This window comes from Acidiluteibacter sp. (assembly GCF_055129545.1).
Map to the genome: position 1 here is coordinate 403,701 of NZ_JBSRUB010000013.1, position 57,671 is coordinate 461,371.

Below are 57,671 nucleotides of genomic sequence, written 5' to 3' on the forward strand. Positions count from 1 at the left end.
TACAAACTGCAGTTTCTGCATAAGAAACAGTTTCAAATATTAATTGTCGTCCTATTTCCTGTTCTGCAATTGGTTTTCCTTGAAGGAACTTTTCTAATTTTTCGATGTCTTTGTATCGATAAAAGGCGATACATTTCCCCTCTCCATCATCTCTTCCTGCTCGTCCGGTTTCTTGATAATAGCCTTCCAAGCTCTTTGGAATATCATGATGAATCACAAACCGAACATCTGGCTTGTCAATTCCCATTCCAAAGGCAATAGTGGCTACAATTACATCTGCATCCTCCATCAAGAACATGTCTTGATGTTTGGCTCTGGTCGTCGCATCCAATCCAGCGTGATAAGGCAATGCTTTGATTCCATTCACTTGCAGCGTCTGTGCAATTTCTTCAACTTTTTTTCTACTTAAGCAATAAACAATACCAGATTTATTGGCGTTGCTTTTTATAAATCGTACGATTTGGCTACCTACTTCACGTTTAGGTTGCACCTCATAATATAAATTTTTTCTATTAAAGGAGTCTTTAAAAACCTTTGCATCTTGCATGCCTAAGTTTTTCTGAATGTCCTGTTGAACTTTCGGAGTCGCAGTTGCAGTTAGAGCTACAATTGGCACTCGGTCAATAGCTTCTATTATGCTTCTAAGTTTTCTGTATTCCGGTCTAAAATCGTGTCCCCACTCAGAAATACAATGTGCCTCATCAATTGCTACAAAAGATAATTTGATTTGCTTCAAGAATTCTATATTCTCTTCTTTTGTCAATGTTTCTGGGGCTACATATAATAATTTGGTGACGCCTTCCAAGAGGTCACTTTTTACTTTGGCTGTATCCGTTTTATTCAATGAAGAGTTCATAAAATGAACCACTCTGTCATCAGAAGAAAAACCCCTTAAAGCATCTACCTGATTTTTCATCAATGCAATCAATGGAGAAACTATTATTGCAGTTCCCTCAGACATTAATGCAGGTAGCTGGTAGCACATGGATTTTCCACCACCAGTTGGCATAATCACAAAAGTGTCATTTCCATTCAGAATGTTAGAAATGATCGATTCTTGTTTGCCTTTAAATTTATTGAATCCGAAAAATTTTTTCAGCTCCTTGTTTAAGTTCAATTCCTCAAGGGTTTGCATGAAATATCTATTTAGCTATTTTAAATTACTTTTGCTTCACTAATTTACTATGAATTACAGTGTAATTTAGTAAAATTTGAAATAAATAAAAAAATAAGGGCTTGAAATCTGAAATAGAAGTAAAAAGAATTGCTAAAGAAGTTTTAAAGAATGAAGCCGATGCGCTTTTAAAACTGATAGATTACATTGATGACGACTTTGTTAAAAGTGTTGAACTCATCTATGCATCCAAAGGTAGAGTAGTGATTACAGGTGTTGGAAAGAGTGCAATTATTGCTCAAAAAATCGTGGCAACGATGAATTCCACCGGCACTCCTTCCATATATATGCATGCTGCCGATGCCATACATGGAGATTTGGGCAATATTCAGCGCGATGATGTGGTGATTTGTATCTCTAAAAGTGGAACTACGCCAGAAGTAAAAGTATTGATTCCTTTAATTAAAAATTTCGGCAATCAGATTATCGCGATTACTGGGAACATGACTTCCGTTTTAGCTACTTCAGCCGATTTCGTGCTAAATGCAACTATTGAAGTTGAGGCTTGCCCCAATAATTTAGCACCAACTACAAGCACAACGGCCCAATTAGCTTTAGGAGATGCCTTGGCCGTATGTCTTTTGAATTTAAAATCGTTTAGTTCGACAGATTTTGCAAAATATCACCCAGGTGGAGCTTTAGGAAAAAAGTTGTATGTAAGAGTGGGCGAACTCGCCGATTTGAACGAGAAACCAGCCGTAGGTCTAACAGACAGCTTAAAGACTGTGATTGTTGAAATAACTACGAAGCGTCTTGGCGCATGTGCGGTAATAGAAAATGGAGAAGTTAAAGGTGTAATTACAGATGGAGATCTTCGACGAATGCTTTCTGAGTCGATTAGTTTTGATTCGATCACTGCAGCGGATATTATGTCTAAAAATCCTAAAAGCATCGATTATGATAACTTAGCTGTGGAAGGCCTTAAAGTAATGAAGCTTCACAATATCTCTCAATTAATTGTCTTAAAGGAAGGACAATATGCTGGATTAATTCACATTCATGATTTGATTCGTGAAGGCATACTATAATTAATACTAATCGTACTCGGGGTAATAGATTATCTCTTAAATTTGCCGATTCTATGGAAGGCAATCAATCACCGTACGACGAAGAATTTTCAAAACAAGGAGAAATGTCTTTTCTCGATCATTTGGAAGTACTTCGTTGGCATTTAGTAAGATCTGTAATTGCGGTGTTGTTGTTTATGACACTTGCCTTTGTTTTTAAGGAGTTTGTATTTGATACAATCATCTTAGCACCTCAAAAAAGCAACTTCCTAACCTATCGACTTTTTTGTGATTTATCGCATTATTTAGATTTTGGCGATAAACTCTGCTTTAATGACATTTCCTTTAGCTTGATCAACATAACAATGTCTGGTCAATTTACCACTCATATTTTGGTTTCTGCAGTGGCTGGAATTATTTTGGCTTTTCCTTATATTTTAATCGAAGTGTGGCGATTTATTTTGCCTGGTTTAAAGAAAACAGAAAGACGCTCAGCCTTGGCTTTGGTATTTTTTGGATCTCTATTATTTATGTGTGGTGTTCTTTTTGGCTATTACGTAATTAGTCCTTTATCGGTTCAATTTTTGGGAAATTATACAGTTAGTAGCACTGTTTCCAATTCCATCAGTTTAAACTCATATATCAGTACTTTAACTTCGATAACTTTAGCTTGTGCTATCGTATTTCAATTGCCAATTATCGTTTATTTCTTATCCAAGATTGGAATCCTTACTCCACAGTTAATGAAAACTTATCGAAAGCATTCCATTGTTGTCGTATTGATTTTGGCTGCAATTATTACTCCTCCAGATATTACAAGTCAGATATTGGTAGCGATACCCTTAATATTTCTTTATGAAGTCAGTATCTTGATATCTAGAATGGTTGTGAGAAAAGAAGCAAAATCAGCTTAAAAATTACCCTACATGAGTGAACTAGTCAATGAATTTAACGCGTATCGCGAAAAAATGAATGAGAAGATTTTGAGTGCCGATAACAAGGTAATCAAACGACTTTTTAATTTAGATACCAATACCTATGCTGAAGGTGCTTTAGATGTGAAGACCAAAGAAATGTTAGGTTTGGTGGCTTCAATGGTATTAAGGTGTGATGATTGTATCAAGTATCATTTAGGTAAAGCACATGATAATGGAGTCACAAAAGAAGAAGTGTATGAAGTATTCGCTATCGCTAATATAGTCGGTGGAACGATCGTAATTCCCCATACAAGAAGAGCTGCTGAGTATTGGGATGAATTGGAGGAGAATTAAACATCAACTACTTTAATTTCTTATTTTTACCGTTTTTGATTTACTAATGCCACGGAATTTTTATAAAACTTTCTTCTTTTTAGTCACTACTATTCTGTGTATTCATGGACTTTATGCCCAAAAAACCATAGTTAGTGGAACTGTGATTGATGTTAAAACAAAAGAACCAATGCCTTTTGTCAACATCATTTTCAAGAATACAAAATCAGGAACAACTTCTGATATCGATGGAAAATACAGAATAGAAACGTATTATGCTTCCGATTCTTTAACGGCTAGTTTTATCGGTTATAAATCGAGTACAAAAAGGGCACGCCAAGATCAAACTCAGGTGATCAATTTCGAATTATCTACAGGTGGAGTTGAGATTGGGGAAGTAGTGGTGACTTATAGTGGGAACCCCGCGCATAAAATATTAGACCGTGTAATTGATAATAAGGCCATCAATAACCGTGAAAAATATGATGCTTATGAATATGAAGTCTACAACAAGGTTGAATTCGATTTGAACAACATCAACGATGAATTTAAGGATAGAAGGGTTTTTAATAGCCTACAGTTTATTTTTGATTACATCGACAGTACTACAAGCGATAAGCAATACTTACCAATGTTCATGACAGAATCTTTGTCGGATTATTATTATCGAAGAGATCCAAAATCAGAAAGAGAAGTGATAAAAGGAACCAAAGTTTCTGGTGTTTCTAATGAAAGTATTTCTCAGTTTTTGGGAGATATGTATCAGAATGTGAATGTGTATGAGAATCACATTGGAGTTTTTGGAAAATCATTCGTGAGTCCAATCGCTGATTTTGGAAAACGATTTTATAAATATTACTTGATTGATTCAATGGTGGTGGATGGTAATTTTTGCTACCAAATTGATTTTGTTCCGAAACAAGCTCAAGAACCTGTTTTCTCCGGAACCATGTGGATTAATGATACCACCTATGCGATTAAACGAATAGAGGCAGGGATAAACGAAAAAGCAAATATTAACTTCATCAATGGATTTACGGTGGAGCAACGGTATAAGAAAGTGAATGATGAATTCTGGATGCTTTCTAAAGATAATCTAATTGTAGATTTTACCATTACCAAGAATTCTATGGGGCTGTATGGTCGGAAGACGACCACCTACAAGGATTTTGTAATGAATAAGCCTCGACCTGATGAAACATTTGATGGAGTTGAGAAAGTGGTTGTTCAAAAAGGGGCTAATGAAAAAGGGGATGAGTTCTGGGATAAAAATCGGCACGATACCTTATCTGAGAATGAAAAAAACATCTACCTCATGGTGGATTCTGTAAAAAACGTACCCGCATTTAGAACTTTTATAGATGTGATTCAGTTGGTATTTACAGGCTATAAGGAAGTCGGCTTGTTTGAAATAGGCCCTTATTTTAATGCCTATAGTTTTAATAAAGTAGAGGGTCATCGTTTTAGAGTTGGCGGAAGAACAAGTAATAACTTCAGCACTCAAGTAATGTTTGATGGTTATTTGGCCTACGGATTAAAAGACGAACGGTTTAAGTATGGTGGAGGAGTGTTATATTTCTTGTCTAAAGAACCACGACATTCTGTTAGTGTTAATTATTCATTGGATGTAGAGCAATTGGGATTAAGTCAAAATGCATTTAGTGAAGACAATATTCTTTCGTCAGTCTTAAGAAGAAATCCAAATAATAAATTAACTGGCGTAGAAGAAATAAAAGTGGGGTCCGAGCGGTTTTGGTTCAATGGATTTTCCAATACGTTAACAGTGACCAATAGAACAATGAGACCCTTGGGGAGTATTCAATACAATCAAAAATTAGACAATGGCACCATTGTTCCGGTAGGTAGTATCCGAACAACGGAAATTGGATTAAAAACACGATTTGCTTACCAAGAAGCTTTTGTGGCAGGAGAGTTTGATCGAATTAGTTTAGGGACTGAATTTCCAATTGTAGAACTAAATATGGGATTTGGAATAAAGGGAATTTTTGGGAGTGATTACGATTATACAAAAGTTGCGCTATCAGTATCTGATAATATCAAACTAGGAACATTTGGTAAAACAGAAGTAAAAGCACAAGCAGGTAAGTATTTTGGTACTTTACCATTTACACTACTAGAAATTCACAACGGTAACGAAACTTACTTTTTTGACAATGCAGCATTTAACCTGATGAACTTCTTCGAGTTTATAAGCGATGAATATGTTAGTTTGATGATGACACATCATTTTGAAGGGTTTTTCTTGAATAAAATACCTTTAATGCGTCGATTAAAATGGCGAGAAGTGGTGACTGGTAGAGCTGTGGTTGGAAGTTTGGAAGATAAAAATAAACAAACTTTGGAATTGCCTAGTAATATGTATGAGTTAACAGGGCCATATGCTGAAGCAGCAGTTGGAATAGAAAATATTTTTAAGATAATTCGTGTGGATGCATTATGGAGATTAACCTACTTAGATCATCCAGATATTGCTAAATTTGGAATTAGAGCCACCTTTGAAATTCAGTTCTAGAAATTACACTATGAAATTACGTGCAGAAAATATTATCAAGAAATATAAGAAGAGAGTTGTAGTAAAAGGCGTTTCTGTGGAAGTAGAGCAAGGCGAAATTGTTGGACTTCTGGGGCCTAATGGAGCTGGAAAAACCACCTCTTTTTACATGATGGTAGGATTGGTAACACCCAATGAAGGTAGAATATTCTTGGACGACGAAGACATTACTTCGCTTCCAATGTACAAGAGAGCGCAACGTGGTATTGGTTATCTAGCACAGGAGGCTTCGGTTTTTAGAAAACTATCAGTCGAAGACAATATCAAAGCTATTTTAGAGATGACGAAACTTTCTAAAAAGGAGCAAGCGGATAAATTAGAAAGCTTATTGGATGAATTCAGTTTACATCACGTCAGAAAAAATAGAGGTGATTTATTGTCAGGTGGAGAGCGAAGAAGGTGTGAAATAGCGCGTTGTTTAGCTACCGACCCAAAGTTTATTTTGCTTGATGAGCCATTTGCAGGTGTAGATCCAATAGCCGTTGAAGACATTCAAGGAATCGTGGCCAAATTAAAAGAACGAAATATCGGCATCTTGATTACTGACCACAATGTGCAAGAAACTCTAGCTATTACAGATAGAGCTTACTTGCTGTTTGAGGGGAATATTTTGAAAGCAGGAACAGCAGAAGAGCTGGCTGCAGATGAACAAGTTCGAAAAGTCTATTTAGGTCAGAATTTTGAACTTAAAAAGCCTAAAGTAAATTAAGCTTCCACTATATTAAATTCATAGCTTTCCATCAATTGGTTCGCCAATATCTTTTTACAAGCTTCTTCTACTTTAGCAGATGCAGTTGCTTTATCAGCAGCGTCAATCTCTAAAGAAATGTGTTTGCCAATTCTAACATTTTGAATTTCACTTAGGTTTAAGTTCTTCAAGCTTGAAGTAACTGCTTTTCCTTGTGGATCTAATAATGCTTTTAATGGCATGATGTCTATTTCGGCTCTAAATTTCATGTTTCTTTGAGATGGAGTTATTAATAACTGATAATATGATGTACAAAATTAAAATAATTGGGACAGCAATAAAATAAAATACTGCAATAAGTGCGATAGAAATGCCAACAAAACTAAATTTTAGTCGATTGTCTTTCCATTTCAATGATTTAAACTTCAACGCAAACAATGGAATTTCACTGACCATCAATAAACTCCAAATAATAATCCCTGCTAGAATAAAGTATGGATTAGTCAATAGACTTAAAACCTGTGCATCAAAAATAGAATTTGAATTCTCGGCTTGCCATGCGATTAATGGAATTGATAACCAGAATAACGCATTTGCAGGAGTTGGAACTCCGATAAAGGACGACGCTTGTCGTTCATCTAAATTGAACTTCGCTAAACGATAAGCTGAAAAAATGGTCATAATAAAGGCAGCCAATTCAATGTGTGGAATGTTTATTTCAGAATTGATTAACAACTGATAAACAATAACTGAAGGAGCAAATCCGAAAGAAACAACATCGGCTAAGCTATCGTATTCTTTTCCAATTGGGGATGCTACGTTTAATAACCGAGCGGCTAATCCATCAAAAAAGTCGAGAAAGGCAGCAGTTAGAATTAAAATACCTGCTTCTGCCAATTGTCCGTTAAAAGCTAAAACCACCGATACGCAACCGGAAAATAGGTTGGCTGCAGTGATAATATTTGGGATACTTTTTTTCATTTCAATTTTAAAGATGGGGCAAAAGTAAGGATAAAGTGAGGTCGCATTGCAATTTTGAATGTGCTTTTAAAGCCATATAATAACTAATTAACGAATAAAAGAAAGCCGATTCATAGAAATACTTATTTTTGAGTAATAAAATGATGAATTTGCTGTTATACAGCATTCAATTGTTTTACCACTTTACTAAGTCTATGAATAACAAAGTTTCTTTAATTATAGCCGCATTCATCTTATCATCTGGCCTTTATGCCCAAACTAGAAAATACAGTAATGAATTTTTGAATATTGGTGTAGGAGCTAGAGCCTTAGGAATGTCAAATGCATTTACAGCACGAGTGAATGATGTAACCGCAGGATATTGGAATCCGGCAGGGTTAACTCAAATGGAGGGTGATTTTCAAGTAGGACTTATGCACTCAGAATATTTTGCGGGAATAGCGAAGTATGATTACGGTGGCTTCGCTACACGAATTGATGAGAAAAGTGTTTTAGGTGTTTCTGTGCTGCGTTTTGCAGTAGACGATATTCCGAATACTACCCAATTGATTGATCAAAATGGGAATGTGAACTATGCAAATATCAAATCATTTACGGCAGCAGATTATGCCTTTTTGATTTCTTATGCGAGAGAAATGGGCATCACCGGTTTGAGCTTGGGTGGAAATGTGAAAGTGATTTATAGAAATGTTGGTGATTTTGCCAACGCCTATGGTTTTGGACTTGATTTTTCAGCGATCTATAAAAAGGATAATTGGGCTTTTTCAGCAGTGGGAAAAGATATCACAAGCACATTTAATGCTTGGAGCTATACATTAGACGATCAAACAGAGGAAGTTTTTATAGCTACTGGTAACGATTTGCCAGAGAATGGGCTTGAAATTACTTTACCACAATTAATTTTAGGAGCTGGACGATTAATCAACTTTGGTGAAAAATTTTCTGCTTTTACTGAGTTAGATTTAGGGGTCACTTTTGATGGAGAAAGAAATGATTTGATTAGTTCTGATCCCATCTCGATTAGTCCTAGATTTGGATTGGAATTGGCTTACCAGCAATTTATATTTTTAAGGGGTGGTATCGGAAATTTTCAAAAAGAACAAACGGTGTTGGGTGTAAGTCAAACTACTTTCCAACCCAACTTTGGAGTAGGAGTGAAATTTAAAGGATTTTCTATCGATTACGCATTGACTGATATCGGAGACCAATCCGCATCATTGTATTCTAACGTATTTTCTTTGCGAATAGATTTGAATAAAAAGGGTAGCTAGTGAAAAGAATTTTACTGTTTTGTATATTCATTTTTTCAATTACAAATATCATTGCTCAGTCTTTCGGCAATGAATGGATCAACTATAACCAAAAATATTACGAATTTAAAATAACTACCGACGGTGTTTATAGAATCACTTATGCCGATTTAGTAAGTGCTGGTGTGCCTATTAATTCGATCAATCCGAAAAATATTCAGTTGTTTGGCAGAGGAGTTGAAATTCCATTGTTCATAAATGGAGAATCCGATAATTCATTTAACACCGCAGATTATATTGAATTCTTAGCACAAAAAAATGATGGTTGGCTCGATTCCAACTTGTATAATGGATTAAGAAATCAACCCAATCCCTACTATAGCTTAATTACTGATACTGCTTCCTACTTTTTGACTTGGAATACGAGTACAACCAATTCTAGGTATCAAATTGAATCAGACAATAACTTTACTGGATATTCTCCAATTACCTCTTTTAAGGTAGAAAAACGAACGACATTTAGTACCAGCTATTTCGATGGAGAAACGGTGCAAGGTGATTTAACTAGTCCGCGATATGTTCCTACTGAAGGGTGGATGAGCCGAGTAATTAGCAATTCAGGTCAGAAAATTTTTAATACTGCTATCAATAGTGAAAAAGCAGCTCCAAATGGTTTGGCAAGAATAGAATTTGTAGTGACGGGACAATCTAATTTTGGTCCTATCCAGAATGGAGATCACCACTTGGAGGTATCTTTCGCCAATCAAGTTTACGATACTACATTTGAAGGCTATCGCTTAATTCGAAAAGTTCAAACTGTTTCAACTACGGACTTAAACCAAACTTCTACAGCTTTTTCATTTAAACAAATTGATGATTTGGGAGCAGGAAGCGACCGAATGGCAATCGGTTTTGTAAATATTTACTATGATCATTTACCTGATGCTGAGGGTGAGGCGATCTTTGAATTTGATGTAAAGGATGCTGTTGGTGCTTCAAAAAGCTATTTGAGATTGACCAACTTTGCTGGTTCTACGAACAATTATATTTTCGATCGAACCAATAAAAAAAGAATTTCTATCACCCAAGTGGGCAATGAATACCGAAGTTTAATTCCCAATGGAGGCTTAAAAAAATGTGTGGTATTTTCTGAGAATGCCATACAATCTGTTGGTGCAATCCGCCCTGCGGGTGAAAATGGATTCTTCAATAACTATTTTGCCTTGATTCCTGATTCTGCTTATTTAATGGTTAGTAACTCGGAGTTAGCAAATGAAGTTTTCAATTATTTCAATTATCGACAATCTAAAAACTTTAGACCTTTTGTAGTAGATGTGAATCAGTTGTACAAACAATACGGTTATGGGATTTCTCAACATCCATTGGCCATTCGGAATTTTATGAATGAGTTGATTGTCAAGAAAAATGCTCCACCAAAGTTTTTATATTTTATTGGAAAATCAATCAGAGCCAAATTTGTAAGAGGCAAACCATCGCTTTATAGCTCTAATTTGGTGCCGACAATTGGTAACCCATCAACTGACAATTTATTTACTTCTGGATTGGGGAGTAGTGGTTTTGAAGTAGCCATTCCAACAGGAAGGATATCTGTGAGAAACAATTCAGAATTAAAATCCTACTTAAATAAAGTCATAGAGTATGAATCAGCTGCGACAGCAAGTTGGATGAAGAATGCACTGCATTTTGTTGGTGGAACTAGTTTATTTGAAACGCAACAACTGGAAAATTATATGATCCAGTACGCGAATACATTTACTGATGTAAAAATTGGAGGAAAGGTCAGCACGTTTAAAAAAACAACGTCAGCGCCTATCCAAACGACATTGTCAGATTCTATTCAAAATTTGATCAATACTGGAGCAAGCTTAATGACTTTCTTTGGTCATGCCTCCAATACAGGTGGTTTTGATATTAATATTGATGAGCCTCAAAATCTAAAAAACAAGGGGAAGTATCCATTTATACTGGGCAATGCTTGTTATACCGGAGATGTACATCAAGAAGGAAATTTGAGTACTTCAGAGGATTTTGTTTTAATAGCAGATAAAGGAGCAATAGGGTTTATTGCAACAGTAGATTTAAGTTACTCGTCTAGTTTAAATGTTTTTTCTAGCGAGTTTTATCAACAATTCTCTGATAAGAATTATGGAAAAAGTATGGCTTATTGCATGCAACAAGCCGTAAAGTTAGTTGGCCCTACTTCTGATCCAAGTTTAGAAAGTGTATTGTTAGAAATGAGTTTGCAAGGAGATCCTGCTTTGGTGATGAATTCTCCTATCAAACCTGATTTTAGAATTTCAAGATCTAGTGTTTCATTTAATCCACGTGAAGTGACTACTGAAGTCGACTCTTTTGTAGTAAATATCCTGTTGGAGAATATTGGTAAAGCCATTACTGATTCATTAACCATAGAGGTAAATAGAAAGTTTCCTGGAACAAAAGGGGATACTTCCTATATTTTCAAGATTGAACCACTGTTGTTTAAAGCTAATTTTAGTTTAAAAATTCCGGTGAGTGTTTTAAAAGGGGTCGGAGAAAATCAGTTTACGGTAATCTTGGATCGATACAACGAAATTGATGAGTTAAGTGAAATAAACAATCAGGCTTCTGTTAGTTTAATTATTCGGTCAGGCGATTTAATACCTATCTATCCATATAACTATGCGGTTGTTCCTAAACAAGGAATTACTTTAAAAGCTTCTACTGCATTCGCTTTTGAAACAGGTAAAAACTACTTGATTGAAATTGATGTAAATTCAGATTTTAATAGTCCTGCTAGGCAATCAACTTCAGTTTTCTCAACTGGTGGAGTGATAGAATGGTCGCCTCAATTATTGTCTAATATGCCTGATAGCGCTGTTTATTTTTGGAGGGTGAGTAGAACTCCTGACAATCTTGGTCGATACTTTTGGAAAACTTTTTCTTTTCAGTACATAAAAGATAAAAGGGGTTGGGGGCAAGATCATTTTGATCAATTGAAAGTGAATGATTTTCAATTTATGAATCCAAATATTACGACAAAGCAGTTTGATTTTGTGGATAATGTTCGCCAGTTGTCATGTGTAAATATTGGGAATCCTGCAACTACAAGTATTCTTGGGAATATTAAATATTCTGTTGATAGTGAAACGAGGGAGAAGAATGGATGCACAATAACTCCAACATTTATGGTTGTGGTTTTAGATTCTTTGTCCTTTGACTCATGGGAAACACCATTTAATAGACAAAATGCGAATAGAAATTATGGGCAAGCCAATATCAATGGAAGTTGTCGTTCTCGTTCTGAGGCATATTTTATGTTTAGAGCTAATTCTCCATCTCAGTTGCAGTCGATGCGTAAGATGCTGTTAGATAGTGTTCCAAATGGAAATTATATTTTAGTTTATTCCTGGTATAATATAAAATATTCAGACATAAATGTTAGTAATCCTGCCATTATGCAGACATTTTCAGCATTGGGAGCAACTAAAGTGACTGGGATCTCTGATTCTATTCCATTTATTTTTGCCGTGAAAAAAGGAAAGCCTTCAACCGTGAAAGAAGTTGTAGGTGACAGTGTCAATCAGCAAATAGAATTGAAGATGACACTTACTGCAAGCTCTACTTTTGGTGATTTAACATCAAAAATTGTAGGGCCAGCAATGGCATGGGACAGCATAGTTTGGGTCACTAAAAGTTTGGAACTAAATTCTCGTGATAGTTCTGCTTTAACAGTGAGTTCATTGGTAAATGCAGAATCAAGTGGGGTTGAAATTTTTTCAAATCTTCCAAAATCGATGAGAAGATTTGATGTGAGTGGCGCAATTGATGCTGGAACTGCTCCTTTTTTACGCATGCAAATGTCAGCGAGTGATGTTCAATTCCAAACTCCCCCACAGTTGGATTTATGGCACGTATATTATGAGCCAGTTCCTGAATTGGCTTTAAACGCTAATGTGTTTTTTGATGTAAATAAAGATACTTTATTGGAAGGAGAAACTTTTAAGTTGTCTGTTAATGTGTCAAATATTAGTGAATTCGATATGGACAGCGTTTTAGTGAATTATCAATTGGTAAATGCTCAAAATAGATTTATTCCACTGCCTTCTGTTCGAATAAAACCATTGGTTGCTGGAGAATCTTATCAGTTATCAGTGGAGGTTCCAACATTAGGCTTTTCAGGGAATAATACCTTGTTAATTGATGTAAACCCTTTGGACGATCAGCCTGAACAGTTTCATTTCAATAATATTGGACAATACGGATTTTATGTGTTAAAGGATAATATCAATCCATTGATGGATGTTACTTTTGATGGAAGACGAATCATAAATGGAGAGTTAATCGGGCCTGAACCAGAAATAGTGATTCAATTGTCAGATGAGAATAAATATTTATTGTTGAACGATACTGCCGATTTTGCAATTTATTTGAAAACTCCAAATCAGAATGAAAAACGGGTCTATTTTGGATTGCAGAGTGACGGTTCTCAAATGGATTTTAGAGAAGGAACTTTGCCACAAAACAAAGCCAAAATTGTCTATCGTCCGAAACTTTATGAAGATGGAACATATCAATTAAGAGCTCAAGCAAACGATAAAAGTGGAAACCTTTCAGGAAGTAGTGATTATTTAATCACTTTTGAAATTGAAACCAAAGCCTCTATTTCTAGATTAATGAATTACCCAAATCCATTTACAACTTCAACTCGATTTGTATTCACTTTAAGTGGAACAAGAATTCCTGATTTTATGCAGATTCAAATCATGACCATTACTGGAAAAATAGTTAAGGAGATTGATTTGGCAGAATTGGGTTCTATTCACATTGGTCAAAACATGACAGATTATGCTTGGGATGGAACTGATGAGTTTGGTGATAGATTAGCAAATGGTGTTTATTTGTATCGAGTGAGAACAAATTTAGATGGTCAATCTATTGAACATCGCGATTCTGGTGCTGATAAATATTTTAAAGCAGACTTTGGTAAAATGTACCTAATGAGATAATTTTATCCCATTTTTATCGTTTATTCAAAAATAAATTATTCTAAATGTATGAAATTAAGAAGTGGGTTAATTAGCATTTCTCTCCTGTCCATTCTTTCAAGCACAGCTCAAGAAAGTGACAAAACTAAATTAGTGTTCAATGGGATTTCCTTCTCCACGGGTGCATTGGTGCACCAAGGAAATGTCGGATCAATTTCAGATTTTAAAAAGCTTGCAAAAGAGTCTAAATTGCTAGAAGAGGATTTTTCGAGTTACGAAAATAATGCCCTTTTTTATAATGGAGAATCAGGTTCTATCGGAGGAATTCATACTTACTTTAAGTTTGTTAATCCAACGAAAGTGGATCAAAAGGTATTTTCGTCAATGCGAATAGGTGTTTCCTTTACAGATACACGAAAATTATCCAGAAGCTACAGTAAGTCGGATAAATTTAGAGTGGATACTTTAATTTCTAATCAAACTGGTCAAGAGTATTATATTGATTCTACTGCTACCAAAAGTATTTATTTGGATTATGGTCAGTCGCAAGTGTTTTTGAGTGCTGCTTATTTTTTAAGCTCAAACCCTGAAGATCGGTGGTCTTTTTATTCTGGAATTGGATTAATGGCTGGGTTTTCAATCGACTCTTACACATATATTTCTAAATCAAATAGCAGTTATGTGGACAATTTAAGATACGGAGAAGATAGACATTCATCTGATTATGATTTGAAGTCGGAAGACGAATATTATAAGAACGACAATAGCTTTTCTTTAATCGCATCACTTCCAATTGGTATAGATTTTAGAGTAGGGAATAAAAGAAGGTTTTGGAGCAACAGTCATTTGGCTGCAGAATTTCAGCCAAGTCTCTATTTTTATTCCATTCCTGAACTTGATCTAAATACTGTAACTACTGCAGGAATTTGGGGGTTGACGTATAAATATATGTTCAGGTAATATAAAATAATGGTAACAAAAAAAGGAGCTTCAAATTTTGAAGCTCCTTTTTTGTTTTATTGCTGTATTGAGTTATTTCATTATTTTTTTAAGAATCCGCTCATTACCATTGGTCAATTCTAATAAATAAACACCTTCTGGCAATTCAGTCGTGTTAATCTGAATACTTCCGTTGTTATTGATTTGATCAATCGCTGTTGGCTGTCCCAATAGGTTGTACAACTTTACATCTAATTTGCCATTGTATGAACTATTAATGTTTAATTGGTTATTCATTGGGTTAGGGAAAATGCTGATGCTTTCGTTTAAAGAAATTTCTCCTAAAGAGGTTACAACATTTGCTGTGATTGGAACAATGATTGAACCTTGTGATCCCGGAAGACCAGTGTTAAATGATAAGGTCTCAGTTAATGCACCAAAAGTATTTGCGGTAAGCTTAATTGGAAATACAAAAGCCTCACCTTCGTTTAACGTTGCTGATGTTCCGATCGCTGGTGAAAAACTTAAATCAGTTGTGTTAGACAAAGTAATGTTGGTCAAATTTAACGTCGTATTTCCTGTATTTACGATGATGTAGTTGAATAACGTATCCGTATTAACTGTACCAAAACTAATGGTTGGTTGAGTAATGTCTATGCTATTAATAGTAGGTGCAGAAGAATTAGTTACAAAGTTGGTGATTCGATCTACCAATTGAGGATAATCAGTAAAGGGGTTTCTATTTCCTTGTACTGCAAATACGTCGTCATTTCTTCTTTGTTCAATGGCATCAGGTGCAAAAGTAGCATGCCATTGCTTTAAGATGTTTTCCTGAGAGGTGAAATGGTTTCCATAATTCTGATACCTTAAAACAAAATACAGCAATGCTCTAGCTGTGGTTCCTTTTTGAGCGTCTCGTGGTTCAAACATGGAACTGTTGTAAAAAGATCCTCCTCCTGTCGCGGTTCCATTTGTTACTACTCCAAATGGGTTGTTTCCTCTGTTTCCATTTGAGGTGTTTGTTGTTGGGAAAAGATGGTGTAAGTCACTTTTCATTGGTTCTGCTGAGTTAAATTGACTTTGCGGATAAGTATGCTCAGTGTTGAATTGCGGAGAACCGTTTTGTGCTGCAGAACGATTACTATAGCCTGTTATTTTAGTTCCGGTATAGATACACTCTAACGTGTTTACCGTCGCATTTTGTCCATTTGTTTTTTCGTTATCGATGGTCATAAACATGGCATCTCTAGCAGAGTTATATCCTAAGGAAATATAACCTTGACCTAATCTTGTTTTTAATGCTGTCTTCAATGCCTCTTCTGATGTGTTTTCAGTAGTAGAATAATAGGTTTTAGAATATGTTCCTTGACCCATTAAATCAACTCTTGTAAAACCACTGTTAGCTGTATGTTTGATAATCATTTCAGAGTTGTGCAGAATGTTGTGTTTTGGGCTGAATCTTACCCAGACTACTTTGTTCCCATTGGCTGCAATGGTAAAACTGCTTTCACTTACTGAAAAAGGTGTCGTGTTATACGTATTGTAAAATTTGATCTGATTAACAGTAACTGGAGCAGACGAAGTGTTCGTAATTGTTAGTTGAAGGCTGTCTATAGAAATCTCATTGACAGTTCCAAAATTCAGTTGAGACTGATTAACGGTTAATACTTGTGCAGTTGAAAAAAAAGGAATACAAATCGCAAGGAGTAATAATTGTTTCATTTTGTTATTTTAATTTACTGCAAAAGTAAATATTTATAACTTTACAAAACTTCAAAAGCCAAATGACAAAGATTAAGAATACGTTACTATCGATATTAAGCGGCTTATTATTGGCATTCGCTTGGCCGGAAACTCCTGGAATAACTTTTTTGATATTTTTCGCTTTTGTTCCATTGTTGATTATGGAGCACAATCTATCACAGAGTTCGGAAAATAAGTCTGTAGCCATTTTTGGACAAAGTTATCTTGCCTTTTTTATCTTTAATCTCATTACCACTTGGTGGATTTATTATGCCTCTTTACCTGGCGCAATAATGGCAATTGTATTCAATTCATTTTTCATGGCGGCTGTGTTTTTCTTTTTCCATTTGGTGAAGAAAAGAGTGGGTAAAAAAGAAGGGTACATTGGGTTGGTTATTTTATGGATTGCATTTGAGTATTTGCACTTAAACTGGGAATTGTCTTGGTCGTGGTTGACTTTTGGAAATGCGTTTGCCAATACTCCCAACTGGATTCAGTGGTATGAATACACCGGTCATTTAGGAGGTTCATTATGGATTTTGGTAGTGAATTTATTGGTGTTTTTTGTATTTAGAAACATTGCTATTTTAAAGCAAAACATGATGCAGCAAATTGGAGTCATTGCGCTGTTATTACTTGTTTTAATTGGTCCAATGTTCTGGTCGCTTCAATTGTATGACAACTATGAAGAAAAGGTAGATTCCGTTGAGGTGGTTGTTGTTCAGCCCAATGTAGATCCTTACAACGAGAAGTTTGGCGGGATTTCAGAGTCGGATCAAATCGATCGAATTTTTGAGTTGGCTGAACGAGAAGTTGATGAAAATACCGATTACATCGTAGCTCCTGAAACATCATTTCCTGCGAATTATTGGGAACATGAGTTGGACTTTATATATGGAACTGAGCGCGCCCGAGAAACCATTAAAAGATTCCCACAAGTTACTTTTGTAGGAGGCTTGTCAACAGCAAGATTATATACTGAAGGCGAAGAGTATCCTTTCACTGCAAGAAGTTTTGGTAAAGGCAGCCCCGGAATGTATGACATTTACAATGCAGCATTGCAAATTGACAGTACGCCACAGATTCCATTGCACCGAAAATCTAAATTAGTATTAGGTGTAGAAAAGCTGCCTTTTCGGAAGTATTTAGGTTTTATTGATAAATTCTCAATTAAGTTGGGAGGAGCTACAGGTTCTCTAGGATATCAGGAACATCCGACGAACTTTGAAAGTTCAGAACACACCGTTATAGCCCCTGTAATTTGTTATGAATCTGTCTACCCAGAATATGTTGGAGAATACATTAGTCAGGGTGCAGAACTGATTTTTATTATCACGAATGATGGTTGGTGGGAAAATACAGCCGGATACAAGCAACACATGGCGTATGCCCGCATATTGGCGATTTCATATAGAAGAAGTATTGCAAGAAGCGCCAATACAGGCATTTCAGCATTTATCAATCAGAAAGGGGAAGTATTTCAAAAAACTGCTTGGTGGGAACAAGCAGTGATAAAAGCACAGTTAAATAAGAACGATACAATTACCGTTTATGCAGACTATGGCGACTTGATTGGCAGGTCTGCTGCGTTTGTTGCCCCTTTATTATTGCTGTTGGCTTTTGTACGAAAGCTTAGCGTGAAATAAGACCTGAATTAAAGAATGATTCAATTGAACTTTCATTAATTTTGCAATTCAATTGAATCGAAGAATATAATTTATAGAAATCTAATTTCAATATAGAAAAAATGGAAAAGTACGATGTAGCAATAATTGGATCAGGACCTGGTGGATATGTATGTGCCATAAGATGTGCACAACTAGGTATGAAAACAGCACTCATCGAAAAATATGATTCGTTAGGTGGAACATGCTTAAATGTGGGATGTATTCCATCAAAAGCATTGTTGGACTCATCAGAGCACTATCACCAAGCAAAACACCAATTCGAAGAGCATGGAATTGGCTTGAAAGATCTAAAAGTAGATTTCAAACAAATGATTGCTCGTAAGAGAGGAGTAGTTGAGCAAACTGTTGGTGGCATCGACTTTTTAATGAAGAAGAATAAAATTGATGTCATTCACGGTACAGGTTCATTGGAGAGCAATACAGTGATTAATATTGAAGGGAAAGAAGCAAAAAAGATCGAAGCAAAGAAAATTGTTATTGCAACAGGTTCTAAGCCTGGTTCACTCCCATTTATCGAATTAGACAAAGAGCGAGTGATTACCTCTACAGAAGCATTGGAGTTGAAAGAAATTCCAAAAAAGATGGTCGTTATCGGTGGTGGAGTTATCGGATTGGAATTAGGTTCTGTATATGCACGATTAGGAACAGAAGTCTCTGTTGTTGAATACATGGACGGAATTATTCCTACTATGGATAAAACCATGGGTAAGGAATTGCTGAAGTCAATGAAGAAAATCGGAGTAGAATTCTACTTGAGCCATAAAGTGAAATCTGTAAAGAACGAAGGTAAATCAGTAACCGTAAAAGCAGACAATAAGAAAGGCGAAGAAGTAACTTTAGAAGCAGATTATTGCTTGGTTTCTGTTGGTCGAATTCCTTACACTAAAGGTTTAGGATTAGATAAAGCAGGTGTAAAAGTAGACGATAGAGGGAGAGTAGAAGTAGACGGACACTTAAAAACCAATGTAGAGAATATCTATGCGATTGGTGATGTGGTGAAGGGTGCAATGTTGGCGCACAAAGCGGAAGAAGAGGGAATGTATGTCGCTGAGCACATGAATGGAGAGCACCCACACATTGATTATAACTTAATCCCCGGAGTAGTTTATACATGGCCAGAAGTTGCCAGTGTTGGACAAACCGAAGAACAATTGAAAGAAGCAAAAATAGAATACAAAGTAGGTTCATTTCCTTTCAAAGCAAGCGGAAGAGCAAGAGCAAGTATGGATTTGGATGGTTTGGTGAAAGTATTGGCCGATAAAACGACTGATGAAATTTTAGGAGTTCACATGGTAGGGCCACGTGCTGCAGATATGATTGCAGAGGCAGTTGTAGCTATGGAATATAGAGCTACAGCTGAAGACATAGCTAGAATGAGTCATGCTCACCCTACTTTTACAGAAGCTTTAAAAGAAGCGGCTTTGGCAGCTACTGATAATAGAGCAATACACATTTAAGAGAACTATTTTTCTATAAGAATGTTTGAAAAGCGTTGTGAGTGAGAATTTGCAACGCTTTCAATTTATAAAAAAGAGAAGATGGATAAAACAGGAGTATTGGTGGTTAATTTGGGAACACCAGATAGCCCAAAAGTGAAAGATGTTCGACCGTATTTGAGGGAATTTTTAAATGATCCAAGGGTAATTGATATTCCTTGGTTGGCTCGTAAAATTCTAGTGAACTTGATCATAGTGCCCTTCCGTTCGTTTAGTTCCTCTAAGATTTACAAGCAATTGTGGACAGAAAAAGGTTCGCCATTGTTAATTTATGGAGAGGAAGTAAAAGAAATGCTTCAAGATAAATTGGGCGATCAATTTGGTGTTCACTTGGCCATGCGGTATAAAAATCCAAGTATGGATGATGTAATGGCAGAGATGCGTTTGCAGAATTATACCAAGATTATTGTATTTCCAATGTTTCCTCATTATGCTTCTGCAAGCACAGGTTCTGCCATAGAAAAGGCGATGAAAATTATGAGTAAGTGGTGGGTCATTCCTGAGGTGACGTTCATCAGTCAGTATTGGGATCACCCTGGGTTTATCAATGCTTGCGTGGAGCGTGCAAAGCAATATGATTTAAATGAATACGAGCACTTTCTATTCTCCTACCACGGGGTTCCAGAAAGACATGTGGATAAGGTGTATTTGGATGGTTCTCCATGTGCGGATCACAATTGCGAGAACGAGCTGACAGACACGAATAAGTATTGCTACAAAGCGACTTGTTTTGCGACTACTCGATTAATTGCTGAGCGACTAGGTATTCCTGAAGACAAGTATACCGTTGCTTTTCAATCGAGACTTGACAATAAGTGGCTGACTCCATTCTCCGATAAAGTGATTGAAGAAAAAGCAAAGGCTGGTACAAAAAAGATGTTGGCCTTTAGTCCAGCATTTGTGGCTGACTGTTTGGAAACGACGGTTGAAATAGGAATAGAATACCAAGAAATTTGGGAAGAACATGGCGGCGAAACACTGCAATTGGTGGAGAGCTTAAATGCACATCCAGTTTGGGTAGATGCTATAAAGGACATGATTTTAAAGCGAGTTTAATACTCGCTTTTTTTATTCTCCAATTGACCATATTTTATCAAAGCCCAATTCTTGTTCTTTCCTCTGAAGAGCTTGCAGCATGTATTCAATGTTTGCAATTAACTCATCTACATTTAAAATCTGAACCAAATAATTTGGATCCGATTTTATTTTTTCCTCATTGTATGGAACTCCTTCATTAAAGGAGATAAACCCTTCTGCATAGGTGCCTTCTTTAAAATTTTTGGTTTCATCCATTCCTTTAATTGAGAAGTTAACTCTTGGCAATAAAACCAATTTGTCATCTTTATTAGCGCCCACATCAAATGTTATATTTATGGAAACTAAACCATCTAGGTTTAAATCTTTCATTAGAAGTACAGAAGTAGTCTCAGAAGTTTGACTAGAGCTTCGGTTGGCCCACATTTCGCCAAAAGAAGTTGGGGTAGTGAATATTGTGTTGCGATAGCTTTTGCTTACTCCTTTCTCATTTATTACATTGTTTCCTGCAAAAAAAGCAGAATAATTCTTGTTGGCAGTAACAATATCCACGTTTTCACTAGTAACCGAGAAATTTTTTGAAATCATTGCATTAAATTTTTTGTAGAACGCATCCATTGCATTTTCCCAATAACTCTCAGGAAGTTGCGGGAATTGGTAAGTAGTTGTTCTAGTCCAAGTACTTGTTGAGGTAGTTCCTAGAGAATATGAGGTACTTGAACCACTGGTTGTTTCTTTTTTATAAGTTCGTCCTGAAATACTTAAAGATGCTAAACCAAATTTTGAGGCTCTTGAAAATGGTATTCCGTTGGTAGCGTTAGGCTTATAAATAGAGTAACCCAATTTATCTTTGTATTTTCCTGAAAACTTAACTTCTGTAATTACTCCATCTTCTTGTTTTCCTTTAACAACCACTTGCATTGGTCCATAAGCTATTGATTTAAAGGTAGCCTTTTGGGCATTTCCTGTTTTATTCTCCGCTTTAATTTCGCTGTTTTCCGTAATCTTTTCTCGTGTTACAATTAAGTATGAAAGGCCTTTTTCAAATTGACCAGTTCCTAGTTTCCCAGTAAATTCCATATTGCTAAAACTTTCTTTTGGAATAGTAACTTCTTTGTCGGTTGCTTTAAACTCAGCAAAGTTATTTAAAGCAACTGCACCTGCAACTCCGGAAATCAGACCCACCCTAATGGTAGTGCCTTCAGAACCTGCAGGGTGTGAAACCTTAATTTTAAAATCTTCTTTAAGATCTATAATGGGTAAAATAGTTTCTCCATTTATGGAAATAATTTCAATTCCAGGAACTGGGGTAAGTGTAAAACTTGCTTTATCACCCGTTACCGTAGTTACATTAATAGTTTTGTCTGAGCTTAAAGGTTCGTCGAAAACTTTAGCATAACTCCCAAGCCCAACATACTCCATTTCGTCATCATCACATTTCACATCTCCCTCTACTTTAAGCATCCCCATTCCATCATTTTTCATGAAAGTAATGGACATGATGTGAGAGCCTTCTTTAGAACCTTCTGGAAAATATTTAGCTTCTGATGTTCCTGCATCAGGATTATATAGGCCTGTAATTAAGGAAATGGTTGGAGAGGTTAAGGATAAGTCTTCTGTTTTGCCAGTCATTAAGTTACCGGCAAGTCCACCTATTTTTTCTCTCAATTTTAATTCAGGCATTTTAAATTTCTTTTTTTCTTGAGAAATCCCTTGAATTGAGAAAGCCATTAATATCAATAATGAGCAGGTAATTTTTTTCATGACCGACGAGTTTTGTTTTAACTAAATTGTCGGTGTAAACTTATAGTGTTTAAAATGGCATTGCTATAGGGTAATGAACGTATATCCGCAAATTTTGATATGTAACAGATTTTTAGGTAGTTGAAGTTCGTTGAACGTAAAAATGTAGCGACGTTGCATGCAACGTCGCTACATTTTTACGGAATTAAAATTTCACTAATCATTCATCACTTCACCTTCAGGACGGGTATGTTTCCATCGTTTGTGGCTCCACAACCAATAAGCAGGTTCTTTGATGATTTCAGCTTCTAGCATTCTAGTGTGCGCTTTTGTAATTGCCCCATACGCCATTTTGCTAGCGTCATCACAAATAGTTTGGTAAGAGATTTTGAAATGACCTCTTTTTAATCGGAAGATGTGGCCATAAACCACAGCGCAATGGTGAGTCACGGCAAATTTTTCTGCACCGAATTGAACTCCTGTTTCTTGATTTAAGAAATTCATCCAATAGGCTCGTTGCGTTTTTCTAGGTGATTGATCGGAGCCGAAAATGACCATCACATTTTCAGTCTTTTCTTTTTCCATCAAATCCTTCACTTCGCTGCTAGGGAGTAAGTTCAATCCAAATCTAGAACGACTTGCTTTTACTTTTTTGTCGAAAAATTTATTCAATAAAGGCGTAAAAAGTGCGATGGGTTTGATATTAATTGTAGGTCCAACAGCAACTGCAAAGAGCTCCCAGTTTCCGTAATGCCCACCAACTAATACCACATCTTTTCCTTGATTGCCAAAGTTGTTGATGATCTCCACGTTTTCAGAACCCATTCTCTTCTGAGCCTCTTTGGAAGAAATGCTAAACCCTTTAATACTTTCTAAAATTAAATCACAGAAATGGCGGTAAAATTTAAACATGATGGCTTTTACCTCTTTCGGGCTTTTCTCAGGAAATGAGCGTTGAATGTTTCCAAAAACCACTTTTTTTCGATAGCCGATAAGGAAATAGATGACTACAAAAATGAAATCTGAAATTCGATAGATCACCCAGAAGGGCAATAACGAAATCGGTTTGATTACTAAATAATAAAGCAGTTTGCTAAGCATTCCTATGGTGTTAAAGGATTAAGCCAACAAATCTAATCTAAATTGATTAGTTGTTCTTCATTTCAATCCCAATTTATACCATTTAAAAAGGATTGTTGGATGAATTTAGAACCAATAGCTTTCAATTGATGTTTTATCATTGCATAAATTCGAGTTAAATTTGTCCCATGTATCATTCTTACCAAAACGATTTATTGGCAGAATTGTCCGCCTCAAAATTGATTCAGTTGGCGCAACAGTATGATGTTTCAACTGTACTTGATTCGAATGGGTATGAAGATAAGTATGGAAAGTATGAATGGATAGCTGCATTGGGCGTTGAAGCCGAAGTAGAATCCAATTCCAATTCATTTGTAGCGATAGCCTCGTTTCTGCAGAAGCATAAATGGGCTTTTGGCGGATTTGGGTATGATTTGAAAAATCAATTGGAAGACCTTTCGACCAAGCATCCAAATAGAACAGGCTTTCCGGATCTGTATTTTTTTGCACCTCAATATATTTTTACCAAAGAACGCAATTCCTCAGCGGTTCGATTGCTATCCACCAAGAGGCTTGGAGCGAGTGAAATGGAGCAATTGATTCATGTCGATAAAGAATTGCCTTTTCAAGGAAATCAATCGGCTAACTTAAAACCTAGAATATCAAAGTCAGAATACTTAGAAAGAGTGAAGTCATTGAAAAATCACATTCAATTGGGGGATATTTATGAAGTGAATTTCTGTCAAGAGTTTTATGATGAACAGGCCATTATCGATCCATTCCAAGTTATGGAAACTTTGAATCGTCAATCTCCTATGCCATTTGCTGCTTTTTTCAAGAAGAATGAGGCTTATTTGATGGGTGCGACGCCAGAACGATTTTTGTGTAAGAGAGGAGATAAAATAATTGCGCAGCCCATAAAGGGAACTGCTAAAAGAGGAGCCACCGAAAAAGAGGACCAGGAATTTAAAGCTGTTTTAAGACAGGATTTAAAAGAGCAGAACGAGAATGTAATGATCGTTGATTTGATGCGCAATGACCTCTCAAAAATCGCCGATAGAGGCAGTGTTGAGGTGGAGGAGTTGTTTGGAGTGTATACCTTTCCGCAAGTTCACCAAATGATCAGCACGGTTACAGCCATTAAAAGTCTAGAATATTCTTCATTGGATGTCATTGAGGCAGCCTTTCCGATGGGATCCATGACTGGGGCGCCAAAGGTGAGAGCAATGGAGTTAATTGATGAACACGAAGTTTCACGTCGAGGTTGGTACTCTGGTTCAGTGGGTTATTTTTCGCCGGATGACGATTTCGATTTTAATGTGATCATCCGAAGTTTGCAATACAATTCAAAAACCAATTACTTATCGCTGACCGTAGGCGGAGCTATTACTGCTAAGGCCGATCCTGACAAAGAATACGAAGAGTGCTTGCTTAAAGCGAAAGCCATTTTTAATGTTTTAAACCCCAATCAACATGTTAGCTAGACTGAAGGCATTTATAGAAGAAAAGGAATTGTTTGCCAAATCAGAAAAGCTACTCATTGCGGTGAGCGGTGGAGTTGATTCTATGGTGTTATTGGATTTAATGCGACAATTGGAGTATTCTATTCATGTGGCGCATTGTAATTTTAATTTAAGAGCGAGAGAGAGTGACCAAGATGAGGAATTGGTGAGAGCGTATTGCCAAGAGCACGATATCCCTTGTTTCGTCACTTCATTTTCTACAAAAGAAATAGCTGCTGAGCGGAAAATTTCCATACAAATGGCGGCGAGAGAACTGCGCTACGAATGGTTTGCAGAATTGCAAAAAGAACACAACTTGGATCGATTGATCACTGCACATCATTTAAATGATCAGGTAGAAACCTTTTTCATTCACCTCATTCGTGGGAGTGGGTTGAGAGGATTAAGTGGGATGCCGTTTAAGACCGCTCAAATTGCTCGACCACTTATTTTTACCACCAAACTAGAAGTGCGGGAATACGCTGAAAAAAATAAAGTTATTTATAGAGAAGATGTCTCCAATCAGGACGATAAATACCTGCGCAATAAAATCCGATTAGACATCATTCCTCAATTGGAAGAACTGAATCCATCTTTCATACAAAATGCACAAAAAAGCATGCATTTAATAGAGGAATCTTTAAGTCTATTAGAAGCAGAGGTAAAGCGATTTTCTCTAACCGGAGTGGAAGTGAAAGGAGACGACTATAAAATTGATTGGAAGAAGTTGCAATCATCTATTTCTCCCCAGTTACTCGCGTTTGAATTGTTAAAGCCGTTTGGATTTAATCCCACTCAAATAGAATCGATTGTGTTGCCTCAAGAATTAACAACCGGAAGTATTTTAGAGTCAGAAACGCACACCCTTTTGGTGAATCGACAAGAGTTGGTGATCGCGCCAAAAAGTGATCGAGCTGTTGCGCGTGAAACGATTCAAACTTTGGTGTTCGAAAATAAGTGGTTGAAAGGAGAAATAATTTCTAGAGAAGAGTTGACTGCCTTTCCCGATGGAAAGACTATTGCAGCATTCGACGCCGATAAAATTGGATTGCCTGTGATATTGAATGGATGGAAGAAAGGAGACGCATTTCAACCTTTTGGGATGAAAATGTTTAAAAAACTGAGTGACTTTTTTATTGATGAAAAGCTCTCTATTTTTCAGAAAGAAAAAGTGCAAATATTGAGATCCGGAGAGGCTATCGTTTGGGTAGTTGGGCATCGGGTAGACAATCGTTTTAGAATTGACGAGAACACAACGCAGGTTTGGAAGGTTACTGTGAAATGAATATTCAACAAACCATAAAAGCTGAAAAATACTATTTCATTCTCGGTGGGATTTTTATCGCCTGCTTAGTGAGTGGAAACCTCATTTTTCAAAAGTTCTTCTCTTGGGATTTTTTTAATTCCTATTCTTTTGAATTGTCGGTTGGTATTTTACCTTATCCATTAACTTTTTTAATTACTGATTTGATCTCTGAAATCTATGGGCGAAAGCGGGCCAATTTTGTGGTTGTTTCAGGATTGGTGGCTACTTTGTTTATTTTCTTTTTGGTCCTAATTGCTGATGCAGTTCCCGCGACTTCCTGGTCACCAGTGGATGATGCCACTTTTTCCAAGGTTTTTGGACTTACAGGAGCAGCTGTTACCGCGTCTATGGTAGCCTATTTATTGGCTCAATTTATAGACATTCGGATTTACCATTATTGGAAGAAGAAAACAAATGGCAAGCACTTGTGGCTGCGGAATAATTTCAGCACCATCACTTCACAATTAGTAGATACAGCCAGTGTATTGGCGCTGTTGTGTTTGTTTGGCTCTATCGAGTGGATTCGATTTGGTGATTTGTTGGTTAATGGATTTCTGTATAAGCTTCTAATTGCCCTTTTAGATACGCCTATTTTATACTTATTGGTTTATCTATTCCGGAAGCAATTTGGCCTGAAGGCAAATGAAGAAATCGGATTTGCAAATGAAGAAGTAGAGAAATAAAGGTTGTTAGTATGTTCAACAAAAAAAGCCCTTGTTAGAATTTCTAACAAGGGCTTTTTAACTTTTAATGAAAGCTAATCTTACTCAGCTAACACTATTATTTTATCGTGTTTTACCTCTAAAACTCCACCGTCTACTTCAAAAAATTGCTCATCTTTAGAATTAACTTCTACTATTTTGATGTTCCCTTTTTTAAGCACAGCTACCATAGGAGCGTGACGATGTAAAATCCCAAAAGAACCATCAATACCAGGAAATGATGCTGATGTGATGTCTCCTTTATAGACTTGTTTATCTGGTGTTACTATTTCTAATTGCATAATTTCTAGTTATAACGATCGACGAAACAAATTTAAATTATTTGTTTTCAGCAAGAATTTTCTCACCTGCTTCAATTGCTTCTTCGATGGTTCCTTTTAAGTTAAATGCTGATTCAGGGTATTTGTCCACTTTACCATCCATGATCATGTTAAATCCTTTGATGGTATCGTTAATGTCTACTAATACTCCTTTCAATCCTGTAAATTGCTCTGCAACGTGGAACGGCTGAGACAAGAAACGCTGAACACGTCTAGCTCTAGAAACGATCAATTTATCTTCTTCAGACAATTCATCCATACCCAAAATAGCAATAATATCTTGCAATTCTTTGTATCGTTGTAGAATCTCTTTTACTGCTTGTGCAGTATCGTAGTGTTCTTTACCAACAATCTGAGGAGTCAAAATTCGTGAAGTTGAATCCAAAGGATCTACCGCTGGATAAATTCCTAATTCAGCAATTTTTCTTGACAATACAGTTGTTGCATCCAAGTGAGCAAATGTAGTTGCAGGAGCAGGGTCAGTTAAATCATCTGCAGGAACGTAAACCGCCTGTACAGATGTAATAGATCCTGATTTAGTAGAAGTAATTCGCTCTTGCATCGTACCCATTTCAGTAGCCAACGTTGGTTGGTAACCTACTGCAGAAGGCATACGACCTAGCAATGCTGATACCTCAGAACCTGCTTGTGTAAATCTAAAAATATTGTCGATAAAGAATAGGATATCTTTTCCAGCTTCTCCTTCTTCTTTGTTTCCATCTCTGTAATACTCAGCCAAAGTCAATCCTGAAAGTGCTACTCTAGCTCTTGCACCAGGAGGCTCATTCATCTGACCAAATACGAAAGTTGCTTTTGACTCTTTCATCAATTCCATATCAACTTTAGACAAATCCCATCCGCCTTCTTCCATAGAATGCATAAAGGCATCGCCATACTTGATAATTCCTGATTCCAACATCTCACGCAACAAATCATTTCCTTCACGAGTTCTTTCACCAACACCTGCAAACACAGATAATCCACCGTGTCCTTTTGCAATGTTGTTAATCAACTCCTGAATCAATACTGTTTTACCAACACCAGCACCACCGAACAAACCAATTTTACCACCTTTTGCATAAGGCTCAATAAGGTCAATTACTTTAATACCTGTAAATAAAACTTCTGTAGCTGTAGATAAGTCTTCGAACTTTGGAGGGTTACGGTGAATACCCATACCATTGCTTTTGTCAAGATTCCCTAATCCATCAATAGCATCACCTACTACGTTGAATAAACGACCTTTGATTTCATCTCCAATAGGCATTTTGATGGCTGCTCCAGTTGCAGTTACTACTGCTCCTCTTTGCAAACCTTCTGTAGAATCCATAGATACGGCTCTAACTACACCTTCACCTACGTGAGTTTGAACTTCTAAAATAACTTTTTCGCCATTCGTTTTAGTTACTTCCAATGCATCTAAAATGTTAGGAAGTACGCTTCCTTCTCCATCAAAGCTAACATCCACTACTGGTCCAATAATCTTAACGATTTTTCCGCTGTTCTGAGACATTTCTTAAAATTTGGTTATCTAAAAATGTAAAATTTCTTCTTTGAAATTTAGGATGCAAAAGTAAAATAAATTGACAAGTTTAGGAAGCATTGTTGATATTTTTATTTTGCTAATTTTGAGTTTAATAATTGGAACCAAATTTTACACAAACTAGAGGAGCAGAGTGAAGGTATATCGAGGGATAGAAAATTTCAAGCCAGTTCAATACCCTGTAGTGACTACAGGTACTTTTGATGGGGTACATTTAGGGCACCTAACCATCATAAATCGGCTAAAAGAAATCGCAAAAAAGCAGCATGGAGAAACGGTGTTATTAACATTTTTCCCCCATCCGAGGATGGTCTTGCAAGCGGATAATGACCTAAAATTGATCAATACCCTTCAAGAAAAAATCGATTTGTTGGAAAAAGCTGGTGTCGATCACTTAATTATTGAACCTTTTACAAAGGATTTTTCTAGAATGACTTCCTTGGAATTTGTGCGTGATTTAATCGTCAATAAAATTGGAACAAAGAAATTAGTAATTGGCTACGACCACCACTTTGGAAGAAACAGAGAAGGCTCTTTTGAGCACTTGATGGAATTTGGGCCATTATATGGCTTCGAAGTGGAAGAAATTCCGGCGCAAGATATTGACAATGTCAACGTGAGTTCTACAAAAATTAGAAGAGCGCTAGAAAATGGCGATTTAAAAACAGCCAATGAGTACTTGAGTCATCCATTTTCACTCAGTGGAGTAGTGGTTGATGGAGAAAAGATGGGGCGAAAATTAGGTTACCCCACAGCGAATATTAAAATTGAAGAAGATTTTAAACTGATTCCGGCAGATGGAATTTATGCCGCTCGAATAATCACCAAATCGGGGAATTATAAGGGAATGCTCAATATCGGTGTTCGTCCTACAATTGAAAATGCTGACGGAAGTAGAACCATCGAAGTCAATATTTTTGATTTCAATGAAGAGATTTATGGGGAAACGATCACCATTCAGCTAATTGAAAGAATCAGGGAGGAGAAGAAGTTCAACTCTTTGGATGAATTGATTGAGAATATGGGAATCGACAAAGTGAATACCCTTAAAATTTTACAATGAAAAAGTGGGCGCTAATTTTCTTTCTTTTTAGTGCAGTTGTTGCCTCAGCTCAAACTGATGCATATCGATCTCAAGCCGATCGTTTTAAATCTTATTCATCCATTTCAAAAGGGTTAAGTAATCCAATGGCGGTTGTTCGTTTGGATTTAAGTCGGTCAAAATTAAAAGAAGTGCCATCTGATTTAGCTCAATTTAAAAATTTAAAATACCTCGACCTTTCGGGAAATAAGTTGGAAGTAATTCCTGATTTTGTTTTCGAATTGCCTTACCTTTTAGAATTAGATGTTTCGCAGAACAAGCTGATTGATTTGCCATTTTCGGTAGAGAAGGCGGGTCAGTTAAAAATATTGAAAGCGGGCAATAATCCGTTGCAAAGCATCCCATACACGATAAAAGGTGCGCAAAATATAGAACAATTGGACTTGATGAATACCGAAATTCAAATTTTCCCTTTGGAGTTGAAGGAGTTGAGAAGTTTGCAGTTATTAGAGTTGAGAGGTATCAAAATTGAGGACGATCAAAAGAAATTGATTAATGAATACTTGCCCAATACCGAGATCTATTATACCAATGGCTGCAATTGTAAGTCGTTTTAGGTTGCATTAAACGTTATATAGTTCACTTCCTGATAGTGATTAATAAATAGTTGATAACTATCTAATTGGTTGACCACTTGCGGGGTCGGAATTCAATAATAAATCTATGTTATTAATGATGTGCGAACCCTACAGGTTCATTGTGTCGTGGATGTAATTCATTTTGTAATCTGTTTAAATTTCTCTTTTTCATCCTTTAGGGATAACACCTCATAAGCTTGATCGAATCACGAATTTTGATTCCTAGTGCAAAAACTAAGCTCCATAGGAGTGAAATCTGAATAGCATTTAATTATTAGGGAAGTAGTGAAAGCCCCATCGGGGTGACATTTTAGTTAGAAAAAGTCTAGTTATAGAATAATCAATTGAAATATAATTATTGGTGTAATATTTAAGTGACTATCTCGTTCTTTTGCAGATTAATAGAATATAATAACCAACCTATGAAACACCTGATATTCACAATCACCTCAATGCTTTTTAGCATTGGGGTTTTTTCACAGCAATTCGATTTTTTTCTAAACAATTCGTTTGAGAATGAATTGTACGATGCAATCGAAACAGATTCTACGTTCGAGTTTGTGGGAATGAAAAAGTTAAATGGGTTTTACGAATCTTATTATCTAAAATTATCAAAAACAGGAGTGTTTATTAAAGATACTGTGCTTGCTGCAACTACAGAAAGATTGTTTACAGGGATTAAAAAAACAAATAAGGGAGTTGTGATTTCAGAAGGTGGTTACTATAAAGGGGATGGAGATGTGAAAATTTATTACAATTATGATTTTAATAGTTCAATCTCCATTAAAATAGATTCAGCTAAACATTTTTACGCTGAAAGTATTAAATCACTTAATGATTCCTCATTGGCATTATTAGGATTTTATTTAGATACTAGCAGGTTTCAAAATGCTAGTTTTTTTATTTTGAATTTAAATGATTCCACTTATCAATTTTTTGATATTTCAGATCCTCAATTTTTACCTCCACAGTATATTTTCGATATTATTGAACACAATGGAAAGAAGTTGATTTCTACCTATAATGTTATTTATAAAAATCCCACAGTTTGGTATAATTCTTCGGAAATTATTCAATTGAATGATAGTTTTCAAATAGATACCGCATTCGATATTTCGTATTCTCAGAATACATTTGGGAATTATCAGTTTAATTTTTTTGCAAGTTTACTTTCCATTAATCAAAATCATTTCATGGTTTCTGCTAGAGGAATTAATGCCCGAAATGCTTCTCATGCTAAGCCAGAAGATATGGCAGCCATTGTGATGGATACCAATTACAATGAAGTTTCACTTAATTTTTATGGCTTACCAGATTCATCAGCAAAGGAGGCCAATCAAAATTTGTCTAGATATGATACCCTTCCTTATGTGTTTATTGGAGGTACGGAAAATTTTGTTGTAAGAGTAGGTGGTTATGCACCGGATACCACCTTATTTATGCTAACAAAAGCCGATTTGATGGGCAATGAAATTTGGACGCGATATTACAGTAACAATACTAATCTGTTTTTAAGAAAAGTATTGGCCACTTCTGATGGTGGAGCTCTTATTTTTGGTTCATCTTATAATCCTTCCGGGCCAGATGGTTTTGAAAAAGATGTATGGATTATTAAAGTAGACAGCAATGGTAACTATAAAACAACAGGTATTGCTGATCAACAAATTCCAAAAAACGATTTTATTTTTTATCCCAATCCTGTTGGTGATGAGGTGCACTTTCGTCAAGTTAATCAGTTGAGAAATTACAATCTGGAGTTGTTTGATATCTCAGGAAAGAAAGTGCTAGAGAGGAAGTTGTCTTCAAGCGATGAAACCATTAATACTGCGAACCTTAAATCAGGAACTTTTATTTATCATTTAACCGATCAAAAAGGCAATTATGCAAGTGGGAAGTTGATTAAGAAGTAGATCGTTGGAACTCTTCACGTAAAAAACCAAGCTCCGTAGGAGTGAAATCTGAATAGCATTTAATGATTAGGGAAGTTGTGAAAGCCCCATCGGGGTGACATTTTAGTTAGAAAAAGTCTAGTTATAGAATAATCAATTGATATAAATAAGTGTAATATTTAAGTAATTACCTCGTTCTTTTGCAGATTGATACAATGTAATAACCAACCTATGAAACACCTGATATTCACAATCACCTCAATGCTTTTTAGCATTGGGGTTTTTTCACAGCAGTTCGATTTTTATTTGAACAATTCCACTGAACAAACTCTTGTTGACGTTTTCGAGAATGCCAACAGTTATGATTTTGTTGGTCGTCAAAGAATCAATAATACAGTAGTCCCTTATCGCCTAAAGATTTCTAAGTCTGGTACATTTATCTCGGATAGTTTATATTCCAATGATCTGAGTTCAATGTTTACAGGAATTATTAATTGGAAAAACTACGAACTGATGACTCATTCGGGAGTTAGAAAAGGGGATTCCACCTGTGTGATATTAATAGATAGCTTAGGATTTAATAGAATTATACAATTGAAAGATGGGAATAAGCAGTTTTTTGCAGAGCATTTTAGGCAATTGGATGATTCCATTTTTGTTGCATTGGGATATTTTTATGATAGTACACCATTTCCAAATGCGGGATTATGGGTGGTGAATATGCTCGATACATCAATGAATAAGTTTGTCAATTTATCAGATCCACAAAGTCCTGGTTATGAAAATGTCTTTGACATCATTCAACTCAACAATAAATACATAGTTACTGCAATTGGTACTTATGCGGGATCCCCTGTTTCTTGGGGTAGTTCTGCAGAAATAATACAATTAGATCACAATTTTCAAGTGGATACTGCTTTTGATATTTCACATTCACATTATACTCCTGGCTATCGGATGTTTTCATTTAATGCTTCCTTAGCTAAAATCGACGAAGAAAAATTCATGGTTGCTTCAAGAGCAGGAAACCCCAGAGGTACTTCAATGCAAAATGCAGAAGATTTAGCTGCAATTTTAATGGATACCAATTACAATGAGCTATCCCTTAATTTTTATGGCTTACCTGATTCTAACGCGGTAGAAGCAAATCGTAATTTATCCAGATATGATACCCTTCCTTATGTATTTGTTGGCGGAACAGAAAATTTTGTAGTTACATTCGGAGGATATGGACAAGATACTACCTTATTTATGCTGACTAAGGCTGATTTAATGGGTAATGAAATATGGACCCGTTATTACAGCAACAATACTTATTTGTTTATGTATAAAGTGTTGGCCACTTCTGATGGCGGAGCCATTATGTTCGGTTCTTCTTATGATCCTGCTGGGCCTGATGGTTTTGAGCAAGATGTTTGGATAGTTAAAGTAGACAGCAATGGCAATTATCAAACAACAGGAATTGCTGATCAACAAATCCCAAAAAACGATTTTATTTTTTATCCCAATCCTGTTGGTGATGAGGTGCACTTTCGTCAAGTTAATCAGTTGAGAAATTACAATCTGGAGTTGTTTGATATTTCAGGAAAGAAAGTGCTGGAGAGTAAGTTGTCTACAAGCGATGAAACGATAAATACCGTCAATCTTAATTCAGGAACTTTTATTTATCATCTAACCGATCAAAAAGGCAATTACGCAAGTGGGAAGTTGATAAAGAAGTAGAGCCGTTGGAACTATTCACGTAAAAAAACCAAGCTCCGTAGGAGTGAAATTTAAATAGTGTTTATAAAAAAACGCCGGAAGAAAATCTCCCGACGTAATTACATAGTAGGTTTTTAAATCTTAAAATTTCAAGGTCACACCACCTAAGAAATTAATTCCTGCTTGAGGGTAGTAGAAATTTTCAGTGATTACATCACCATAAGCGTAAGAGTAGGTATATCCATTTGAACTGTATTTTACAGCCAATACATTGTTCACTAATAAACTAAAGTTCATTTCTTTGAACAATACATTCTTCAAGCTGTAACTCAATCGAATGTCATTTACAAAGTATTCTTTGATCACTCGATCAGGGTTAGAAGTGTTGTCTAAAAACTGACGACCCACATATTTACTCAATAAAGCAATCTTAAGGTTCTTTATTGGCTCGTATTGTAACTCAGAACCTGCGATCATATTTGGAGAAAATGAAATGTCTGCATCTTCAATTGGAGTAACTATGGTTTCTCCGGTTAGGTAGTCTGCAACATTGTCTTCGAAACTTTTAATCTTGTTTTTACTGAACGTTACATTTCCATTCCAAGTTACTTTTTGGCTCAACTTCATCCCAACGACTACTTCAATACCTGTTCGGTAACTTTCTTTTACGTTCTGTCTGATTGAAGAGCCAACATCGTTCAATGCACCTGTTAGCACCAATTGGTTCTTATAATCCATATGGAAAAAGTTGGTGTGAACGAAAAAGTCTTCCGTATTTACACGGTAGCCCAACTCAATGTTGTTTAGCTGTTCATGCTTTGGTTTTTCTCCAACTTTAGCGTCAATAAAGTCACCTCTTACCGGCTCTCTATTGCTCACAGAATATGAAACATAAGTAGACGTAATGTCATTGAATTGGTAGTTCAATCCCGCTTTTGGGTTGATAAACTGGAAGTTTTCTTCTACATCAATTGGGCGTTGATCGTTGTCAATTCCATAAGTGCTGTAGTCAATCAATCGAACTTGGATATCTCCAAAAACAGTCAATTGGTCTGTGAATTTATATTCTGCTTTTAAGTAACTGTTGAAGTCTGATTTCTTACCAACGTTGTCATAATAACGCTCTCGAATAGAGCTGTTGGTTGCAACTCCTGCCCAGATTATTTCTCCATAATGTCCACCTTCATACTTATTAAATCCACCACCAAGGGTTAAATTTAATTTGTCAGTAGCATCGTAGATTAAGCTATAAGTCAATCCCCCGAAGTGATTGTCTAACCATCTTCTTCTAATCAAATCTGTAGAAGTTACAGTGTCTGCGCCTACCACAGCATCTTGTAATCCATAGTCTACAAAATCTTCGTCATCTTTGAATTCTTCGTAATAACCTAATCCGCGAGTGTAGTGGAAATTAAGATTCGCATTTAACTTAGAATGAAGCTCTCTTGAGATCAACAATTGATAATGGTCTTGATTGTAATTGTCAGTTTGATTGTCGTACAAATATTTGTTGTATGTTCTTCCTGAATTCAACAAATTATCGATTCTTTCTTGAGAATAACCTTCGTTGGAAGCATGGGTTAACATGTTATCTATATTATTTTCTATTCGAGATTGAGGTGTTCCATACCACGATTGGTACGTTTTTTCTTTTCCTCCAAAGGCGATGGCTTTCACGATCGTTTTCTTTCCATAATAAGCACCCGATAAGTAATACGATTGCAAATCAGAACTCGCTCTATCGATGTAACCATCTGAACGAATTTTAGACAATCGACCTTCAAATGAGAATTTGTCATCGATTAATCCAGAACCCATCTGAACACTGTGCTTAAACGTGTTGAAAGATCCAAATGAATTGGCGATTTCACCATACGCTTTCGGCTTTAAGGTAGTCGTTTGCATGTTTATACTCGCACCAAAAGCTGCTGCTCCATTGGTTGAAGTTCCTACCCCTCGCTGAATCTGAATACTCTCAGTAGAAGAAGCTAAATCTGGCATATTTACCCAAAATACTCCGTGAGACTCTGCATCATTCATTGGAATTCCATTGACAGTCACATTGATTCGAGTACCATCGCTACCTCGAATACGTAGGCCAGTATATCCAACACCAGCTCCTGCATCTGAAGTGGTTACGATAGAAGGAGTTTGATTCAATAAAATAGGTAAATCTTGACCTAAATTGTTTTTCTCAATGTCTTCCTTGTTTAATTCCGTGAAAGTTGTAGCTGAGTTAACCTTCGCTCTAGTGGACGAAACCACAACTTCTTCCTGAAGAAAAGCAGTCTCATTCAGTGTGATGGTTAAAGCGGTGTCTTTGGCTAAGTTGAAAACAATTTCTTGTGTTTCATAACCTAAGTAGCTAATTAATATAGCGTATTCTTTTTGCTTTAGATTTTGTAGAGCAAAGTTTCCTGCAAGATCTGTGGCAGTCGCTTTGTAGCTGTTTTCAATTCGAACGGTTGCTCCTGGCAATGGCTCGTTCGTTGTGGAATTTTTAACGATTCCAGTGACATTCAATTGTGCCATTAATATGCTTGGAAATAGCATCACTAATGACCAGTACATTTTTTTCATTTTGTTTAAGTATTACTAATAAGTTTCAGCATTCCCCTGGGAGGCAATGCAATAAAAAATTTATAAGTAACCCTTGATAGAAATAGAACGCACACAATTATGGCCAATCATGTGTGTGTTTGTTTCAAATCCCTGCGCCCGCATTACCGGTATCAGGTTCAAAGGGTATAATCTCAGCCCTAACTTATTTCCTTGCGGAACTGGGCACCCCAATCGAGACGATGCAAAATTAGAAAGTTTATTTGAAGAAGCTAGTTCTAGCTAAAGTTTTTATACCAATTTAATGTATTGTTAGATCTAATAATTTAGTTGTAAGCACATTATACGTTCAATGTTTTGTGTTTGTTGAAATGGTAAATGCCGAGCTATTATAAAACGAGTATACTAGGTACGACGTATGCGACATTTTATAAAGCAATCGGTATTAATCGCTAAAAGTGCATTAGATAATCTAGTATTTCCTTCTCCACTGATTATGGAATAGTTGAAGTTGCGTTGTTGAAGTTCTTTCTTGTATAAATCAAATAGTTCTTTGCGCTCATCCAACGAAGGGTTTTCGCGCAATTCATCTGAAGTCCATTCTAGGTCGGTGTTCATGAGTAGGTATAAATCAAATTCCTGATTGGCGATATTTTCTTCAATCCAGGAGTCGACTTGACCGTATTTAAAGAGTTGCCAAATTTTAGTGACGATTAACTCAGTATCTGCAATGAGTGGTCGTTGTTTTTGATTTTGAATCAATTCCAACTGTTTCTTTGCAATATTGAGAACATCCGAAGAGTCGTAGTGATTGGAATCAGATAAGTATACTCTGGCATACTCAGGAATGAAAGCAACACCAAAGTGCTGAGCAAGCGCTTTGGCAAGTTCAGATTTACCTGTTGATTCAGGACCTAGAATTGCAATCTTTAAATCAGTTGTGTTTTCCATTTTTGATACCCTCGAAAAGCAATAATAGTATAAATCAAGAAAAGAAAAGAAGTGAAGTAAAGTTCTTTGTAGAAATACATGCCAATTCCGACTCCATCCACGATGATCCAAATGAGCCAATTCTCAATTTGTTTTTTTACTACCATGACAGTGGCAATGATTGCAAAAATAGTAGTGAAACTATCTATAAATGGGAGTGAAGCATCAGAATAGTTAGAGGCAATGGTGCCAAATAGCAAGGTTGCCATTCCACCAATTATAGAATACCTCAAGAAGGTTTTGTTGGGAATTGATTTTACCTTTTCTTCTATTTTGTTTTTGTTTGAAGTCCACAGGGCCCAACCTACAAAGGACATGATGATATAATATAGGTTGATGATCGTGTCAAAGTAGAGTTGGTAGCTGAAACAGATATAAACATATATTGTCGAGCTAATTAGTCCGAATAAAAAACAAACCTTGTTCTCTTTCGTAGCAAAATAAATGTAAAGTAGAGATGTGACAACACCTATAATTTCTAAGGTAGAAAAGTTTGAAACTTCAGAAAGGAAATTCTCGAAAATGGACATGTTTGTTAGTTAGTTCTTTTCGCTTTTCTAATGTATAGATGGGGGAGTATAAATTAGTTGAATCACTGATTGAGTTTGCTTATTCCTAAAGCAATATCGTTCAATAATGTTGGGGTTTTTTCCAATGCATTGCCAACTACCACAATATCAGCTCCTGCTTTCAATGCGTCTACAGCCTTTTTTGTAGTGGTTAATCCACCGCCTATAATTAAAGGAGTGTTGGTGTTTGCTTTTACCGCTTGAATCATTTCCGTAGGAACTGGAGAATTCGCTCCACTGCCTGCATCTAAATAGGTCAACTTCATTCCCAACATTTCTGCTGCCATCGCTGTACTTGCTGCAATTTCAGATTTGTCCGCAGGGATAGGCATTGAATTACTGATGTAGGAAGCAGTGGTAATTTTTCCTCCATCAATTAATAAATAAGCCGTTGATAAAATTTCTAAATTAGATTGTCTCAGATAAGGTGCAGCAGTCACATGCTGTCCAATTAACATATCAGGGTTTCTGCTAGAAACTAATGAAAGTAGAAGTAATGCGTCTGCTTTCGGATTAATTTGAGATTGATGGCCTGGGAAAAGGATGACAGGTATTGCTGAATTATTTTTGATAAATCCTATAGTCTTGTCTAAATCTCCGCCTGTTAGTAGACTTCCACCAACGAAAAAATAGTCCACATCCAGATCATTCGACAATTGAATCAGCTTCAATAAACTTTTAGAAGTTGACTTGTCTGGGTCTATAAGAACCGCCAACTGCTTCTTCTTCTTGGTAGTTTTTTGAATAATGGTGTTATATACTTCTCCTTGATTCATAAAGTGAATTTCAATGCAATATTAATCATTCATGGTATAAACTAGATAATAGTTTTCGAAATATAGGTATTTTAAGGTATAGTTCTGCATGAAATTCCCGTCAACTAATTTAGCAATCACTTTGTTTTCGGACTTATTGATTGTTTGAACAAAAATATTTTCCTTTAAGAATATTTTTTTTCTTCCGTATGCTTTAAATACAGCTTCCTTTGCACACCACAGTATATGGTAGTCTTCTAATTCAGTCTTAATAAATCTTAGTTCACTATCATCGAGGTATTTGTGAGCGATTGTTGCAATGCTGTTATTTTTAATCTGTAAATCAATTCCATTTGTTTGATTTCCAATATACATTGCACACATTCCTTTGGAGTGCGAAATAGAGACAAATTTGTCTATGGTTGATAAATGAGGTTTCCCGAATTCATTGTAATAGATGTCGCATGTTTGTTGAGGTAGAAGTGCGTTCAAAAGTAATCGAGTCGATAGCCATTCTATTTTTCGATTAGTGCTATTAATAAGGTAGAACTTTTCTAAGTTAAAATGGAGGGCCTCTAATTGAGCAATGAGTTCATCAATTGTCTCTTCAAATCTCCAATATCCAATGAGGCTATTTTTTTGTGGTGAAAAAGAATGAACTAAAGCCATTTTGGATTGTTATTTTGGTGCTCTTGAATTTCAAGAAATTAATTAGGAACTTTGTCTTCCATTAAAATTAAAATAATAATAGAATGAGTGATACAAAAGTAGAATTCTTGCCTTACAAAGTAAAAGATATTTCTTTAGCTGATTGGGGTAGAAAGGAAATAAGATTAGCAGAAGCTGAAATGCCAGGTTTAATGGCTTTGAGAGAAGAGTACGGTAAAGAGCAACCATTGAAAGGTTCTCGTATCGCTGGTTGTTTACACATGACTATACAAACTGCTGTTTTAATCGAAACATTAGTGGCTTTAGGAGCTGAGGTTACTTGGTCTTCATGTAATATTTTCTCAACACAGGATCATGCTGCTGCTGCTATAGCTGCTGCAGGTATTCAAGTATATGCATGGAAAGGTTTAACTGAGGAAGAGTTTAACTGGTGTATCGAACAAACATTATTTTTTGGTGAAGAAAGAAATCCATTGAACATGATTTTAGATGATGGTGGAGATTTAACCAATATGGTTTTTGACCAGTATCCTGAATTAGTGGATGCAATTAGAGGATTGTCTGAAGAAACAACTACCGGCGTTCACCGTTTATATGAAAGAGAAAAGAATGGAACTTTAGTGATGCCAGCAATCAATGTAAACGATTCGGTAACTAAATCTAAATTTGATAACAAATACGGTTGTAAAGAATCTTTAGTAGATTCCATAAGAAGAGCGACTGACGTAATGATGGCAGGTAAAGTTGCAGTTGTTGCAGGTTACGGTGATGTAGGTAAAGGTTCTGCACAATCTTTAAGAGGAGCAGGAGCAAGAGTTATAGTTACTGAAGTAGATCCTATTTGTGCTTTACAAGCTGCAATGGACGGATTTGCTGTTAAGAAAATGGATAGCGTTGTTGGAGAAGTTGACATCGTAGTAACTGCAACCGGTAATAAAGACATTATCAACGGAAGTCATTTCGAAAAAATGAAAGATAAAGTGATCGTTTGTAATATTGGTCACTTTGATAATGAAATCGATGTCGCCTGGTTGGATAAAAATTTCGGACATACAAAAGATGAGATTAAGCCACAAGTTGATTTGTACAATGTAAATGGTAATGATATCATTTTATTGGCACAAGGTCGATTAGTAAACCTAGGATGTGCTACAGGCCACCCATCATTTGTAATGTCTAATTCTTTTACGAATCAAACGTTAGCTCAAATTGAGTTGTGGAAGAACAGCAAAAACTACGAGAATAAAGTATACATGTTGCCAAAACATTTAGATGAAAAAGTAGCTTTCTTGCATTTATCTAAGATTGGTGTAGAGCTAGAAGAGCTTTCAAAAGATCAAGCAGATTATATCGGTGTTGAAGTTCAAGGGCCATATAAGCCAGAGTACTACAGGTACTAGTTGAAAATCTATTTAATTTAAAGGGTCAGTTGAAACTTTCAACTGACCCTTTTTTTAATTGTAAATTCTAAGAAATGTTCCATCAAAGGAGGTGGTGTATTCTTTTAATCTTACGGTTGCAGGACCTTGACTAGGAAATCCCGAGAATATTGAAAATACAGAACCACAACAATTGTCTCTTAAGGTAACGCCTGAATTTTCCATTTCCACGATGCCACAGGTGCTGCTTGGCGCATAAGTGCAGTGACGATCATAGGCTTTAAATTCATCCTGATTTACACGATAGACGACTATTCCTCTAGAGCCACCTGTTACATTAACTGATCCTGATGGAACTGTTAGGTCAATAAATTCAGGGTCTTGTAGAGATATATATATGTTGACCGCAACATTCGGAATATTCGAATTTAAAGAATTGTCTTTACAACCTATCGTTAGAAGAGTTAAAAAGAATATTGTTATTCGAATACTTTTTAATATCATTGTCAACTTTTATTAGTGTTTCCTACAAAAATAGGATTAAAGATGTCCATGAAAACTAGAAAGAAATATTTTTTTGCAATCGCAAGCATCATTTTTGTTTTGATGTGTGTCTTACCTCAGACAAGCGCTGCACAAGCTAAAAAAGTGGATCGAACCGTTGAGAAACGACAAGAGCAACTTAAAAAGCAAGAAGAAATTAAAAAAGAAAAATCTGTTGAACAGGCAGAGGCGAGGAGACAGAAACACATCGATATCCAAACCAAAGAGGTTCAAAAACGGATGAAACGAAGCAAAAAAAAGTCAAAAAGAATTAACGACAATAGGAGGGAATCTTTCTTGAGTCGTTGGTTTCGAAAATAAAAGGAGACAATCTCCAATCGTTCTTTCAGAAAGTATTAAAAAATGCTAAAAAGATGCATCGGAAAACTTTGAAATGTTTTTCTTTATTGTATATCTTTACGGCACTGTAGTTTTTTAAGACCAATAGATTTAACATAAATTCAATATTATGCTAAGAAAATTATTCTTTGCACTTGCCTTGGTGGCTGGTGCCTTTTCTTATGGGTATTCACAAGTGGGTACGGGTTCACTTCAAGGTACAATTACTGATTCGGAGACGGGTGAGCCACTACCATTTGCTAGTGTAGTAATCGAGAACAAAGGAAATCAGATATCAGCGGGATCCTCTGATTTTGATGGAAAATATTCCCTTCGTCCTATACCTCCTGGGTCATATGATTTATTGATTTCATATGTGGGTTACACCACTCAAAAGATCACTGGTGTAATCATTAGTTCTGATCAGTTGAAAAAGCAAGATGTGAAACTTCAGCCTGGTATACAAATCGGAGAGGTTACTGTTCTTTCTTATAAAGAGCCGTTAGTTGAAATTGATAAGGGTGCAACAGGAACTAAGGTTAGTTCTGAAGATATTAAGAGTATGGCTGTTCGTTCAGCTGCTGATGTGGCTAAAACGGTTGGAGGTGTATACTCTAAGGATGATGGTTCGAATGACTTGAATATTAGAGGATCGCGATCTGGTTCATCCAATACCTATATAGATGGTGTGAAAGTAATTGGTTCCACTTCATTGCCGAAGGAAGCAATTGGGGAAGTGTCAGTTATTACCGGGGGTGTACCTGCACAGTATGGTGATGTTACCGGGGGTTTGACTATTATTACTACCAAAGAAGCAATTAAGCAAACCTTTGGTTCTGTTGAATATTTAACTTCAGGCTTTAAAACTGGAGAAAATCAAGTAACCGGTTTGGATAATTATGGGTACAATCTTGTTGGGTTTTCTTTTGGGGGTCCACTTTTTCCAAAGAAGGATGAGGCTGGTAAAGTGGTGTCTGCACCAGTAGGTTATTTGCTTTCAACTGAATTGAGTTCAATCGTAGATCCGTTAGGCTCTACCCAAGATATATACAAAATAAAGGATGCCCAGTTGGCGGAATTAGAGGCTAATCCATTTAGGTTTCAAGATCTTGGTGGTGTGGGCTATAATGCAGAATATTTAAATAGTAACGATTTTGAGAAGATTGGTTTCCGAAAGAATACTGCTCGTAAACGGATTAACATCTCTGGTAAATTGGACTTTAATACTTCTGAGACCTCTAAAATTACTTTAGGGGGATCTTTTGACTACAATACAAGAAACTTAGATTTAAGAAATGGAAATGATGCTTATTCCTTGTATAACTGGAAAAATAATCCACAAGAAATTAGAAATGACTTTAGAACATTTGCTAGGTTTCAGCAAAGTTTCAAAAACGCAACTGCAGAGGAAGAATCTGAGTCAGCATCTTTAATTAAAAATGCATTCTTTAGCGTGCAAGTGGATTATACCAAGGCAAATTATGTACGCCAAAATGAAGATCACCAAGATGATTTCTTTAACTATGGTTACGTAGGAAAATTTGAATCTGAATATGAGCCTTCATTTGGCCCATTATCTACTGTAGTAATGTATGATTCAGACGGTCCAAATAGAAATCCTGTTGATACTATCCAAGGGTATTTTTTAAATGGTTTTACCTCACCGATTGCTTACAGATTTACACCAAGTGATGTAAATCCATTATTGTCAAACTACAATGTGAATGCCTATGAATATTATGGCGATAGCATTAATACGGTAATAAATCTTGTTGGAAGCGGTGGGTTATCTAATGGTAGAATGCCAAATAATATTTACAACATGTGGAGTGCACCCGGTGATGTTGAAAGTAACTATAGAAAGACTGAACGCGACCAGTTTAGAGTTTCTGGTTACGGATCTGCGGAGATTAAAAATCACGAAATACTAGTAGGTTTTGAATACGAGCAACGTATTGAGAGAGAGTACAGGTTTAATCCGAATAGTTTATGGGGTCTTGGTAGAAGCGCTGTTAATGAGCATATTACTCAGATAGATTCAGTTAACTATGTGGTAGATAATTCGTTTCCAGATTTCCCACGTATTACGTATGAGCGAAAATACAATGCAGACAGTAGAACAGCTTCCGCTATTAATATGCGAAATGCTTTAGGTTTATCTCCTAGTGGTAAAGATTTTGTTGACTTCGATTCTTATGACATCAATACCTATGACATTAAGTGGTTTGGAGCAGACGAATTGATTGATCCTTCCAAGAATACTGGTATGACTTACTATGGATACGATGCTTATGGAGACAAGGTTAGTAACAAGACCACATTAAACGATTTCTTTAATGAAACTGAAGTATTGGATGGAAATCCTTATAAAACTAGATTAATTGCTCCATATCAACCTATTTATGTCGCAGGTTTTATTCAAGATAAATTTAAATTTGATGACTTAATTTTAAGGGTAGGATTTAGGGTAGATCGTTTTGATGCTAATCAGCCGGTTCTCAAGGATCAGTATTCATTGATACCAATAAGAACTGCAGGGTCAATTCGTTCATTAGAAGATGGGGATAAGATCCCTGCGAATATAGGAGATGATTTTGTTGTGTATACTTCTGATGGTAACAATCCTCAAATAGAAAACATAACTGGTTATAGACAAGGAGATGAATTTTACAACGCCAATGGTGTGAAGATTAATGATCCAAAATCAATTTACTCTGTTAATGGTATTGCTCCTTGGTTGGAAGATGGTAATACATTTGGAGAAAGTCAAACAGAAGCTTTAAAAGAAAATTCATTTGAAGATTATACACCTCAGGTAAACGTAATGCCTAGAATCTCATTTTCTTTTCCAATTTCAGATGAAGCTACTTTCTTTGCTAATTATGACATCTTAACACAACGACCAACATCTGGTAATGAATTGGAGTTAATCAACTATTTATATTTAAATAGTATTAATTCTGGTACTATTACAAACAATCCAAATTTGAAGCCAGAGAAAACAATTAACTACGAGCTAGGCTTTAAACAGGCACTAAATAAAAATTCAGCATTGACCATTTCTGCTTTCTACAGAGAACAGCGAGATATGATACAAGTTAGAAATCTAGTCGGTGCTTATCCAAATGACTATAAGACCTATGCGAACATTGATTTTGGTACTGTTAAGGGTGCTACATTGTCATATGATTTCAGACGAACAAGGAATTTGAAGTTTAGAGCGAGTTACACCATTCAATTTGCAAATGGTACAGGTTCTGGTTCTACTTCCGCCTTTAACCTTATTAATAGCGGTCAACCAAATTTGAGAACTATTTTGCCATATACTTACGATCAACGTCATGCAATTACAACAGCAATTGACTATAGATATGGCTCAGGGAAAAATTATAACGGACCGGTAATTAATGGTACACCTATTTTAGAGAATTTTGGCGTTAACTTAACCGCAATTGCGGGTTCAGGTACTCCTTATACAGGAAGAAATGTAGCTACAGGGACACAATTATTCTCTGGCGGTGGTAATTCAAATGTCGTAGGTGATGTAAATGGTAGAAGATTACCGTTTGTTTACAGATTAGATGCTAGAATTGACAAAGACTTTATGATCACGTGGAAGTCAGAGTCTGAAAGTCAGAAAGCAAAAACTTCTAACCTGAACGTATATGTTCAGATTCTTAATGTTCTTGATAGAAGTAATGTTAGTAGGGTTTACGGGTATACTGGAAATGCTGAGAACGATGGTTTCCTAGCATCAACGCTTTCTGCAAACTTAATTTCTGAATCTACAGATCCCGAATCATTTAAAACCCAATATAACATTAAGCTTAAAGATCCTGACTACTATGAACTGCCTCGTAGAATAAGATTAGGTATCTCTCTCAGCTTTTAACATATAGAAGACTTCTAATTGGATTAATAATATACGAATTATGAAAAAGATTATTAAAAATATAGGATTTGGATTAGTTTCCATCTTGATTTCTACTTCAGCATTTGCTAAGGAGTATAAGCCAGAGGGACAAAAGTCCAATAGTAATACTCAAAATGTAAATCAGACACCTGGCTTAGCTGCAAACTGTACTCCTTCAAAGAAAGTAATTTCCTTGAGGTACAACAATGTGACTACCCCTATTTTATCAAACGGGTTATTATGGCAAAATAGAGCGAATGGTGTAGCAGGATACGAAGTGCCTGCTTCATCTGGGACTTATGCTTTATATTCTGGAGGTTTATGGTTAGGAGGGACTGATGTTAATGGTCAGTTGAAAGCTGCCGTTTCTACCTTTGGTAATGGAAATGATTTCTGGACGGGACCATTAGATACCATTGGAAATGCCGAAATTTCTCCTGCCACGTGTGATGAATATGATCGTTTTGACACATTAACCAGGTCTTCTGTTACAGAATTTGTAGCTTATTGGAATGCACTTGCTACACCTGATCCTAAGGATGACGAAGCATTTAGGGGTTATACAATTCCTCAATCGATTAAAATATGGCCTGGAAATGGGGAGCCTAGATTAGGTCAATCTGTTCGACTTGCTCCTTTTGTTGATGTAGATGGTAACAAACGTTATGAGCCAGAAGCATCTGGTGATTACCCATACTATGACTTAAATGGACAGGTTGATTGTAGAGCTCAACGTGAAAGTAGAAGTTTAACTTCAAGTAGACCCTTGTTTGGTGATTATACTATATGGTGGGTATTTAACGATAAAGGAAGTATTCATACTGAATCTATGGCTCCTGGAATCGGTATGGAAGTCCATGCACAAGCATTTGCTTTCTCAACAAATGACGAGATTAACTCTATGACATTTTATAACTATGAACTAATCAATAGATCGACTTTTACATTAACCAATACTTATTTTGGTAGCTGGGTTGACCCGGATTTAGGTTATGCTGCTGATGATTATGTTGGTTGTGATGTAAACAGAGGTTTGGGATTTTGTTACAATGGTGACGAAGACGATGAAACAGCTGGTGGTCAAAATGGGTATGGATCAAATCCTCCTGCCATTGGAATTGATTATTTTGAAGGACCTTATCAAGATGAAGATGGATTGAATAACAACTATGGAACTGGTCCTGGAGAAGCATTAAATGGTCTAGGATACTTCAATCCAAACGATCAGTTTCCGGATACTATTCCGGATAATGAACGTTTTGGTATGAGACGGTTTGTTTTTTATACTTTAGGAAGTGGTGATAACGGTGATCCTTCTGCTTCTGCTCATTATTACAACTATTTAAGAGGTATTTGGAAGAATGGTCAACGTATGAGTCATGGAGGAAATGGATTTAGAGGCCCTGGAGTAGAGGGTATTCCTACCGATTTTATGTTTCCTGGTGATTCAGATCCATTATTATGGGGAACTGGTGGTGTTCCCGTAAATAATACTAATTGGACCGAGAATACCGCAAATGGCGGAGGGCCTAACAACGTAGGTGATAGAAGGTTCTTGCAATCTGCAGGACCATTTACCTTAGAGCCTGGTAATGTAAATGACATCACTGTTGGTGTTGTATTTGCTAGAGCACTTTCTGGAGGTCGTTTGGCATCTGTGCAAAAACTGTTTGACGCAGATGATAAGGCTCAAATTCTGTTTGACAATTGCTTTAAAGTTCTAAATGGACCACATGCACCGGATGTGAATGTTCAAGAATTGGATAGAGAGATTATTTTGTATTTATCTAATTCGGTTACCTCAAATAACTATAAAGAACAATATGTGGAAGAGGATCCAAATATTATTACACCACAAGAAATGATTGACAAACAATTGTTTTATGATAATAAATACAGATTCCAAGGCTATAAGATTTATCAATTGAAAGATGTTGATGTTTCTGTTGGGGATATTAAAGATGATAGTAAAGCACGATTAATTTATCAGGTTGATATTAAAGATGATATTACAACAATAGTTAACTATGAGTATAATGAAGAAATAAAAGCGAATATTCCAATCGTAGAAACTGAGGTTCGAAATGAAGGAATTAAGCATAGTTTCCAAGTAACAACTGATTTATTTGCTTCAGGAGACAATCGGTTAGTGAATTTTAAGACCTATTACTTTATTGCGATAGCTTACGGTTATAATCAGTTTAAGCCTTATGCACAAGATGTAGCACCAACTCCAGGTGACTATTTTGGAGCTGATTATACTGGTCAGATAAAGCCATACCTAGCAAGTAGATTAAATGGTAGAGGAGGTTCAATACTTTCTGTATCGGCTATACCTCATAAGCCTTTTAGTGAAAATGGAGGAAGTGTTGCTAATTCAAAATATGGCGATTTAATCCCAGTAACTAGATTACAAGGTGGAGGTAATGGAAATTATGAAATAGAGTTAACAAAATCTACTTTGGATAGAATTGGTTCAACTACAAACGGTAATTATCCTGATACGCTTAATTATAAATTAGGGAAATCGCCGATTGAAGTGAAGATTACTGATCCATTAGATGTAATTGATGGGAAGTATTACCTGAAAGTTAATCGACCTGATTCTACAGATACGTTAGTAAAACCTGAATCATCTTGGGTGCTTTATAAATCAGATTTTTCAGAATCTATTACTTCTGATAACACTTTAAAAATTAATAACGAGCAATTGACCAAATGGGGATTTTCTGTATCTATGTTTTATGGTTCCAACCCTGGAGATCCTGCTTTGGTGAATAGTAATGCTAATGGTTACATAGCTGCTAGTATTACTTATGATGAACCTGGTAAGGAATGGTTAGGTGGAATTCAAGACCAAGATGGATATACTTTTTACAACTGGATACTTTCTGGACAGATTGCAGCTTCCAGTACTGATCCGGTCTTTAATAGATTTTTCAATGATAAATTGAGATTAAACTCAAGTTCATTTGCTGATCCAAATGAGGATTATGAAAGTATTTTAGAAGGTATAATAGCTCCCTATACACTAACTCAATATCGAAAAGGAAATGCTGTTGATGGAATTGTATACAATGCCCCTGCAGCCTCATTAGCAAGTGTTAATGATTACAACGAACTAAACTTCTTGAGTTCAATATCTATTGTATTTACTAAAGACAAGTCAAAATGGACGAGGTGTGCCGTTATTGAAATGCAAGAGGAATCACAGAAAGCTCAAGGTGGTGCTGCAAGACATGAGTTAAGAGCTTCTCCATCTGTTGATAAAGATGGTAATTTTGCAAACCCAGGTGATACAATTTCGAGTAACCCAAATGATCCAAACTACATCAGTCCAACTGGTATGGGATGGTTCCCTGGGTATGCTGTAAACATTGAAACAGGTGAGCGATTGAATATGGCATTTGGAGAAGATAGTTGGTATGGTGGCGACAATGGTTCAGATATGTTATGGAACCCAACAACGACCGAAACTTCTGGAATAGCGAACGCACAGAATCTTGTTTGGGGTGGTAAACACTACATCTATGTGTTCAGAAAGACTAGGCCTGAAGAATTATTTTATAGTATTTTTCCAAATTTAAGATCTCCTAGTTATGATGCTGGTGAATATTTTGTTAAATATTTAAGATCTACTACTCCATTATTCAGAGATTTAGCATGGTCAAGTTGTTCTTATGTTGCTATTCCAATGTTAAAAGAAGGTCAAGAATTGCTTTCGACAGATGTAACCATTACGGTTAATGTGACTCGACCATTGAGTAATTTTTACACTCCTTTAGAAGGGTTGACTGGTAAGGACACAATTCTACAGAACGAAGGTCGACCTGTTTATGAATTTAATACCAATGGACTTGGTGCATCGGTAGGAGCTTCTGCATATGAAAAAGAAGCCTTAAATCAAATTAAGGTTGTACCTAATCCTTATTATGCTTATTCAGCTTATGAGCGAGGACAATTAGACAATGTGGTAAAAATTATAAACCTTCCAGACGTTGCCAATATTAAAATTTACAACCTGTCTGGAACACTAATTCGTTCGTTTTCTAAAGCTACTCCTAATGTTCAATACGTTGATTGGGACATTAAAAATGCTGCTAATATTACGGTTGCTAGTGGTGTTTATATTGTTCATATCGAAGTGCCAGGTGTTGGAGAAAAGGTTATAAAATGGTTTGGTGTAATGCGACCAATTGACTTAAATAATTTCTAATTCATATAATGACTTCTATTTATATACTTATGAAAAAATTAACTAAAATATTGCCAATATTGCTCTCAATACTAGCCTTGAGTCCTGCAGCTTTTGCTGGAAACGAGGATAGAGCTGGTGAGGCAGGTTCTTCTCAAGTACTTACAAATCCATGGGGGAGAAGTTCTGGATTTGGTAATGCAAATTCGACTTCAATAAGAGGATTAGAGGCAACCAGTCTGAATGTAGCTGGATTGGCACAAATTGAAAAAACAGAGATTTTGTTTGCAAGTTCTAATTACTTGAGTGGCTCTGGAATTAAAATAAATGCTTTTGGTTTAGCTCAAAAAGTTGGAGAATCTGGCGTCTTAGGGTTAACTGTAAATGCAATGTCTTTTGGAGACAATGAAATCACTACAGTTGAAATACCTGAAGGTGGAATTGGTACTTTTAGCCCTTCCTACCTTACAATTGGAGTATCCTACGCAAAGACATTTTCAAACAGTATTTATGGAGGATTGACTGTTAAAATTATCAATGAGGCATTGCCTACAGTTAAAGCTACGGGTGTTGCAATTGATGCAGGTGTAAAATACGTAACTGGAAAGTATGATCAAATTCAATTTGGGATTACTTTAAGAAATGTAGGTCCACCTATGAAGCAACAAGGTAATGGTTTGTCAATTCGTACAAGTTTGCCAGAAAATGAAACTGTTAGAACATTAAGTCAAAGGTCTGCAGAATACGAAATACCTTCACAAATTATGATTGGTTTATCGTATGATTTCTTTTTATCAGGTGTGGATACGATTAAGAACAAGGTAAGTTCTTTGCACCGATTGACAGCAGCTGGAAACTTTACTTCTAATTCATTTACTAGAGATCAAATTAACATTGGTGTTGAGTATGCTTTTAGAGAAATGTTCATGTTGCGTGGAGGTTATGTTTACGAAGAAGATGCACTAGATAAAGATTTAACTCGAACTGTACTTATTGGACCTACTGCAGGAGCGTCAATTGAGTTTCCTTTAGGTAAAAGTGGAACGACTTTAGGATTTGATTATGCATACAGAGCAACAAGAAGCTTTAATGGAATCCATACTATAGGAATTCGTTTAGGTCTATAGATTAGAATAATTAAAATATTTTATATGAAAGAGGATCTCGATTTATCGGGATTCTCTTTTTGAATTTATAATCGTACACAATTATGTCAAACGTTAGCTATTTTACAGAAGAGGGATTACAAAGATTAAAGGATGAATTAAAACAACTTAGGAATGTTGAACGTCCTAGTATTTCTAGACAAATTGGTGAAGCAAGAGATAAAGGAGACTTGTCTGAAAATGCTGAGTACGATGCAGCTAAGGAAGCCCAAGGTTTATTAGAGATGAAAATTTCTAAATTAGAAACGTTGATTGGGAATGCCAGAATTGTTGATGAGACTCAATTAGATACTTCGAAGGTGTTGGTTTTATGTAAAGTGAAAATAAAAAATATCGCTAATAAATCTGAAATGGAATACACCTTGGTTTCTGAAAAAGAAGCGGACTTGAAAGCTAGAAAGATTTCAGTTGATTCTCCTATTGGTAAGGGATTATTGGGTAAAAAAGTTGGCGATATAGCTGAAGTGCAGGTTCCATCAGGATTGATAAAGTTTGAAATAATTGAGATAAGCAGATAATTATGAGTACTATCTTTTCAAAAATACTAGCTGGTGAAATTCCTTGCCATAAAATTGCTGAGAATGATCAATTTTTAGCTTTTTTAGATATTAGTCCGTTGGCAAAAGGCCATACTTTAGTTATTCCTAAAATAGAGGTAGACTATATCTTTGATATGTCTGATGACGATTATCAAGCCTTGTGGTTATTTGCTAAGAAGGTGGCAAATGGAATTAAAGCTGAGATTACTTGTAAGAAGGTTGGTGTGGCTGTAATTGGCCTTGAAGTAGCTCATGCGCATATTCACTTGGTCCCGATTAATGCAGTAAGTGATATCAATTTTGCGGCGCCTAAATTAACTTTGGATCAAATGGAGTTGGAATCTATAGCAACTAAAATAAGCAAGGCAATTTAATCTAACCTATTCTATCAGGGTTTTGTCGTAAAAAAGCATCCCACCCTGAAGAGCCTCCTGTTTTCTTGATGGGACTATTTGATTGAAAGTAATGACAAATTGCGACCGCTAATGCATCGGTTGCATCTAAGAATTTTGGATCAATTTCATAGGGAACATGATTTTTTAACATGGCTGCAACTTGTTCTTTCGTAGCATCTCCTCTTCCCGTAATTGATTTTTTAACCTTTTTAGGTAAATACTCTTCTACAGGAATGTCTCGCGATAATGAGGCTGCTATTGCTACTCCTTGAGCTCTTCCCAATTTAAGCATGGATTGTACGTTTTTTCCAAAGAATTGGGCTTCAATAGCCATTTCATCAGGTTTGTATTCCTCAATTAAATGAATGGTGCGTTCAAATATTTTTTTTAATCGAACTTGATGATCACCCAATTTAGTGAGTTGAATCACTCCCATAGCAAGCAGGGATATTTGTTTATTCTTTATGTGAATAATTCCATAGCCCATCACATTCGTGCCCGGATCGATGCCTAAAATAACCTTATCTTCCACTATATTTGTATGAGGTGAATAGAGTAACAAAGCTATATAAAATAATTTTCCCCTTTTTGTTTCCATTGATTGGATTGGTGATTATAGCTATTATCTATTTTCAACTTTCTGATCGGATCGAATCATTAGATTTTTCCAAAATCTCAACAACATCCATTGTTTTACCCTACTTGATTGGAAGTTTTTTTTTAATGTTTTTAAACTGGATGTTAGAAGCTGCTAAATGGGGCATATTAGTCGATTTGTTTCAAAAACTAACTTTTAAAGCTAAACTAATCTCTGTTTTTATGGGATTGTCTGTTGGATTTTTAACACCTAACAGAGTAGGTGACTTTGCCGGAAGACTAAGATTTATCGATCCTGATAATAGGCTAGAATCAATCCATGCTAGTTTTGTAGCTTCTATTTATCAAACTGCAGTTACTATATTGATTGGGGGGTGTGGGTTAGTCTACTGGATGAATCAAGCGCTTTTTTCTTTTAGTCATGAAAAACTAATCTATAGTGTCTCAATATTCACCGTTTTGAGTTTTATTGTTCTTGTATTTAGAATGAAACTGTTGATTTTATTGATTTTAAAATTAAAATGGTTGAATAAATTTTCTGCCCGTTTCAATTGGTTCATAAATGTTGATAAGCAGGTCTTACAGAAAGTTTTTGTTCTAGCACTTGTGAGGTACCTTGTTTTCATGCTTCAATACATCTTCATAATAAAAGCTTTTCAAAAAGAGGCTCCTTTTATTTTGGTGGTTTCTGCAATTTCTACGATATACCTGCTGACTACTATTATTCCAACTTCTACTTTATCTGATTTACTTTTGAGGGGGGCAGTGAACCTTATGATTTTTGGAACTTTTATCTCTTCCGAAGAGGTGATTTTGATTATTGCAGCCCTCGTGTGGGGAATAAATATTGTTATACCTTCGCTAATTGGAACTGGCTTATTTATACTAAATCGTTCTAAATAATGGGGGAAATTCTATTTTATTATGTCATTGTCTTTTGGTATGTATTCTATACCCTTAGAAATTTTATGGCATTTAGGGTTGACGATTCTCCTTCAAAATCATTTATTAAAACGGAATTAGTTTCAGTGATAATTCCATTCAGAAATGAAGAACATCACTTGCCTACTTTGATGGAGTCTTTGCAAAATCAATCTCACCTAAACTTTGAGGTGCTGTTAATTGACGACGATTCGAATGATCATTCATTTCAACGAATTCAAGAATTATTAATTTCTGATGACCGATTTAACTATTATAAATTAACCAATGGGACAGGCAAGAAAGCTGCGCTTGAATTTGGTGTGTCCTTATCAAAAGCAACGATTATATGTACAACTGATGCAGATTGTACGGTTTCTGAAAATTGGTTGAATCAAATGACTCAACAATTTTTAGATGAGAATATACAATTGGTAGGAGCCCCAGTTGGAATGAAATACAGCAATTGGTTTGAAAGATTCCAAGCATTAGAATTTGCAAGTTTGATTGCAAGTTCTATCGGAGCGGCCCAAAATAATAAACCCATCATGCTCAATGCTGCAAATATGGCATTTCGGAAACAATTATTTGTGGAGGTTAATTCAAAAATGAAAGAATTGCCAACGCCGAGTGGAGATGATATTTTTCTATTGCAATATTGTTTAAAGCATTATTCAAATGGGTTCCGATTTGTCAATAGCAGTGGTAGTTTTGTGGAAACACAACCAGAACCAAGTTTTGCGCATTTTATAAATCAACGTAGAAGATGGGCTTCAAAATCAAAATATTATATTGATAGGGAGATAAAATTAGTTTCGTTATTGGTGTTTTTTACGAATGCTTTTGTTCTCTATAGTTTCATTCAGCTATTTGTTAGTAACAACACTTTCGCTTGGCTTTTCCCCTTGCTGTTGAAGGGGTTGATTGATTATCTTCTCCTCAAGAAATATTTAAGTAGTATTCAACAATTGAATCTGTTAAACTATTTCGTGCTCCTTGAAATACTTCACCCTTTCTACATTATTTTTGTAGCCATAAGTTCTCAATTTGGACAATTCAGCTGGAAAAAAAGAACCTATCCAATTTAATGAAAGACCAAGAATCAAAATCATTATTTCAATTGTCTTTGTTCCGTTTACGGAGGAATCCTGTGGCCATGTCTGGTGTATTTGTGATTTTGATTTATTTGGCTGTCGCAGTTGTAGGTCCTTTTATTCGAAAGGATTCCACACCCAAAGCAAATGATCAATACTTGGAGTTGTCCATTAAAAAACCTGGATTTTCAGTCCAATTCTTTCAAGCTTCTAATCTACCTTCTGAGGAATCAATTCTCCATCAATGGTTATTTGGACGTGAAAAAACAGCAGTTACTTTTCCCATTTATAGTTATGAACTGAAGCAAGATTCAATTGCAGTAGAGCGATTTACTGGTGACGATGTCAATAATGGAGAAGTGTTATTATATTCTTATACAGACCTAGTCAAAGCCAATCAGCTAAATATTAACGATAAAAACCTTTCGAAAGGAATAGAAAATGAATTAATCCATCAAAATACCTTTTGGTTGGGAACTGATCGATATGGTCGAGATTTGTTGAGCCGATTAATGGCAGGAACATGGGTTTCCTTTACTGTTGGTGCAATTTCTATTTTTATTTCCTTGATAATAGGAATATCATTGGGCGCCATAGGTGGATATTATAGAGGTAAAGTAGATGATTTTATTGTATGGTTGATCAATGTGGTGTGGAGTATTCCAACACTGTTATTGGTAATCGCAATTGCTTTGGCATTGGGTAAAGGATTCTGGCAAGTGTTTGTGGCTGTAGGATTAACGATGTGGGTAGAAGTGGCACGTGTGGTCCGTGGTCAAGTCATTAGTTTAAGAGAGAAGGAATTTGTAGAGGCTGGAAAAGCATTGGGTTTTAGCAATTCGAGAATCATTAAAAATCACATTTTGCCCAACGTAATGGGGCCGGTAATCGTAATATCAGCTGCTAATTTTGCTTCTGCAATTTTGGTAGAAGCTGGGCTAAGTTTCTTAGGGTTAGGGGCACAGCCACCACAAGCTACTTGGGGTAAAATGATCAGCGAACACAAAGGCTATGTGATTACTGGTGATGCTTATTTAGCATTGTTGCCAGGTGTCGCAATTTTCTTCCTGGTTTTTGCATTTGTACTGTTAGGAAACGGACTTCGAGATGCATTGGACACCAAAGCTTAATCCCTAGAAAAGCAATATCGCAGAGATGTATACGATTAATCCCAATCCCATCATTAATAAAGTATAAGGCAAAATTTCTTTTGCTTTCAGGCCTGTTATTCCCAATAGTGGGATGGCCCAAAATGGTTGCAACATATTGGTGATTTGATCGCCATAGGCCAAGGCCAATATACTTTTTGGAAGATCCACACCAAGGGAAAGTGCTGCTTGTACAATTATGGGGCCTTGCACTGCCCATTGACCGCCACCGCTGGGAACAAATACATTGACAATTCCTGCACTAATGAAAGTAAAAATGGGAAAAGTGGTGGAGGTGGAAATGGAAATGAAAAAATTAGAAAACAGATCGATCAGCCCAGAACTATTCATAATGCCCATGATACCAAAGTAAATGGGGAACTGAATAAGAATTCCTGCAGCACCGCCTATAGCTTCATCTATAGCAGATAAGAATGTTTTAATCCGCTGATGAAAGAGGATACACCATCCAAAAAGTAGAAAATTGATGTAATTTAAATTAATGAAGCCCCAGCCGGTTTCAGAGAAGGAAGAAATAGCGCTGTAAAAAGAGTATAAGATAAAAACACCTCCGATGATAGTTGCAAACAGCCTAGAATTATCAAATCGTTCAGCACCTTTACTCTTTTCAGTCTTTATTTCTTTTTCCTTCGAAATAATTAATTGGGGCACTTTTTCATTTTTGGACTTTTTGCCGATCCAATATAATCCAGCAGGAACAACTAGAAGCACACCAATAGAAGCGTACAAGTTCATGGAAGAAAAAACAGTTTGGCTAAAATCGATTTGTTCTGGTAAATTGATTAACTGCTCTGGAGAGAGTATGTTTTGCATCAATGCTTTTAAATGACCTGTTTCAGCTACTTTCGTTAAGGAGGAGCCTGAAAATCCACCATGCCAAACCATTAAGCCAACATATCCTGCAGCGCCAATTAATGGATAATTTATCGGAATGTTATTTTTAGTAGCATATTCTCCCACTTTTCGTGCGAAGATTGCACCGAAAATCAATGCAAATCCCCAATTAAAATAAGCCATGATAATGGTAAAGAATGTGACTAGAAAAGCAGCTTTTGCACTAGTGTCACAAAATTTGACAAAGAAATGAATCAGTCGATCAAAAGGTTTACTCAATGCCAAAGTATGCCCCAACACTAGAATAAGCATCATTTGAATGGCAAATACCAATAACCCATTGTTCCAAAAACCGGTTTCAAAAAATTGCAATAATTGGATGCTATAATCTAAACTAGTAGAGTCTGAGGGAGTGGTAAACACTAAAGCAATTCCATAGGTAATCACAAAAAGTAGTATAGCTATGGTAAATGGAGTCGGTAAAAAATAATTGAAAAAACGGCTGTATTTTTCTGTAAAACGCATGTGAATTATTTTGAATAAAGATAGCGACTAAAACTTGGATTCAATAAATTAGAGGTTTCAAATTTACTTTTCATGCAAGCAACAGAAGCACAAGATCGAATTTCGGAATTGACCAAGGAACTTCATCAACACAACTATAACTATTATCAATTAGATCGCCCAACGGTAAGCGATTACGACTTTGATCTATTGTTGAAAGAGCTACAAGAGTTGGAAGAAAAAT

45 protein-coding genes and 1 riboswitch (2 of these 46 cut by a window edge) are annotated in these 57,671 nt (G+C 36.0%); of the genes, 29 read left to right on the forward strand and 16 right to left on the reverse strand.

Translation table 11 applies throughout. From position 1 onward, the window contains the following. On the reverse strand, nt 1–1,135 hold the 5' portion of the coding sequence (gene recQ, locus ACTB0X_RS07830) for a DNA helicase RecQ (protein WP_463024444.1). 1,061 nt of this gene lie to the left of the window's left edge; only the first 1,135 of its 2,196 coding nucleotides appear in the window; its start codon is at nt 1,133–1,135; its stop codon lies off the left edge, out of view. Between the two features lie 101 nt (nt 1,136–1,236). On the opposite strand from recQ, the gene ACTB0X_RS07835 reads away from it, so the two are divergent. Genes ACTB0X_RS07835 through lptB form a run of 5 tightly spaced genes read left to right on the forward strand, consistent with a single transcriptional unit; the run spans nt 1,237 to nt 6,712 of the window. Then, complete coding sequence (locus ACTB0X_RS07835; protein WP_463024445.1) at nt 1,237–2,202, forward strand: KpsF/GutQ family sugar-phosphate isomerase; 966 nt, start codon at nt 1,237–1,239, stop codon at nt 2,200–2,202. 53 nt (nt 2,203–2,255) lie between these two features. Further along, nucleotides 2,256–3,095 (forward strand): twin-arginine translocase subunit TatC, encoded by an 840-nt coding sequence (gene tatC, locus ACTB0X_RS07840; RefSeq protein ID WP_463024446.1) that lies wholly within the window; start codon nt 2,256–2,258, stop codon nt 3,093–3,095. A 12-nt stretch (nt 3,096–3,107) separates the two neighbouring features. Beyond that, a complete protein-coding gene (locus ACTB0X_RS07845; protein ID WP_463024447.1) occupies nt 3,108–3,452 on the forward strand; it encodes a carboxymuconolactone decarboxylase family protein in 345 nt (114 codons plus the stop codon). Between the two features lie 46 nt (nt 3,453–3,498). Beyond that, complete coding sequence (locus ACTB0X_RS07850; protein ID WP_463024448.1) at nt 3,499–5,964, forward strand: DUF5686 and carboxypeptidase-like regulatory domain-containing protein; 2,466 nt, start codon at nt 3,499–3,501, stop codon at nt 5,962–5,964. 10 nt (nt 5,965–5,974) lie between these two features. Beyond that, nucleotides 5,975–6,712 carry an LPS export ABC transporter ATP-binding protein gene (gene lptB / locus ACTB0X_RS07855; RefSeq protein ID WP_463024449.1) on the forward strand — a complete coding sequence of 246 codons (738 nt, stop codon included), beginning with the start codon at nt 5,975–5,977 and terminating at the stop codon, nt 6,710–6,712. On the opposite strand, the gene purS is transcribed toward lptB, so the two are convergent. Together purS and pssA are read right to left on the reverse strand one after the other, a co-directional pair. Next, complete coding sequence (gene purS, locus ACTB0X_RS07860; RefSeq protein ID WP_463024450.1) at nt 6,709–6,960, reverse strand: phosphoribosylformylglycinamidine synthase subunit PurS; 252 nt, start codon at nt 6,958–6,960, stop codon at nt 6,709–6,711. The two genes, lptB and purS, sit on opposite strands and share 4 nt — an antisense overlap. After that, complete coding sequence (gene pssA / locus ACTB0X_RS07865) at nt 6,950–7,672, reverse strand: CDP-diacylglycerol--serine O-phosphatidyltransferase (protein ID WP_463024451.1); 723 nt, start codon at nt 7,670–7,672, stop codon at nt 6,950–6,952. Before pssA ends, purS begins: the two co-directional genes overlap by 11 nt. Nucleotides 7,673–7,866: 194 nt before the next feature. On the opposite strand from pssA, the gene ACTB0X_RS07870 reads away from it, so the two are divergent. The 3 genes from ACTB0X_RS07870 to ACTB0X_RS07880 are packed head-to-tail and all read left to right on the forward strand — an operon-like array spanning nt 7,867 to nt 14,870. Beyond that, nucleotides 7,867–8,943, forward strand: a complete 1,077-nt coding sequence (locus tag ACTB0X_RS07870; protein ID WP_463024647.1) for a putative type IX sorting system protein PorV2 — start codon at nt 7,867–7,869, stop codon at nt 8,941–8,943. Beyond that, on the forward strand, nt 8,943–13,931 hold the full coding sequence (gene porU2, locus ACTB0X_RS07875) for a putative type IX secretion system sortase PorU2 (protein ID WP_463024452.1): 4,989 nt from the start codon (nt 8,943–8,945) through the stop codon (nt 13,929–13,931). The genes ACTB0X_RS07870 and porU2 overlap by 1 nt, the downstream gene beginning before the upstream one ends. A gap of 48 nt (nt 13,932–13,979) precedes the next feature. Further along, nucleotides 13,980–14,870: a hypothetical protein gene (locus ACTB0X_RS07880; RefSeq protein WP_463024453.1), complete on the forward strand. Its 891-nt coding sequence runs from the start codon at nt 13,980–13,982 to the stop codon at nt 14,868–14,870. 72 nt (nt 14,871–14,942) lie between these two features. Here the strand turns inward: ACTB0X_RS07880 and ACTB0X_RS07885 are convergent, their stop codons facing one another. Further along, complete coding sequence (locus ACTB0X_RS07885) at nt 14,943–16,571, reverse strand: endonuclease (RefSeq protein ID WP_463024454.1); 1,629 nt, start codon at nt 16,569–16,571, stop codon at nt 14,943–14,945. A 62-nt stretch (nt 16,572–16,633) separates the two neighbouring features. On the opposite strand from ACTB0X_RS07885, the gene lnt reads away from it, so the two are divergent. The 3 genes from lnt to hemH all read left to right on the forward strand — a co-directional run bounded on the left by lnt (nt 16,634) and on the right by hemH (nt 20,832). Then, the gene (gene lnt, locus ACTB0X_RS07890; protein WP_463024455.1) at nt 16,634–18,238 is read left to right on the forward strand and encodes an apolipoprotein N-acyltransferase; all 1,605 of its coding nucleotides are present in this window, start codon (nt 16,634–16,636) and stop codon (nt 18,236–18,238) included. Nucleotides 18,239–18,339: 101 nt separating this feature from the next. After that, nucleotides 18,340–19,737 (forward strand): dihydrolipoyl dehydrogenase, encoded by a 1,398-nt coding sequence (gene lpdA, locus ACTB0X_RS07895; RefSeq protein WP_463024456.1) that lies wholly within the window; start codon nt 18,340–18,342, stop codon nt 19,735–19,737. 81 nt (nt 19,738–19,818) lie between these two features. After that, nucleotides 19,819–20,832 (forward strand): ferrochelatase, encoded by a 1,014-nt coding sequence (gene hemH, locus ACTB0X_RS07900; protein WP_463024457.1) that lies wholly within the window; start codon nt 19,819–19,821, stop codon nt 20,830–20,832. A gap of 12 nt (nt 20,833–20,844) precedes the next feature. Here hemH and ACTB0X_RS07905 read toward each other — a convergent pair whose 3' ends face one another. Together ACTB0X_RS07905 and ACTB0X_RS07910 are read right to left on the reverse strand one after the other, a co-directional pair. Further along, on the reverse strand, nt 20,845–22,575 hold the full coding sequence (locus tag ACTB0X_RS07905; protein ID WP_463024458.1) for a hypothetical protein: 1,731 nt from the start codon (nt 22,573–22,575) through the stop codon (nt 20,845–20,847). 195 nt (nt 22,576–22,770) lie between these two features. Further along, nucleotides 22,771–23,655 (reverse strand): lysophospholipid acyltransferase family protein, encoded by an 885-nt coding sequence (locus ACTB0X_RS07910; RefSeq protein WP_463024459.1) that lies wholly within the window; start codon nt 23,653–23,655, stop codon nt 22,771–22,773. Nucleotides 23,656–23,822: 167 nt separating this feature from the next. Here ACTB0X_RS07910 and ACTB0X_RS07915 point away from each other — a divergent pair, with 167 nt between their 5' ends. The 3 genes from ACTB0X_RS07915 to ACTB0X_RS07925 are packed head-to-tail and all read left to right on the forward strand — an operon-like array spanning nt 23,823 to nt 27,125. Then, nucleotides 23,823–25,118, forward strand: a complete 1,296-nt coding sequence (locus ACTB0X_RS07915; protein WP_463024460.1) for an anthranilate synthase component I family protein — start codon at nt 23,823–23,825, stop codon at nt 25,116–25,118. Beyond that, the gene (gene tilS, locus ACTB0X_RS07920) at nt 25,108–26,421 is read left to right on the forward strand and encodes a tRNA lysidine(34) synthetase TilS (RefSeq protein WP_463024461.1); all 1,314 of its coding nucleotides are present in this window, start codon (nt 25,108–25,110) and stop codon (nt 26,419–26,421) included. Before ACTB0X_RS07915 ends, tilS begins: the two co-directional genes overlap by 11 nt. Next, nucleotides 26,418–27,125 carry a queuosine precursor transporter gene (locus tag ACTB0X_RS07925; protein ID WP_463024462.1) on the forward strand — a complete coding sequence of 236 codons (708 nt, stop codon included), beginning with the start codon at nt 26,418–26,420 and terminating at the stop codon, nt 27,123–27,125. Before tilS ends, ACTB0X_RS07925 begins: the two co-directional genes overlap by 4 nt. A gap of 80 nt (nt 27,126–27,205) precedes the next feature. Here the strand turns inward: ACTB0X_RS07925 and atpC are convergent, their stop codons facing one another. Then, on the reverse strand, nt 27,206–27,445 hold the full coding sequence (atpC, locus tag ACTB0X_RS07930) for an ATP synthase F1 subunit epsilon (protein WP_463024463.1): 240 nt from the start codon (nt 27,443–27,445) through the stop codon (nt 27,206–27,208). Between the two features lie 37 nt (nt 27,446–27,482). Beyond that, a complete protein-coding gene (gene atpD, locus ACTB0X_RS07935) occupies nt 27,483–28,997 on the reverse strand; it encodes a F0F1 ATP synthase subunit beta (RefSeq protein ID WP_463024464.1) in 1,515 nt (504 codons plus the stop codon). Between the two features lie 163 nt (nt 28,998–29,160). Between atpD and ACTB0X_RS07940 the strand changes: the two genes are divergently transcribed. The 4 genes from ACTB0X_RS07940 to ACTB0X_RS07955 all read left to right on the forward strand — a co-directional run bounded on the left by ACTB0X_RS07940 (nt 29,161) and on the right by ACTB0X_RS07955 (nt 34,318). Continuing rightward, on the forward strand, nt 29,161–30,090 hold the full coding sequence (locus tag ACTB0X_RS07940; protein WP_463024465.1) for a bifunctional riboflavin kinase/FAD synthetase: 930 nt from the start codon (nt 29,161–29,163) through the stop codon (nt 30,088–30,090). Continuing rightward, entirely contained in the window at nt 30,087–30,686 is a 600-nt protein-coding gene (locus ACTB0X_RS07945; RefSeq protein WP_463024466.1) for a leucine-rich repeat domain-containing protein, read from the forward strand. Before ACTB0X_RS07940 ends, ACTB0X_RS07945 begins: the two co-directional genes overlap by 4 nt. 443 nt (nt 30,687–31,129) lie before the next feature. Further along, nucleotides 31,130–32,617: a T9SS type A sorting domain-containing protein gene (locus ACTB0X_RS07950; protein WP_463024467.1), complete on the forward strand. Its 1,488-nt coding sequence runs from the start codon at nt 31,130–31,132 to the stop codon at nt 32,615–32,617. Between the two features lie 210 nt (nt 32,618–32,827). Further along, nucleotides 32,828–34,318, forward strand: coding sequence for a T9SS type A sorting domain-containing protein (locus ACTB0X_RS07955; protein WP_463024468.1), 1,491 nt, complete (start codon nt 32,828–32,830; stop codon nt 34,316–34,318). Nucleotides 34,319–34,438: 120 nt separating this feature from the next. On the opposite strand, the gene ACTB0X_RS07960 is transcribed toward ACTB0X_RS07955, so the two are convergent. From ACTB0X_RS07960 to ACTB0X_RS07980, 5 genes are all read right to left on the reverse strand, one after another. After that, entirely contained in the window at nt 34,439–36,877 is a 2,439-nt protein-coding gene (locus ACTB0X_RS07960) for a TonB-dependent receptor (RefSeq protein ID WP_463024469.1), read from the reverse strand. Nucleotides 36,878–36,989: 112 nt separating this feature from the next. Then, nucleotides 36,990–37,099: riboswitch (TPP riboswitch) on the reverse strand. A gap of 162 nt (nt 37,100–37,261) precedes the next feature. Then, a complete protein-coding gene (locus ACTB0X_RS07965; protein ID WP_463024470.1) occupies nt 37,262–37,807 on the reverse strand; it encodes an AAA family ATPase in 546 nt (181 codons plus the stop codon). Continuing rightward, a complete protein-coding gene (gene pnuC / locus ACTB0X_RS07970; protein ID WP_463024471.1) occupies nt 37,786–38,376 on the reverse strand; it encodes a nicotinamide riboside transporter PnuC in 591 nt (196 codons plus the stop codon). Before pnuC ends, ACTB0X_RS07965 begins: the two co-directional genes overlap by 22 nt. A 62-nt stretch (nt 38,377–38,438) precedes the next feature. After that, nucleotides 38,439–39,191 carry a phosphoglycerol geranylgeranyltransferase gene (locus ACTB0X_RS07975; RefSeq protein ID WP_463024472.1) on the reverse strand — a complete coding sequence of 251 codons (753 nt, stop codon included), beginning with the start codon at nt 39,189–39,191 and terminating at the stop codon, nt 38,439–38,441. Between the two features lie 21 nt (nt 39,192–39,212). Next, nucleotides 39,213–39,839, reverse strand: a complete 627-nt coding sequence (locus ACTB0X_RS07980) for a 4'-phosphopantetheinyl transferase family protein (RefSeq protein WP_463024473.1) — start codon at nt 39,837–39,839, stop codon at nt 39,213–39,215. Between the two features lie 83 nt (nt 39,840–39,922). Between ACTB0X_RS07980 and ahcY the strand changes: the two genes are divergently transcribed. Then, entirely contained in the window at nt 39,923–41,239 is a 1,317-nt protein-coding gene (ahcY, locus tag ACTB0X_RS07985; RefSeq protein WP_463024474.1) for an adenosylhomocysteinase, read from the forward strand. Between the two features lie 54 nt (nt 41,240–41,293). Here ahcY and ACTB0X_RS07990 read toward each other — a convergent pair whose 3' ends face one another. Next, on the reverse strand, nt 41,294–41,722 hold the full coding sequence (locus tag ACTB0X_RS07990; protein WP_463024475.1) for a Rieske (2Fe-2S) protein: 429 nt from the start codon (nt 41,720–41,722) through the stop codon (nt 41,294–41,296). Between the two features lie 48 nt (nt 41,723–41,770). On the opposite strand from ACTB0X_RS07990, the gene ACTB0X_RS07995 reads away from it, so the two are divergent. The 6 genes from ACTB0X_RS07995 to ACTB0X_RS08020 all read left to right on the forward strand — a co-directional run bounded on the left by ACTB0X_RS07995 (nt 41,771) and on the right by ACTB0X_RS08020 (nt 52,287). Continuing rightward, the gene (locus ACTB0X_RS07995; protein WP_463024476.1) at nt 41,771–42,082 is read left to right on the forward strand and encodes a hypothetical protein; all 312 of its coding nucleotides are present in this window, start codon (nt 41,771–41,773) and stop codon (nt 42,080–42,082) included. A gap of 148 nt (nt 42,083–42,230) precedes the next feature. Continuing rightward, nucleotides 42,231–45,992, forward strand: coding sequence for a TonB-dependent receptor domain-containing protein (locus tag ACTB0X_RS08000; protein WP_463024477.1), 3,762 nt, complete (start codon nt 42,231–42,233; stop codon nt 45,990–45,992). 40 nt (nt 45,993–46,032) lie between these two features. Further along, on the forward strand, nt 46,033–50,229 hold the full coding sequence (locus ACTB0X_RS08005; protein ID WP_463024478.1) for a T9SS type A sorting domain-containing protein: 4,197 nt from the start codon (nt 46,033–46,035) through the stop codon (nt 50,227–50,229). A gap of 29 nt (nt 50,230–50,258) precedes the next feature. Continuing rightward, entirely contained in the window at nt 50,259–51,335 is a 1,077-nt protein-coding gene (locus tag ACTB0X_RS08010) for a PorV/PorQ family protein (RefSeq protein WP_463024479.1), read from the forward strand. 83 nt (nt 51,336–51,418) lie between these two features. Beyond that, on the forward strand, nt 51,419–51,892 hold the full coding sequence (greA, locus tag ACTB0X_RS08015) for a transcription elongation factor GreA (RefSeq protein ID WP_463024480.1): 474 nt from the start codon (nt 51,419–51,421) through the stop codon (nt 51,890–51,892). A gap of 2 nt (nt 51,893–51,894) precedes the next feature. Beyond that, on the forward strand, nt 51,895–52,287 hold the full coding sequence (locus ACTB0X_RS08020) for an HIT family protein (RefSeq protein ID WP_463024481.1): 393 nt from the start codon (nt 51,895–51,897) through the stop codon (nt 52,285–52,287). Nucleotide 52,288: 1 nt separating this feature from the next. Here the strand turns inward: ACTB0X_RS08020 and ruvC are convergent, their stop codons facing one another. Then, complete coding sequence (gene ruvC, locus ACTB0X_RS08025) at nt 52,289–52,843, reverse strand: crossover junction endodeoxyribonuclease RuvC (protein WP_463024648.1); 555 nt, start codon at nt 52,841–52,843, stop codon at nt 52,289–52,291. 11 nt (nt 52,844–52,854) lie between these two features. On the opposite strand from ruvC, the gene ACTB0X_RS08030 reads away from it, so the two are divergent. From ACTB0X_RS08030 to ACTB0X_RS08040, 3 genes are read left to right on the forward strand one after another with little or no spacing between them, the layout of a single operon-like run. Then, on the forward strand, nt 52,855–53,808 hold the full coding sequence (locus ACTB0X_RS08030; RefSeq protein WP_463024652.1) for a hypothetical protein: 954 nt from the start codon (nt 52,855–52,857) through the stop codon (nt 53,806–53,808). Beyond that, the gene (locus tag ACTB0X_RS08035) at nt 53,808–54,914 is read left to right on the forward strand and encodes a glycosyltransferase (RefSeq protein ID WP_463024482.1); all 1,107 of its coding nucleotides are present in this window, start codon (nt 53,808–53,810) and stop codon (nt 54,912–54,914) included. Before ACTB0X_RS08030 ends, ACTB0X_RS08035 begins: the two co-directional genes overlap by 1 nt. Continuing rightward, a complete protein-coding gene (locus ACTB0X_RS08040) occupies nt 54,914–56,050 on the forward strand; it encodes an ABC transporter permease (protein WP_463024483.1) in 1,137 nt (378 codons plus the stop codon). The genes ACTB0X_RS08035 and ACTB0X_RS08040 overlap by 1 nt, the downstream gene beginning before the upstream one ends. A gap of 3 nt (nt 56,051–56,053) precedes the next feature. Here the strand turns inward: ACTB0X_RS08040 and ACTB0X_RS08045 are convergent, their stop codons facing one another. After that, nucleotides 56,054–57,448 (reverse strand): short-chain fatty acid transporter, encoded by a 1,395-nt coding sequence (locus ACTB0X_RS08045; RefSeq protein WP_463024484.1) that lies wholly within the window; start codon nt 57,446–57,448, stop codon nt 56,054–56,056. A gap of 72 nt (nt 57,449–57,520) precedes the next feature. On the opposite strand from ACTB0X_RS08045, the gene ligA reads away from it, so the two are divergent. Next, nucleotides 57,521–57,671 carry the 5' end (the start) of an NAD-dependent DNA ligase LigA gene (gene ligA, locus ACTB0X_RS08050; RefSeq protein WP_463024485.1) on the forward strand. 1,868 nt of this gene lie beyond the right edge of the window, so only the first 151 of its 2,019 coding nucleotides appear in the window; the start codon lies at nt 57,521–57,523; its stop codon lies off the right edge, out of view.

Excerpts from the sequence above, each read along its gene's own strand:
- ACTB0X_RS08020 (WP_463024481.1), top strand. The coding sequence starts at position 51,895 with ATGAGTACTATCTTTTCAAAAATACTAGCTGGTGAAATTCCTTGCCAT.
- purS (WP_463024450.1), bottom strand. The coding sequence starts at position 6,960 with ATGAAATTTAGAGCCGAAATAGACATCATGCCATTAAAAGCATTATTA.
- greA (WP_463024480.1), top strand. The coding sequence starts at position 51,419 with ATGTCAAACGTTAGCTATTTTACAGAAGAGGGATTACAAAGATTAAAG.
- ACTB0X_RS08040 (WP_463024483.1), top strand. The coding sequence starts at position 54,914 with ATGAAAGACCAAGAATCAAAATCATTATTTCAATTGTCTTTGTTCCGT.
- ACTB0X_RS07910 (WP_463024459.1), bottom strand. The coding sequence starts at position 23,655 with ATGCTTAGCAAACTGCTTTATTATTTAGTAATCAAACCGATTTCGTTA.
- ACTB0X_RS07950 (WP_463024467.1), top strand. The coding sequence starts at position 31,130 with ATGAAACACCTGATATTCACAATCACCTCAATGCTTTTTAGCATTGGG.
- ACTB0X_RS07850 (WP_463024448.1), top strand. The coding sequence starts at position 3,499 with ATGCCACGGAATTTTTATAAAACTTTCTTCTTTTTAGTCACTACTATT.
- ACTB0X_RS08010 (WP_463024479.1), top strand. The coding sequence starts at position 50,259 with ATGAAAAAATTAACTAAAATATTGCCAATATTGCTCTCAATACTAGCC.
- hemH (WP_463024457.1), top strand. The coding sequence starts at position 19,819 with ATGGATAAAACAGGAGTATTGGTGGTTAATTTGGGAACACCAGATAGC.
- lpdA (WP_463024456.1), top strand. The coding sequence starts at position 18,340 with ATGGAAAAGTACGATGTAGCAATAATTGGATCAGGACCTGGTGGATAT.
- ACTB0X_RS07955 (WP_463024468.1), top strand. The coding sequence starts at position 32,828 with ATGAAACACCTGATATTCACAATCACCTCAATGCTTTTTAGCATTGGG.
- lnt (WP_463024455.1), top strand. The coding sequence starts at position 16,634 with ATGACAAAGATTAAGAATACGTTACTATCGATATTAAGCGGCTTATTA.
- ACTB0X_RS07880 (WP_463024453.1), top strand. The coding sequence starts at position 13,980 with ATGAAATTAAGAAGTGGGTTAATTAGCATTTCTCTCCTGTCCATTCTT.
- pnuC (WP_463024471.1), bottom strand. The coding sequence starts at position 38,376 with ATGTCCATTTTCGAGAATTTCCTTTCTGAAGTTTCAAACTTTTCTACC.
- lptB (WP_463024449.1), top strand. The coding sequence starts at position 5,975 with ATGAAATTACGTGCAGAAAATATTATCAAGAAATATAAGAAGAGAGTT.
- ACTB0X_RS07975 (WP_463024472.1), bottom strand. The coding sequence starts at position 39,191 with ATGAATCAAGGAGAAGTATATAACACCATTATTCAAAAAACTACCAAG.
- tilS (WP_463024461.1), top strand. The coding sequence starts at position 25,108 with ATGTTAGCTAGACTGAAGGCATTTATAGAAGAAAAGGAATTGTTTGCC.
- ACTB0X_RS07980 (WP_463024473.1), bottom strand. The coding sequence starts at position 39,839 with ATGGCTTTAGTTCATTCTTTTTCACCACAAAAAAATAGCCTCATTGGA.
- ACTB0X_RS07905 (WP_463024458.1), bottom strand. The coding sequence starts at position 22,575 with ATGAAAAAAATTACCTGCTCATTATTGATATTAATGGCTTTCTCAATT.
- ACTB0X_RS07885 (WP_463024454.1), bottom strand. The coding sequence starts at position 16,571 with ATGAAACAATTATTACTCCTTGCGATTTGTATTCCTTTTTTTTCAACT.
- ACTB0X_RS07870 (WP_463024647.1), top strand. The coding sequence starts at position 7,867 with ATGAATAACAAAGTTTCTTTAATTATAGCCGCATTCATCTTATCATCT.
- ACTB0X_RS07995 (WP_463024476.1), top strand. The coding sequence starts at position 41,771 with ATGAAAACTAGAAAGAAATATTTTTTTGCAATCGCAAGCATCATTTTT.
- ACTB0X_RS07965 (WP_463024470.1), bottom strand. The coding sequence starts at position 37,807 with ATGGAAAACACAACTGATTTAAAGATTGCAATTCTAGGTCCTGAATCA.
- ACTB0X_RS07925 (WP_463024462.1), top strand. The coding sequence starts at position 26,418 with ATGAATATTCAACAAACCATAAAAGCTGAAAAATACTATTTCATTCTC.
- ACTB0X_RS07945 (WP_463024466.1), top strand. The coding sequence starts at position 30,087 with ATGAAAAAGTGGGCGCTAATTTTCTTTCTTTTTAGTGCAGTTGTTGCC.
- ACTB0X_RS07960 (WP_463024469.1), bottom strand. The coding sequence starts at position 36,877 with ATGAAAAAAATGTACTGGTCATTAGTGATGCTATTTCCAAGCATATTA.
- pssA (WP_463024451.1), bottom strand. The coding sequence starts at position 7,672 with ATGAAAAAAAGTATCCCAAATATTATCACTGCAGCCAACCTATTTTCC.
- ACTB0X_RS07990 (WP_463024475.1), bottom strand. The coding sequence starts at position 41,722 with ATGATATTAAAAAGTATTCGAATAACAATATTCTTTTTAACTCTTCTA.
- atpC (WP_463024463.1), bottom strand. The coding sequence starts at position 27,445 with ATGCAATTAGAAATAGTAACACCAGATAAACAAGTCTATAAAGGAGAC.
- tatC (WP_463024446.1), top strand. The coding sequence starts at position 2,256 with ATGGAAGGCAATCAATCACCGTACGACGAAGAATTTTCAAAACAAGGA.
- ACTB0X_RS07845 (WP_463024447.1), top strand. The coding sequence starts at position 3,108 with ATGAGTGAACTAGTCAATGAATTTAACGCGTATCGCGAAAAAATGAAT.
- atpD (WP_463024464.1), bottom strand. The coding sequence starts at position 28,997 with ATGTCTCAGAACAGCGGAAAAATCGTTAAGATTATTGGACCAGTAGTG.
- ACTB0X_RS08000 (WP_463024477.1), top strand. The coding sequence starts at position 42,231 with ATGCTAAGAAAATTATTCTTTGCACTTGCCTTGGTGGCTGGTGCCTTT.
- ACTB0X_RS08045 (WP_463024484.1), bottom strand. The coding sequence starts at position 57,448 with ATGCGTTTTACAGAAAAATACAGCCGTTTTTTCAATTATTTTTTACCG.
- ACTB0X_RS08005 (WP_463024478.1), top strand. The coding sequence starts at position 46,033 with ATGAAAAAGATTATTAAAAATATAGGATTTGGATTAGTTTCCATCTTG.
- ahcY (WP_463024474.1), top strand. The coding sequence starts at position 39,923 with ATGAGTGATACAAAAGTAGAATTCTTGCCTTACAAAGTAAAAGATATT.
- ACTB0X_RS08035 (WP_463024482.1), top strand. The coding sequence starts at position 53,808 with ATGGGGGAAATTCTATTTTATTATGTCATTGTCTTTTGGTATGTATTC.
- ACTB0X_RS07915 (WP_463024460.1), top strand. The coding sequence starts at position 23,823 with ATGTATCATTCTTACCAAAACGATTTATTGGCAGAATTGTCCGCCTCA.